Source organism: Neisseria sp. HMSC078C12 (assembly GCF_001838065.1).
GTDB lineage: Bacteria > Pseudomonadota > Gammaproteobacteria > Burkholderiales > Neisseriaceae > Neisseria.
In genome coordinates this window covers 227,038-269,476 of sequence record NZ_KV835584.1, presented here as the reverse complement: position 1 = coordinate 269,476, position 42,439 = coordinate 227,038, and the positions used below count along the sequence as shown (strand labels likewise).

At 49.7% G+C, this 42,439-nt stretch carries 41 protein-coding genes, 2 tRNA genes and 1 pseudogene; 18 read left to right on the top strand and 26 right to left on the bottom strand.

The window, feature by feature from the left end:
• Nucleotides 1-263 precede the first annotated feature (263 nt).
• On the top strand, nucleotides 264-1,637 hold the full coding sequence (locus tag HMPREF2596_RS02865; RefSeq protein ID WP_070849512.1) for an FAD-binding oxidoreductase: 1,374 nt from the start codon (nucleotides 264-266) through the stop codon (nucleotides 1,635-1,637).
• A 54-nt stretch (nucleotides 1,638-1,691) separates the two neighbouring features.
• On the opposite strand, the gene HMPREF2596_RS02860 is transcribed toward HMPREF2596_RS02865, so the two are convergent.
• Both HMPREF2596_RS02860 and HMPREF2596_RS02855 read right to left on the bottom strand, forming a co-directional pair.
• Nucleotides 1,692-2,522 carry a symmetrical bis(5'-nucleosyl)-tetraphosphatase gene (locus HMPREF2596_RS02860; RefSeq protein WP_070849511.1) on the bottom strand — a complete coding sequence of 277 codons (831 nt, stop codon included), beginning with the start codon at nucleotides 2,520-2,522 and terminating at the stop codon, nucleotides 1,692-1,694.
• Between the two features lie 69 nt (nucleotides 2,523-2,591).
• Nucleotides 2,592-2,981, bottom strand: a complete 390-nt coding sequence (locus HMPREF2596_RS02855; protein WP_003746001.1) for a RidA family protein — start codon at nucleotides 2,979-2,981, stop codon at nucleotides 2,592-2,594.
• A 170-nt stretch (nucleotides 2,982-3,151) separates the two neighbouring features.
• Here HMPREF2596_RS02855 and yaaA point away from each other — a divergent pair, with 170 nt between their 5' ends.
• Entirely contained in the window at nucleotides 3,152-3,931 is a 780-nt protein-coding gene (yaaA, locus tag HMPREF2596_RS02850) for a peroxide stress protein YaaA (protein ID WP_049351213.1), read from the top strand.
• A 79-nt stretch (nucleotides 3,932-4,010) separates the two neighbouring features.
• Nucleotides 4,011-4,101: transfer RNA gene (locus HMPREF2596_RS02845), tRNA-Ser, on the top strand.
• A gap of 245 nt (nucleotides 4,102-4,346) precedes the next feature.
• On the opposite strand, the pseudogene HMPREF2596_RS11525 reads toward HMPREF2596_RS02845, so the two are convergent.
• Nucleotides 4,347-4,557: pseudogene (locus HMPREF2596_RS11525) on the bottom strand (IS30 family transposase); the annotation flags it as partial.
• A gap of 192 nt (nucleotides 4,558-4,749) precedes the next feature.
• On the opposite strand from HMPREF2596_RS11525, the gene HMPREF2596_RS02835 reads away from it, so the two are divergent.
• The gene (locus tag HMPREF2596_RS02835; RefSeq protein WP_070849507.1) at nucleotides 4,750-6,027 is read left to right on the top strand and encodes an O-acetylhomoserine aminocarboxypropyltransferase/cysteine synthase family protein; all 1,278 of its coding nucleotides are present in this window, start codon (nucleotides 4,750-4,752) and stop codon (nucleotides 6,025-6,027) included.
• A gap of 84 nt (nucleotides 6,028-6,111) precedes the next feature.
• Here the strand turns inward: HMPREF2596_RS02835 and HMPREF2596_RS02830 are convergent, their stop codons facing one another.
• The 5 genes from HMPREF2596_RS02830 to HMPREF2596_RS02810 form a co-directional block, all read right to left on the bottom strand.
• The gene (locus tag HMPREF2596_RS02830; protein WP_070849505.1) at nucleotides 6,112-7,716 is read right to left on the bottom strand and encodes an ABC transporter ATP-binding protein; all 1,605 of its coding nucleotides are present in this window, start codon (nucleotides 7,714-7,716) and stop codon (nucleotides 6,112-6,114) included.
• Nucleotides 7,717-7,740: 24 nt separating this feature from the next.
• Nucleotides 7,741-8,649, bottom strand: a complete 909-nt coding sequence (oppC, locus tag HMPREF2596_RS02825) for an oligopeptide ABC transporter permease OppC (protein ID WP_003683112.1) — start codon at nucleotides 8,647-8,649, stop codon at nucleotides 7,741-7,743.
• Nucleotides 8,650-8,721: 72 nt separating this feature from the next.
• Nucleotides 8,722-9,642 (bottom strand): oligopeptide ABC transporter permease OppB, encoded by a 921-nt coding sequence (gene oppB / locus HMPREF2596_RS02820; protein ID WP_036490316.1) that lies wholly within the window; start codon nucleotides 9,640-9,642, stop codon nucleotides 8,722-8,724.
• Between the two features lie 232 nt (nucleotides 9,643-9,874).
• Nucleotides 9,875-11,671 (bottom strand): aminopeptidase P family protein, encoded by a 1,797-nt coding sequence (locus HMPREF2596_RS02815; RefSeq protein ID WP_070849503.1) that lies wholly within the window; start codon nucleotides 11,669-11,671, stop codon nucleotides 9,875-9,877.
• A 75-nt stretch (nucleotides 11,672-11,746) separates the two neighbouring features.
• Entirely contained in the window at nucleotides 11,747-13,366 is a 1,620-nt protein-coding gene (locus HMPREF2596_RS02810; RefSeq protein WP_070849502.1) for an ABC transporter substrate-binding protein, read from the bottom strand.
• Between the two features lie 325 nt (nucleotides 13,367-13,691).
• Between HMPREF2596_RS02810 and HMPREF2596_RS02805 the strand changes: the two genes are divergently transcribed.
• The 6 genes from HMPREF2596_RS02805 (at nucleotide 13,692) to HMPREF2596_RS02780 (ending at nucleotide 20,099) form a co-directional block, all read left to right on the top strand.
• Nucleotides 13,692-14,762 carry a porin gene (locus tag HMPREF2596_RS02805; RefSeq protein ID WP_070849500.1) on the top strand — a complete coding sequence of 357 codons (1,071 nt, stop codon included), beginning with the start codon at nucleotides 13,692-13,694 and terminating at the stop codon, nucleotides 14,760-14,762.
• Between the two features lie 124 nt (nucleotides 14,763-14,886).
• Entirely contained in the window at nucleotides 14,887-16,404 is a 1,518-nt protein-coding gene (locus HMPREF2596_RS02800; protein WP_283140396.1) for a polyamine aminopropyltransferase, read from the top strand.
• A gap of 167 nt (nucleotides 16,405-16,571) precedes the next feature.
• Complete coding sequence (locus HMPREF2596_RS02795; protein ID WP_070849496.1) at nucleotides 16,572-17,039, top strand: FxsA family protein; 468 nt, start codon at nucleotides 16,572-16,574, stop codon at nucleotides 17,037-17,039.
• A 178-nt stretch (nucleotides 17,040-17,217) separates the two neighbouring features.
• The gene (locus tag HMPREF2596_RS02790; protein ID WP_070849494.1) at nucleotides 17,218-19,065 is read left to right on the top strand and encodes a lytic transglycosylase domain-containing protein; all 1,848 of its coding nucleotides are present in this window, start codon (nucleotides 17,218-17,220) and stop codon (nucleotides 19,063-19,065) included.
• Between the two features lie 277 nt (nucleotides 19,066-19,342).
• Nucleotides 19,343-19,555: a 30S ribosomal protein S21 gene (gene rpsU / locus HMPREF2596_RS02785; protein WP_003680926.1), complete on the top strand. Its 213-nt coding sequence runs from the start codon at nucleotides 19,343-19,345 to the stop codon at nucleotides 19,553-19,555.
• Between the two features lie 97 nt (nucleotides 19,556-19,652).
• A complete protein-coding gene (locus tag HMPREF2596_RS02780; protein ID WP_036490300.1) occupies nucleotides 19,653-20,099 on the top strand; it encodes a GatB/YqeY domain-containing protein in 447 nt (148 codons plus the stop codon).
• 59 nt (nucleotides 20,100-20,158) lie between these two features.
• Here HMPREF2596_RS02780 and accD read toward each other — a convergent pair whose 3' ends face one another.
• From accD to HMPREF2596_RS02725, 11 genes are all read right to left on the bottom strand, one after another.
• Entirely contained in the window at nucleotides 20,159-21,025 is an 867-nt protein-coding gene (gene accD / locus HMPREF2596_RS02775; protein WP_003745975.1) for an acetyl-CoA carboxylase, carboxyltransferase subunit beta, read from the bottom strand.
• Between the two features lie 74 nt (nucleotides 21,026-21,099).
• Entirely contained in the window at nucleotides 21,100-21,885 is a 786-nt protein-coding gene (trpA, locus tag HMPREF2596_RS02770; protein WP_070849492.1) for a tryptophan synthase subunit alpha, read from the bottom strand.
• A 307-nt stretch (nucleotides 21,886-22,192) separates the two neighbouring features.
• A complete protein-coding gene (locus HMPREF2596_RS02765; RefSeq protein WP_070849490.1) occupies nucleotides 22,193-22,540 on the bottom strand; it encodes a hypothetical protein in 348 nt (115 codons plus the stop codon).
• The gene (locus HMPREF2596_RS02760) at nucleotides 22,524-22,826 is read right to left on the bottom strand and encodes an integration host factor subunit alpha (RefSeq protein WP_003680933.1); all 303 of its coding nucleotides are present in this window, start codon (nucleotides 22,824-22,826) and stop codon (nucleotides 22,524-22,526) included. Before HMPREF2596_RS02760 ends, HMPREF2596_RS02765 begins: the two co-directional genes overlap by 17 nt.
• A gap of 115 nt (nucleotides 22,827-22,941) precedes the next feature.
• On the bottom strand, nucleotides 22,942-25,305 hold the full coding sequence (pheT, locus tag HMPREF2596_RS02755) for a phenylalanine--tRNA ligase subunit beta (protein WP_070849488.1): 2,364 nt from the start codon (nucleotides 25,303-25,305) through the stop codon (nucleotides 22,942-22,944).
• 104 nt (nucleotides 25,306-25,409) lie between these two features.
• Nucleotides 25,410-26,399, bottom strand: a complete 990-nt coding sequence (gene pheS / locus HMPREF2596_RS02750) for a phenylalanine--tRNA ligase subunit alpha (protein WP_003683075.1) — start codon at nucleotides 26,397-26,399, stop codon at nucleotides 25,410-25,412.
• Between the two features lie 248 nt (nucleotides 26,400-26,647).
• Complete coding sequence (gene rplT / locus HMPREF2596_RS02745) at nucleotides 26,648-27,007, bottom strand: 50S ribosomal protein L20 (protein WP_003675502.1); 360 nt, start codon at nucleotides 27,005-27,007, stop codon at nucleotides 26,648-26,650.
• Between the two features lie 12 nt (nucleotides 27,008-27,019).
• Nucleotides 27,020-27,217: a 50S ribosomal protein L35 gene (gene rpmI / locus HMPREF2596_RS02740; protein ID WP_003675505.1), complete on the bottom strand. Its 198-nt coding sequence runs from the start codon at nucleotides 27,215-27,217 to the stop codon at nucleotides 27,020-27,022.
• 143 nt (nucleotides 27,218-27,360) lie between these two features.
• Complete coding sequence (infC, locus tag HMPREF2596_RS02735; protein ID WP_079453755.1) at nucleotides 27,361-27,882, bottom strand: translation initiation factor IF-3; 522 nt, start codon at nucleotides 27,880-27,882, stop codon at nucleotides 27,361-27,363.
• Nucleotides 27,883-27,899: 17 nt separating this feature from the next.
• A complete protein-coding gene (gene thrS, locus HMPREF2596_RS02730) occupies nucleotides 27,900-29,813 on the bottom strand; it encodes a threonine--tRNA ligase (protein ID WP_070849595.1) in 1,914 nt (637 codons plus the stop codon).
• Nucleotides 29,814-29,865: 52 nt separating this feature from the next.
• Nucleotides 29,866-29,942 (bottom strand) — tRNA-Val (locus HMPREF2596_RS02725).
• A 238-nt stretch (nucleotides 29,943-30,180) separates the two neighbouring features.
• On the opposite strand from HMPREF2596_RS02725, the gene tgt reads away from it, so the two are divergent.
• The 4 genes from tgt (at nucleotide 30,181) to HMPREF2596_RS02705 (ending at nucleotide 33,605) form a co-directional block, all read left to right on the top strand.
• Nucleotides 30,181-31,296 (top strand): tRNA guanosine(34) transglycosylase Tgt, encoded by a 1,116-nt coding sequence (gene tgt, locus HMPREF2596_RS02720; protein ID WP_070849486.1) that lies wholly within the window; start codon nucleotides 30,181-30,183, stop codon nucleotides 31,294-31,296.
• An 85-nt stretch (nucleotides 31,297-31,381) separates the two neighbouring features.
• Nucleotides 31,382-32,392, top strand: coding sequence for a ferrochelatase (hemH, locus tag HMPREF2596_RS02715; RefSeq protein WP_070849484.1), 1,011 nt, complete (start codon nucleotides 31,382-31,384; stop codon nucleotides 32,390-32,392).
• A 120-nt stretch (nucleotides 32,393-32,512) separates the two neighbouring features.
• Entirely contained in the window at nucleotides 32,513-32,911 is a 399-nt protein-coding gene (locus tag HMPREF2596_RS02710; protein ID WP_070616128.1) for a c-type cytochrome, read from the top strand.
• Between the two features lie 202 nt (nucleotides 32,912-33,113).
• Nucleotides 33,114-33,605: a disulfide bond formation protein B gene (locus HMPREF2596_RS02705; RefSeq protein ID WP_070849482.1), complete on the top strand. Its 492-nt coding sequence runs from the start codon at nucleotides 33,114-33,116 to the stop codon at nucleotides 33,603-33,605.
• A gap of 60 nt (nucleotides 33,606-33,665) precedes the next feature.
• Here the strand turns inward: HMPREF2596_RS02705 and HMPREF2596_RS02700 are convergent, their stop codons facing one another.
• A complete protein-coding gene (locus HMPREF2596_RS02700; protein WP_003745951.1) occupies nucleotides 33,666-34,394 on the bottom strand; it encodes a YebC/PmpR family DNA-binding transcriptional regulator in 729 nt (242 codons plus the stop codon).
• Nucleotides 34,395-34,755: 361 nt separating this feature from the next.
• Between HMPREF2596_RS02700 and HMPREF2596_RS02695 the strand changes: the two genes are divergently transcribed.
• Nucleotides 34,756-36,186 (top strand): alanine/glycine:cation symporter family protein, encoded by a 1,431-nt coding sequence (locus HMPREF2596_RS02695; protein WP_070849480.1) that lies wholly within the window; start codon nucleotides 34,756-34,758, stop codon nucleotides 36,184-36,186.
• Nucleotides 36,187-36,244: 58 nt separating this feature from the next.
• On the opposite strand, the gene HMPREF2596_RS02690 is transcribed toward HMPREF2596_RS02695, so the two are convergent.
• Nucleotides 36,245-36,871 (bottom strand): PAQR family membrane homeostasis protein TrhA, encoded by a 627-nt coding sequence (locus HMPREF2596_RS02690; protein ID WP_036491861.1) that lies wholly within the window; start codon nucleotides 36,869-36,871, stop codon nucleotides 36,245-36,247.
• Between the two features lie 197 nt (nucleotides 36,872-37,068).
• Between HMPREF2596_RS02690 and cysD the strand changes: the two genes are divergently transcribed.
• Together cysD and HMPREF2596_RS02680 are read left to right on the top strand one after the other, a co-directional pair.
• Complete coding sequence (cysD, locus tag HMPREF2596_RS02685; protein ID WP_269208297.1) at nucleotides 37,069-38,001, top strand: sulfate adenylyltransferase subunit CysD; 933 nt, start codon at nucleotides 37,069-37,071, stop codon at nucleotides 37,999-38,001.
• Between the two features lie 232 nt (nucleotides 38,002-38,233).
• Nucleotides 38,234-38,797 carry an RBBP9/YdeN family alpha/beta hydrolase gene (locus HMPREF2596_RS02680; protein WP_036491858.1) on the top strand — a complete coding sequence of 188 codons (564 nt, stop codon included), beginning with the start codon at nucleotides 38,234-38,236 and terminating at the stop codon, nucleotides 38,795-38,797.
• A 133-nt stretch (nucleotides 38,798-38,930) separates the two neighbouring features.
• Here the strand turns inward: HMPREF2596_RS02680 and pyrC are convergent, their stop codons facing one another.
• The 5 genes from pyrC to HMPREF2596_RS10870 form a co-directional block, all read right to left on the bottom strand.
• Complete coding sequence (gene pyrC / locus HMPREF2596_RS02675; RefSeq protein ID WP_070849478.1) at nucleotides 38,931-39,965, bottom strand: dihydroorotase; 1,035 nt, start codon at nucleotides 39,963-39,965, stop codon at nucleotides 38,931-38,933.
• 96 nt (nucleotides 39,966-40,061) lie between these two features.
• Nucleotides 40,062-40,655 (bottom strand): NMCC_0638 family (lipo)protein, encoded by a 594-nt coding sequence (locus HMPREF2596_RS02670; protein WP_070849477.1) that lies wholly within the window; start codon nucleotides 40,653-40,655, stop codon nucleotides 40,062-40,064.
• 12 nt (nucleotides 40,656-40,667) lie between these two features.
• Nucleotides 40,668-40,892: a sulfurtransferase TusA family protein gene (locus HMPREF2596_RS02665; protein ID WP_003681929.1), complete on the bottom strand. Its 225-nt coding sequence runs from the start codon at nucleotides 40,890-40,892 to the stop codon at nucleotides 40,668-40,670.
• 124 nt (nucleotides 40,893-41,016) lie between these two features.
• Nucleotides 41,017-41,160: a hypothetical protein gene (locus HMPREF2596_RS11455; protein ID WP_210401057.1), complete on the bottom strand. Its 144-nt coding sequence runs from the start codon at nucleotides 41,158-41,160 to the stop codon at nucleotides 41,017-41,019.
• Nucleotides 41,161-41,187: 27 nt separating this feature from the next.
• Nucleotides 41,188-41,571 (bottom strand): hypothetical protein, encoded by a 384-nt coding sequence (locus HMPREF2596_RS10870; protein ID WP_210401056.1) that lies wholly within the window; start codon nucleotides 41,569-41,571, stop codon nucleotides 41,188-41,190.
• A 209-nt stretch (nucleotides 41,572-41,780) separates the two neighbouring features.
• On the opposite strand from HMPREF2596_RS10870, the gene HMPREF2596_RS02655 reads away from it, so the two are divergent.
• Entirely contained in the window at nucleotides 41,781-42,392 is a 612-nt protein-coding gene (locus tag HMPREF2596_RS02655; protein WP_070849473.1) for a CNP1-like family protein, read from the top strand.
• Nucleotides 42,393-42,439 lie beyond the last annotated feature (47 nt).

Genomic DNA, 42,439 nt, shown 5'->3' with positions numbered 1-42,439 from the left:
GAAGCCGCTGCTTCTGCTACTGAAGCTGCTGCTTCTACTGCTGATGCCGCTGCTTCTGCCGCTACCGAAGCTGCTGCTTCTGCTACTGAAGCCGCTGCTTCTGCTACTGAAGCTGCTGCGTCTGCTACTGATGCCGCTGCTTCTGCCGCTTCTGAAGCTGCTAAATAATATTCTTTTGAATATAAAAAAAGCAGGATACCATTGCGTATCCTGCTTTTTTACATTCCTCTCACTCCCCTTCCCGACTTTTCCGCCTGACTGCCATGCACCTTCACAACCGTTTTGCAACGTTTCTTTCTGCCTCTGAAATCATCGAAGCCACTCCGGCCTTGTTAAACGACCAACGCCGCCGTTTTACTTCTTCTCCGGATATTGTCTTACAGCCGAACTCTGTCGAAAGCGTGCAGAAAATCATGCGTTTCTGTTTTGAAAACCGCATCCGCGTCACCCCGCAAGGCGGCAATACCGGATTATGCGGCGCAACGGTAACCGCAGAAGGCGTACTGCTCAACCTCTCCAAGCTCAACCGCATCCGCGATATCAACCTTGCCGACAACAGCATGACGGTTGAGGCCGGCGTGATTTTACAAAATGCCCAAAAAGCGGCAGACAAAGCAGGACGACTGTTTCCGCTCAGCCTTGCCAGCGAAGGCTCTTGCCAAATCGGCGGCAATATCGCCTGTAATGCCGGCGGTTTGAATGTCTTGCGTTACGGCAGCATGCGTGATTTGGTATTGGGTTTGGAAGTCGTTTTACCCAACGGCGAACTGATTTCCCACCTTCAGCCCCTGCACAAAAACACAACCGGCTACGACTTGCGCCATCTTTTTATCGGCAGCGAAGGAACATTGGGCATCATTACCGCCGCCACACTCAAACTCTTTGCCCGGCCCAAAACCAAAGCGACCGCATGGGTAGGCCTAGATGATATTGAATCTGCCGTCTCGCTTTTGACCGCTGTGCAAGGCCATTTTGCCGAACGTTTGACCAGCTTCGAGCTGATCAGCCGCTTTGCCCTTGATTTATCTTCGGAATTCAGCCAACTCAAAAAGCCTGCCGATGCGGAATGGCATATTTTGATTGAACTTGCCGACTCTGTTCCCGACGCAGGTTTGGATGAAAAGCTTGCCGAATTTCTCTATCAAAACGGATGGGAAAACAGCATCTTGGCGCAATCCGAGCAAGAGCGCTCCGATTTATGGACCTTGCGTGAAAATATTTCCGCCTCCCAACGCAAACTCGGCACCAGCATCAAACACGACATCGCCGTCCCTATCGCCCAAGTAGCCGCTTTTGTCCGCCAATGCGCGCCTGCCTTGGAAACCCGTTTCCCCGGCATACAAATTGTCTGTTTCGGACATTTAGGCGACGGCAGCCTGCATTACAATACATTCCTACCCAACGTATTGAGCAACGAAGCCTACCAATACGAAGATGCCGTCAATACCATTGTTTATGAAAACATCCTTGCCTGCCACGGCACGATTGCTGCCGAACACGGCGTAGGCATCATCAAAAAACATTGGCTGCCCCGAGTGCGCACACAAGCCGAACTTGCTCTGATGCATGCCATCAAAAATCAGCTTGACCCTTATGGCATCATGAATCCGGGCAAACTCCTGCCTTCTTTGGATTAACCAATACAAAAAGGCCGTCTGAAACATTTCAGACGGCCTTTCATCTTATCCAAACTATTTCAATGCCGTTTTCCAGTCCAATCCGCCCAAAGACGGTACCTGTATTACTTCATTGGTATCCAAATTGACCGCCGTCAGCTCTCCGCCCCACAACGCGCCGGTATCCAAAGCAATTACTTGGTCTGTATTAACGTAGCCCAACGACGACCAATGCCCGAACACGGTAATATAATCCAAATTCTGCCTATCAGGTGCTTTAAACCAAGGGCGCAGGTAAAGCGGCATTTTCTTCAAAGTGGATTTATATTCGTAATCCAATTCGCCTTTGTACGTCAGCGCACGCATACGGGTAAAGACGTTGATAATCATGCGTAGGCGCTCATAGCCGGTCAAATCATCCGTCCACGCAGTCGGCTTGTTGCCGTACATTTTGCCAAAAAATTTCCTGTATTTTTTACCTTGCAATTCATCCTCAGCTTCACGTGCAAGGCTTTCAGCCTTATCAACCGACCATTGCGGCAAAATACCGGCATGCACCATCACATGCCTGTTGCCGCGCACCAAAAGCGGTTGATGACGCAGCCAGTCCAATAGGGATTGACTCTCGGGATGGGTCAAAATCGGCTCAACCGTATCGCTGCGCTTGAGTGTTCCTTCACCGCAACCGACTGCCAAAAGATGCAAATCATGATTACCCAAAACCATTTGCACGCTGCTGTCATGCTCTTTGGCAAATTTCAGGGTTTCCAAGGACTTCGGGCCGCGATTGACAATATCGCCGACCAGCCAAAGGGTGTCCGTACCATGATTAAAACCGATTTTGGCAAGCAACAAAGTCAGCTCGTCAAAGCAGCCTTGAATATCTCCGATTGCGTAATGTGCCATTATTATTGTTTTCCGTTGTTATTCTTTTCAGACGGCCTCAAGCCCAGCCCAAGCCGTCTGAAACATCAATTATGCGTTTAAAACCAATACTGCTTCCGCTTCAACCTGAACGCCTTTAGGCAGGCTGGCCACGCCAACTGCCGCACGCGCAGGGAAAGGTTGTTCGATAAATTCAGCCATCACTTCATTAAACACGGCAAAGTTGGCTAAATCGGTCAAATAAGCATTGAGTTTGACGATATCGTTCAAAGAACCGCCGGCCGCTTCGGCTACGGCTTGCAGGTTTTTAAATACTTGCACGGCTTCTGCCCGGAAGTCGCCATTACCGACCACAGTCATCGTAGCCGGATCCAAAGGAATCTGACCGCTCATATAAACCGTATCGCCTGCGCGGACTGCTTGGCTGTATGCGCCAATTGCGGCAGGGGCTTTGTCGGTATGGATAATGGTTTTAGACATGATATTCTCCTCAAATAGAAATGTCAGAATCAGGTGGAAGCTTCGAATTTTACTTTCAACAGAAATACGTTTCAATAAAAGCATTCAATTAATGCGTTTAGCCCGTCTTGTTCTTCCTCGATTTTAAACCTACAATCCCACACATTATTCATTTCAAAGCCGAAATTATTATGTTTTTTGTCTTATCCCCAGCCAAAAACCTCAACGAAAAAGACCCCTCTCCCGTCAGCAGCTTTACCCAGCCCGACCTTCTGCCCGAAGCAGAAATCCTGATGCAGGAGTTGCGTCAGCTTGCCCCTCAACAAATCGCCGAGCTGATGCATGTTTCCGACAAAATCGCCCTGCTCAACGCAGAACGCAATGCCGTATGGCACACGCCGTTTACACCTGAAAACGCCAAGCAGGCCGTATTTATGTTCAACGGCGACGTCTATGAAGGCATCGCCGCCGATACGCTCAAGCCGGAACAAATCGACTACCTGCAACAACACGTCCGCCTGCTCTCCGGCCTATACGGCGTACTGCGCCCGCTCGACTTGATGCAGCCCTACCGCTTGGAAATGGGCACGGCCTTTGCCAACTCACGCGGTAAAAACCTCTACGAATTTTGGGGCGATAAAATTACCGACCTGCTCAACCAAACGCTGAAGCAGGCCGACAGCGACGTTTTAATCAACCTCGCCTCACAAGAATATTTCAAATCCGTCAACACCAAAAAACTCAACGCACGCCTGATTACGCCGATTTTTAAAGACGAGAAAAACGGCAAATACAAAATCATCAGCTTCTACGCCAAACGTGCGCGCGGTTTGATGGTGCGCTACGCGGCAGAACACGGCATTACCGAGCCTGAAATGCTCAAAAATTTCGACTACGAGGGCTATTCATTCAATGAGGCAGCTTCAAACGAAGCCGAATGGGTATTCATGCGTGAAGAACAATCCAAATAAAAACAAAATACTAGATATTTTCCCTAAAATACCACTTGGCAAAGGCCGTAAGTTCCATTAGTATTACGGCTTCAAGAACGGAAGCGTGGCAGAGCGGTTTAATGCAACGGTCTTGAAAACCGTCGAGGGTTGATAGCCCTCCGTGAGTTCGAATCTCACCGCTTCCGCCATTCTTGATATTTTTTTATCTAGTGAAAATGAAATGAGAGACTTGATGATTCAAGTCTTTTTTTATTTTCAAATCCAAAGAATCCCGTAAAGGCCGTCTGAAACTTTCTATAACTCAGTTTCAGACGGCCTAATACCTTTAAAATTCCCCCAAATCCCTAAAGTCCTACCCAGACATTTAGAGACTTGGGGGACTTTTGCGAAGGTCTCCGCTTTTCTAATCTTTGCCGTCAATGGCATCAGCCTACCCATCACCAATGCGGAATTTTCTCTCAACCATGCTGGGCTTTTCCTATGCCGACGCAATTGTGCATTTTGCTTCAGGTCTGTGTGCCGCCGTATCGTTTGCGGTAGGGTTTGCTGCATATTTCGAGATATTGCCACAGAGTACCGCCGTTGCTTTTATCTTGGAGAAGGTCGCGGTAAACGGTATTGTGATGGGGTGTCATTCGATGATGGTGTGGTGGCAGGACAGGTCTTGAATGTGGTATCGTTATTCTTAGGTCAGTTGCGTGTAGTTCATGGTAATCTTTCTTGTAGGAAAGACCGTATGCTGTATACCGAACTTTTCCGTTATGTAAAGTTTGCCTTTCAAATCCGAATCTGCTGGCCTCTATTTATCATTATTTAATCGCTACAAGGATATTTAAATGAAACGGGAAACCATTGCCCTGCATGCAGGCTATCAATCCGAACCGACTACCAAATCCGCTGCTGTCCCCATTTACCAAACCACTTCCTACACTTTCGACAACACACAACACGGCGCAGACTTGTTCAACCTTGATGTAGCGGGCAATATCTACACCCGCATCATGAATCCGACCACTGCCGTTTTGGAAGAACGCGTTGCCCGTTTGGAAGGCGGTATCGCCGCATTGGCTGTCGCCAGCGGTATGGCTGCAATTACCTATGCCGTTCAAACCTTGGTTGAAGCAGGCGACAACATCATTGCAACCAAAACCCTCTACGGCGGCACATACAATTTCTTTGCCCACAGCCTGCCACGCCAAGGCATAGAAGTACGCTTTATCGATCCGGCCAAACCCGAAGAAATTGCTGCCAATACCGACAGCCGCACCAAACTGGTGTATTGCGAATCCATCGGCAATCCTGCCATCAATGTCGTCGATATTCCAGCATTTGCCCAAGCCGCGCACGCTCAAGGGCTGCCTTTAATAGTAGATAATACCGTCGCTACGCCCACGTTGTTCCGCCCGATCGAGCACGGCGCCGACATCGTTATCCAATCCCTGACCAAATACATCGGCGGCCATGGCACAACGATTGGCGGTGCCATTATCGATGGTGGCAAATTCCAATGGGCAGGCAATCCGCGTTTTGAAAAAACCTTCAATCAGCCTGATCCGTCTTACCACGGCGTAAACTACTGCGAACATTTTGGTGCGGCGGCCTATATCGCCCGTGCCCGTGTCGTCCCATTGCGTAACACCGGTGCCGCCCTGTCTCCGCACAGCGCATTTTTACTGCTTCAAGGTTTGGAAACCCTCGCCCTGCGTATGGAACGTCATTGCGAAAACGCCCTAAAAGTAGCCGAATTCTTAAAGAAACATCCGCAGGTCGAATGGGTGAACTATCCTGCCCTGCCCGACAGTCCGTATAAAGCCTTGATTGACCGAGACTACGGCGGAAAAGCCTCAGGTTTGCTGAGTTTCGGTATTAAAGGCGGTCGTGAAGCTGGCGCGAAGTTCATTGACGCACTGCAACTCTTCCTGCGCTTGGTGAATATCGGCGATGCCAAATCGCTGGCTACCCATCCCGCTACAACGACTCACCGTCAGCTTGACGATGCAGAACTCGCCGCAGCAGGTGTCAGCCCCGACATGGTACGCCTGAGCGTGGGTATCGAGCATATCGACGATTTGCTTGCCGACTTGGCACAGGCATTGGATGCCGCACAGGCATAGGCAACAGTAGCGCTAATTAAATGAAAAAAGCCTCCGCTTAAAAAGGCCGTCTGAAAATCTCTTTTCAGACGGCCTTTTCCTTTTCTACAAATCAAATGCGGCGTTAATCAAGCGTTTGGTGTAGTCGTTTTGCGGATGGTGGAAAATTTGATCCGCGCTGCCGTACTCGACCATTTCGCCCTGCTTCATCACAATCACATTGTCGCTGACGGCGCGCACGACAGACAGGTCATGACTGATGAACATATAAGTCAGGCCGTATTTCTTTTGCAAATCGCGCAAAAGTTCGACCACTTTGGATTGTACGGAACGGTCAAGTGCAGAAGTCGGCTCGTCCAAAAGGATGAATTTCGGGCGCAGGATAACAGCGCGTGCAATGGCGATACGCTGACGCTGACCGCCGGAAAATTCGTGCGGATAACGGTTGAGCGCGTCAAGCGGCAGGGATACCTCCTTCATGACTTCTAAAACGCGCTGGATACGTTCTTTTTTGGTCATTTCAGGATGGTGAACCGTCAAACCTTCGCCAATAATTTCGCCAACGGTCAGACGCGGAGAAAGCGAACCGAACGGATCTTGGAACACAATTTGCCGTTGCGATTTCAGACGGCGTGCTTCTTCGGCGGTATAGTTTTTTAGGTCTTTGCCTTCAAAGGAAATATTGCCGGTATAAGGCAACATCTGCATGACGGCTTTGCCCAGCGTGGATTTACCGGAACCGGACTCGCCGACGACGCCCAATGTTTCGCCTTCTTTAATTTTGAGGCTGATGCCTTTGACGGCGTCAAAAGTTTTGAGCGGTTTGCCGAAAAAGTTTTGCTTCAATACGAAAGAAACATGGACATTATCAGCATCGATTAACACACCGGCATTGTTTTCTTCCGGCTCTTTCATGCCTTTGGGAATGGCATTGATGAGTTCGGCAGTATATTCATGTTTCGGATGGGCAAATACTTCTTTGATTTTGCCGCGCTCGACAATTTCGCCATTGCGCATGACGCAGACGGTTTTGGAATAGTGTTCCGCCAAACCCAAATCGTGGGTAATGAAGATAATCGCCATGCCCATTTGCTGTTGCAAATCGTGGAGCAAATCGAGAATCTCGGCTTGAATGGTCACATCCAAAGCGGTGGTCGGCTCGTCGGCAATCAGCAGGTCGGGTTCATTGATGAGCGCCATGGCAATCATGATGCGTTGCAGCTGACCGCCGGAAAATTCGTGCGGATACTGCTTCATGCGGCGTTCGGCTTCTTTGATGCCAACCCGTTGCAGCAATGCCAATGCTTTTTGTCCTGCCTCTTTTTTGCCGAGCTTTTTATTGTGTACCCGCGCCGCTTCAATCAGCTGCGTACCGATACGCATAAACGGATTGAGGGAAGTCATCGGCTCTTGGAAAATCACGCTGATGCGGTTGCCGCGCAAATCACGCAGGGTTTTCTCATCGGCGTCCAAAATGGAAATGCCGTCAAACGTAATACGCGAATCTTTGCTGTATCGGGCAAATTTTTCAGGCAGCAGACGCATGATGGACATGGACGTTACCGACTTGCCCGAACCGGATTCGCCGACCAAAGCCAATGTTTCGCCCTCTGCCACTTTAAAGCTGACATTACGCACGGCGTGCACGGTTTTCTCATGCAGTTCGAAATTGATGTCCAGATTTTCTACAACCAGTAACTGTTTTGTCATTTTGATTATCCTTTTGGTTGTGGTTTAGCGGTCTTTCGGGTCGAGCGCATCGCGCAGGCCGTCGCCGATAAAGTTGAAACAGAACAAAGTGGTTACCAAGAAGAAACTTGGCACGAGCAGCTGCCAAGGTGCGGCTTCCATCGAAATCGCGCCTTCTTGCAGCATCGAACCCCAACTGGTCATCGGCTCTTGCACACCCAAGCCCAAGAAGCTCAAGAAGGATTCAAACATAATCATGCCCGGTACCAACAATGAGGCATACACCATCACCACGCCCAAAACATTCGGAATAATGTGGCGCGTTACGATTTTACGTTTTGCCACGCCGCTCACACGCGCCGCTTCGACAAACTCTTTATGCTTCAAGCTCAAGGTTTGGCCGCGCACGATACGCGCCACGTCCAGCCAAGACACCAAACCCACGGCGGCAAAAATCAAAAGCAGGTTGCGGCCGAAGAATGTGGTCAGCAGAATCACGAAAAACATAAATGGAAACGCGTTCAAAATTTCCAAAAAACGCATCATCAGCGAATCGAGCTTACCGCCGATAAAGCCGGCAATCGCGCCGTAAAGCGTACCGATGACAACGGCCACCAATGCGCCGGCCACACCGACCAGCAAGGAAATACGTCCGCCGGTTGCCGCGCGCGACAGCAAATCGCGGCCGAGCAAGTCCGTACCCAGATAGTGATGGGTAGAAAAGGACGGCGGAATCTGCATATTGTCCCAGTCGGTAAAGTCGTAGGTGTAGCGGACAATCCATGGCGCCACAATCACAAAAATGCTGATCAGCAACAGGATGATAATGCTGTACACCGCCGCTTTGTTCTGTTTAAAACGCCGCCATGCGTCGCTCCACAGGCTTTTGCCGTGTACTTGGGCGTATTCTGCTGCCTCTGCAAGGGCCTGAGTCTGCTTCTTTTTGAATAACATAATGTTCTCTCTCGCTTTTTCTTCTTTCTTCAGGCCGTCTGAACGTTTCAGACGGCCTTTGCGCAAATGGGATTAATAACGGATTTTCGGGTCAATAATGGCATACAGGATATCAAGGATGGCGTTAAACAAAATGGTCATGATGCCCACCAAAATCGTCAAACCCAAAATCATGCCGTAGTCGCGGTTGAGCGCGCCGTTGACAAACAATTGTCCGACGCCGGGAATACCGAACACGTTTTCAATCACAATGGAGCCGGTGATGATGCCGACGAATGCCGGGCCTAAGAAAGAAACAATCGGCAGCATGGCGGGACGCAGCGCATGGCGCAGGATGATGCGGCTCATGGGCAGGCCTTTGGCGCGTGCCGTGCGGATAAAGGGGCTGTTCAATACTTCGATCATCGCGCCGCGCGTAATCCGCGCGATACTGGATACATAACCGATGGACAAAGTAACGACGGGCAGAATCAAGTTCATCAGTGCGCCATCGTTCCAGCCGCCGGCAGGCAGCCATTGCAGTCTGACGGCAAACACCAGCACCAATACCGGTGCCATCACAAAGCTGGGAACGACGATACCGGTCATCGCACCGCTCATCAGCGCATAATCCAGCCAACTGTTTTGTTTTAAGGCGGCGATAATGCCGATAAACATGCCGAAGATAGCGGCAATCAAAAAGGCGTAGAAGCCGAGTTCCGCCGATACCGGCAGGGATTGGGCAAGCAACTCATTAACGCTGAAATCTTTATATTTGAACGACGGCCCCAAATCCCCCTGCGCCAACTGCTTGAGGTAGTGGAAATATTGGAGGTACATCGGATCATTGAGGTGGTATTTGGCTTCGATGTTGGCCATGACCGCAGGCGGCAAATTGCGTTCGCCTGTGAACGGGCTGCCCGGTGCGAGCCGCATCAGGAAAAACGATACGGTAATCAACACCAGCATGGTCGGGATGGAAGCACATATCCGTTTGATGATGAATTTCAACATAATCAGGCTGTCCTGTCTGAACATACCGGACTCGTGAAAACAAAGCTGACCTGAAGCGGAAATCGGATGAATGGCAGCAGGCATCTGTAACGTCGCCGCGCCGGTTTCTCTCTCTATTCCGACCGGGTTATTGTTTTTATTCGGAGTCGGGTAAGGTTTTGTAGTTTGTAGATAATTGTTGTTATCAGGCCGTCTGAAACTTGGTATCCGCCGTTTCAGACGGCCTTTCACGTTAACGCGCCAAAGGTTCGGTGCGTTCGATCAGCCATGCTTTGGCCGCGCCCTCTGTCAAAGGCTCGAGACGGCGGCGCACTTCGGCGTGATATTGGTTCAGCCATTCGATTTCGCTGCCGGTCATCAGTTTGGTATCGATGAGGCGCGTATCGATTGGGCAGAGGGTAACAGTTTCAAAATACAGGAATTTGCCGAACTCGGTTTCCTCTGGGTTTTCAACCGGACGGTTGATGACCAGGCTTTCGATACGGATACCCCATTTTCCCGGACGGTAAAGACCCGGCTCGTTGGACGTCAGCATACCTGATTTCATTGCGTGATGCGGTTGCGGTACGGCGGCAACGGCAATGCTTTGTGGGCCTTCGTGCACATTGAGGAAATAGCCCACGCCATGACCTGTACCGTGACCGTAATCGCATTGCGCCTGCCAGAGTGATTTGCGGCAGATAGCATCAATCATCGGGCCTTTGATGTTTTCAGGGAAAATGGTTTCCGCCAGAGAAATATGCGCTTTCAACACCAAAGTGTAGTCGCGCTTCATGGCCGCACTCGGATTACCGACAGGCACCACGCGCGTGATGTCGGTCGTACCGCCCCAGTATTGGCCGCCGGAATCAATCAGCAACATACCGTCGCCTTTGATTTTGCTGTTGTTTTCCGGTGTCGCGCTGTAATGCGGCAAGGCGGCATTGGCATTGTAGCCGGCGATGGTGTCGAAACTTGGCGAAATAAAGCCTGGACGTTGGCTGCGGTGTTTATAGAGCATGCCGTCGATGTCCAGCTCGCTCAATTCGCCGCCGTCTGCCAAGATTTGTTCAAACTCGGCAAAGAAGCCGCACAATGCCGCGCCGTCTTCCGCCATGGTATTGCGGATATGGGCGATGTCGGCATCGGATTTAACCGATTTGAAGAATGTGCTGGGGTGGATGGCTTCAATCAAACGAACGTCTTCAGGCAGGCGGCGCAAAGTGCCGACGGCGGTTTTATTCGGATCAATCAACAATGCACCCTTAACGCCTGCCAAATAGTCCGCCGCTTGCGCATAAGGCAACACTTCAAAACCTGCCGCTTTCAAGGCTTCGGCAGATTCGGCTTTCAGACGGCCTGCATCGGTAAACAATACGGCTTTTTCTTGGCTGATAAACAAATGGGACAAGAACACGGGGTTAAACGGCACATCATCGCCGCGCAGATTGGTAATCCAAGCGATGTCGTCCAAAGAAGAAACCAAATGCGCATCTGCGCCCTGCTCTTTCATGGCCGCACGGATACGGGCCAGTTTTTCGGCCGCGGTTTCGGAAACGTAATCGGGATGGTGAACGTAGATTTCCTGAGTCGGCAATGCAGGACGGTCGTCCCACACTTCGTTCAACAAGGTTTCAGGGTATTCGAGGCGGATGTTTTTGGCGGAAAGTGCCTGTTTCAAACCGCGCTCGCCGCTGAGTGCGAACATATCGGCAGGCGCGCCGACTACTGCGCCCTCGGGCAGATTTTGTGCCAGCCACTCGGTATAAGGCGCATCAACGCCCATTTTTTGCAGCTCGATGCCGTTTGGCGCAAGCTGTTGGCCGGCCTGTTCCCAATAGCGGCTGTCCGTCCACACGCCAGCTTTATCGGCGGTTACCACCAAAGTACCGGCCGAACCGGTAAAGCCGGAAAAATCGCGGCGTGCCTGCCAATGCTCGGGCAGGTATTCGGAAAGGTGCGGATCGGCGGAAGGAATGACAAACGCGTCCACGCCATGTTTTTTCATGGCTTCGCGTAAAGCGGACAAACGTTGTTGTACAGATTTCATGTGTTATGTCTCCTATTGTTTCAGACGGCCCCTGTCATCAAGGCCGTCTGAAAATTTGTGCTGTCTATCATCAATCTATTTTTTCGGTGCGAACGACCAGCTCTTGACCGTGTAGTTCCGCAAAGGGTCTTTGTCGGAATAGCCGATAATATCAGGTTTGACCATACGCACTTCAACCTGATGATACAGCGGAATCAGCGCAGCGTCTTCTTGAAGCTGCTTCTCCGCATCGGCATAGAGCTGGCTGCGCGCTTCCTTGCTGACGCCATCTTTCAGCGTATTGTTCATAAATGCGTCAAACGCCGCGCTTTTGTAGCGGAATGCATTGTTTGAGTTGTTGGATTTCAAGATATTGAGCATACCTGCCGGATCGTTGAAATCGGAACACCAGCCGCTGAACGAAACCTTGAAATTGCCTTGCGCGCGCGTATCCAAATAAGTTTTCCATTCCTCGTTGGACAAAGTCGGACGGATGAACGGAATGGCGGCCTTCCACACCGACTGCACGGCAGTGATTTGTTTTTTAGACGCTTCGCTGGTGCTGTACAAAATATCAAACTCAAGCGGATGGTCATCGTTGTAGCCTGCTTCGTTCAACAGTTTGCGTGCGGTTTCGATGCGTTTTTCAGGCGTCCACTCTTTCCACTCCGGATAAACAGGAATCACGCCCTGCATTTGCGGCGGTGTCAACTGGAACGCAGGCGTATCGCCACGGCCGCCCACTTTGACGACGATGTCTCGGCGCGTCAGCATATTAAGCGCCTTGCGGACGCGCGGATCATTAAACGGCGCCGCTTCGTGGTTCGGCTCCAAATACCAGCTGCACAAGGAAGTTGTACGTTTCACTTGGCCCGGAAACTCAATATCCGCCACTTTAACCTGATCGCTGGGAATACCGTAAGTTACATCAATTTCATTGGCGCGATAACGGTTGTACTCGCCGCTGCCTGACAAGAAAACCGCCTTCGGAATGGCCACTTTGTCTTTATCGTAATAATTGGGGTTGCGTTCCATATTGATGTGGCTGTTGACTTTCCAATCCGTTAACAGATAAGCGCCACTGGAAACATAATGACCGGGCTGCGTCCACTTATTGCCGTATTTTTCGACAGTGGCGCGGTGCACCGGAAATGTGAATTGCTGAATCAGCATATCGGGGAAATAAGGTACGGGTGCAATCAGCGTAAATTGCAGGTTTTTTGCGTCCAACGCCTTGACGCCCAATGTCTCAGGCTTGGCTTTGCCGTTTAATATATCTTCCGCATTTTCCACTTGGGCATCGACCAAATAGCTGCCGAAAGGTGCGCCCGTGGCCGGATCGGCAAGACGACGGAAGCTGTACACAAAATCCTCGGCGGTAATCGGATCGCCATTGCTCCATTTGGCATCACGCAGATGGAAAGTCCAGACACGCTCGCCCTTGCTTTCCCATCTTTCCGCCAAAGCAGGAATGGTTTTGCCTTCGGCATCCGTACCGACCAAACCATCCATCAGCTGGCGGATAATCGCACCCGCCGCCATATCGCCGCTCATCTGCGGGTCCAGTGTACCCGGCTCGACGCCGTTGCTGACCACCACGCGCTCATAATCAGTACGCTTAAACTCAGGGGCGGGTTTGACATCGCGGCTGCACGCCGACAACGCAAATACGGCGGCCAATGATGCAGCCAACAGCGGATAGGTTTTTCCGGCCATATTTCATTCCTTCTTTTGGGTATTCTTCTTTTTCAGACGGCCTGATTATTCAAACTACACTTAACTACAAATATTTGAGGTTTTTAAACCCAGTTAAATCCTCTATTTCCAGATATAAAAATAGTGTTTAAAACTACCTATACCATCGAAATAAAAGCAGCCGTCCAAGATTGTTGGCAAATTAACACAAAAATACGTAACTGAAAACTATTTTTCAATTTATCCTACGATAAGTTACAAATGTATTGATTTTTTATAATTTGTCAAATAAGATTATCCGAATTTCCCGTCCCCAATTAAGAAAAAGACATAAAAGGAGAACAAAATGAACAAGTTATCTTGTTTTGTTGCCACTACCCTCATCGGTTCTTCCATTAGCATCGCCCACGCCGAACCTAAAATGAGCGGTACCATCTACATCATGACCGAGGTCGAACACAACAATAAAACCGGTGTAACCTCTACAACCATTTCCGATAAAAGTTCCAGTCTTTATCTCTCCGATGAAGTACCGCTCAACAACGACTTATGGTTGAAATGGCAACTTGGCTCCTTTATTTACTTCGATTCCGACCGCTGGGGCGGCTGGGGTACTGCTGACTCATACGTTGCGCTCAACAGCTACAAAAACCTCGGCACCGTCAAAATGGGTTACATCAGTACCCCTATGAACAGCATCTATCTGAACCCTTTCGACACCAACAGCCCGATTTTGGAATTCGGCAAAATTTCCCGTTTCGGCCAACGCCGCGTTTCTATGGCTTATGAGTCACCTTGGAAAAACGGTTTCCAATTCAAATTCAACGTCTCCCCCGGCTCCAATGCCGCGCGCAACAACAACGACTGGAATCCGGACAAAAAACGTGACGGCGACTGGGTCTTCGGCTGGGGCGTGGACTACTACCACCCCAACAACGGCTTTAACGCCCACTACGCTGCCGAATACGCACCCAACGACTCTCCAACCGAAACCAAAGACTTCCAAGCCCACGCTTTCATGGCCGGATACAGCAAAGACAAAATCTCCGTCGATGCCGCGTTCCAATACGCCAAAAACACTTGCGACGGCTTCAGCTGCTGGGGCGTATGGAAAGATGCGGCAGGCAACGTAGCCGGTTCTTACGACAAAGAAATTAACAACACCAAAGAATTTATGGTGTCCGGCTCATACAAAGTAGGCAATTTCAAACCTCAAATCGGCTTCGCCTACGGTAAAAGCTCTGTCGGCGAAAACTACAAACACGTCGCCGTCAGCACCGATTACAGCTTCTCCAAACGGACAACCGCCACACTCGGCGCCGGCTGGTTGAAAGAAAACGTCAATCCGAAATACGACGAAGATTTGCCGAAAAAATCTTCTTACGCAGTGGGCATGGTATTCAAACACCGCTATTAATGCCTGACAGATTAAAGGCCGTCTGAAACAATTCGTTCAGACGGCCTTTTCTACATCCTATAAATAAACTTGCAGCCCACCTTAAAAATCATTACATTGCCCACACTCAAGCCACAAAAACGTCATCATGAATGCCCACCGCACCCTCATTATCTCCGTTTTTATCGTCGCCAGCTGCGGCCTCGCTTACGAGCTCATCATCGCCGCACTCGCAAGCTATCTTTTGGGCGACAGTATTTTGCAGTTTTCCTCCGTCATCGGGCTTTATCTTTTCTCGATGGGCATAGGTGCGCACCTGACCCAATACATCAAAGATAAAGACGTATTGCACCGATTTATCGAAATCGAACTTTTGGTCGGCATCATCGGCGGCATTTCTGCGCTGGCATTATTTGTGGCCTTCGGTTTATCCGCCGCCCCGTTCCGCACCCTGCTCTACGCCTTTGTGCTGATTGTCGGCGCAGTTGTCGGCATGGAAATTCCGTTGGTCATGCGCGTGTTAAACCGCAAAGGCGCGGAGTTTAAAGAACTCGTTTCCAAAGTCCTGACCTTCGACTACTTGGGTGCACTTGCCGTCTCGTTATTATTTCCTCTCCTGCTCGCCCCCAAACTCGGCATGGCACGTTCCGCCCTCTTGTTCGGCATCCTCAATGCCGCCGTCGCCTATCTGACCGCGCGCGTCTTCAAAGCCGAACTGCCCCGCTACCGCGCCATCCGCCTGCGTTCGCTGATTGTCTTGTCCATCCTCGCCATCACCTTCGCCTACGCAGACCGCATTTCCTTCAAAGCCGAACAAAGCTATTTCGGCGATCCCGTCGTCTATCAAAGCCACTCGCCCTACCAGCGGCTGGTCGTTACCCGCTGGAAAGACGACACCCGCCTCTACATCAACGGCAACCTGCAATTCTCCTCACGAGACGAAGCCCGTTACCACGAAGCACTCGTTCTGCCCGCCATGCAGATGGTTCCCAATGCCGAACGCGTCCTGATTCTCGGCGGCGGCGACGGCTTGGCGGCACGCGAAGTCTTGAAATATCCGCAGGTCAAAAATGTTACTTTGGTCGATCTCGACCCCGACATGACCGCTACTTTTAAAACCTCCGCCACCTTAAGCGCGCTCAACCAAGGCTCGCTGTCCCACCCAAAAATGCACGTCGTCAACGACGATGCTGCCAAATGGCTGGAAGGGTCGTCTGAAAAATTCGACGTTATCATCATCGACCTGCCCGACCCCTCCAATTTCTCGCTGGGCAAACTCTACTCCGTCCCCATGTACCGCCTCGTTGCCCGCCATCTTCAGCCGCAGGGCAAAATCGTCGTCCAATCCACCTCCCCCTACTTCGCCCCCAACGCCTACTGGTCGGTCGTCGCCACCCTCGAAGCGGCCAAGTTGAACACCGCGCCCTATCATGTCTACGTCCCCTCCTTTGGCGAATGGGGATTTGTGCTGGCAGGGTTTGACCAAAACTTCCCCATTCCGCAAAAATTCGACGTACCCACCCGCTATCTCAATGCCCAGACCGCTGCCGAAATGTTCCGTTTTCCGCCCGATATGGCAAGGCGCAAGGTTGAAGCAAATTATTTGAACAACCAAATCCTCGTCAGCTATTTTGAAAGCGATTGGAACAATGTGATGCGATAAAATATCTAAAGGCCGTCTGAAACATCTGTCTTCTTTTTATCTCCGTTCAGACGGCCTCATCGCCCGTTTACCCTTTTTCACACAGCATTTGCTTGAAAAAATAAGGTTTATCTTTATCTAGATAAAACACAATCGACACTATCCGTTGAATGAAGGAACAAACACTTATGCAGTATTTTGGAATCGGTTTTTTGGTTTTAATCTTTTTGGAAATCATGTCCATCGTCTGGGTTGCCGACTGGCTTGGCGGCGGTTGGACGCTGTTTGTGATGGCCGTCAGCTTTATCAGCGGTATCTTTATGCTGCGCCATACCGGCATTTCCGGCCTTTTGCTCGCAGGTGCAGCCGTCCGCAGCGGCCAAAACATTTCCCTCTATCAGATGCTGTGGCCGATTCGCTATACTGCCGCCGCGGTTTTCCTGCTCAGCCCAGGTTTTATTTCAACCGCCGTCGCCCTACTCTTGCTGATTCCGTTTAAAGGCAATACGCCGGTTTCTTCTGCACAGTCTTTCCAAAGCCGCCAGACTTATGGCCCTGCCAAAGATGATGAAGACATTATCGAAGGCGAATACACGGTTACGCGCACCGGCAAAGCCGACAAACCGCAAGACTACATCGAACACAAACCCGATTAACGACTTCCTTCATAACAGGCCGTCTGAATTAGGAATACCTCAAAAGTGTTTCATATTTCAGACGGCCTGAGTCATTTCCGGGCTTTGAAAATGTAAATATCGGTTTGTAATTCGGTTATTCCGCATAAATCATTTAAAATAAGCAGCTATTTTGATTCTAAAAACGACACGGTATCCAATGAACGTTCAACGTCTTTTCCCTCTCTCCCTCAGCTTGATTACCGCCGCTGTTTTATCGGCGTGCGCCACCCAAAACACACCGACTGCTTCGAACACCGAAAGCGTCGTTCAGCCTAAATCCACTTCTATTCCTTCACGCCGCGCCGACAGCGAGTCCAAAGTCCTGTCCGATTACAGCCAATACCAAAGCGCCGTCGATGCCGCCAAACGCGGCGACGATGCTTGGGTACAACAATTTTTATCCCAAGCCAGCGACAGCGCAATGGCTGAAAACGTCCGCAACGAATGGCTGAAAACCTTGGGCGCGCGCGGCCAATGGGATTTATTCCGTCAAGAATTCGGCAAATTGAACGCCGCCGGCGTCGCACAAGAAGTGCAATGTTATGCCGATTTGAGCAGCGGCAATTACAGCAAAGCCGCCGAGCTGGTTCGCGTGACCGGCAAACTGCCTGCCGGCTGTACACGCTTGGTTGAAAGCGCGGCAGCTTCAGGCCGTCTGAACACCAACGACGCATGGCGTCGCGTGCGCGGCTTGTTGAGCAACAGCCAAACCACGGATGCACGCAACCTCGCCGCCGCATTGGGCAGCTCGTTTGAAGGTGGCGCGCAAGGTGCGACCGAATACAGCCTGTTGAGCGTAATCGGCAAAGATGCACGCAAATCCGCTTCTGCCGCCGCCACCCTGTCCGACATGGAATCCGGCCTCAGTCGCGAACAACGCAGCTTCGCATGGGGCGTATTGGGCCACTACCATGCACAAAGCCAAAACATGCCGACTGCTTTGAGCTACTACGGCCGCGTTTCCGACCGCAAGCAACTGACCAACGAGCAATTGGAATGGTACGCACGCGCCGCTTTGCGCCTGCAACGTTGGGACGAATTGGCAAGCGTGATTCAGCATATGCCTGAAAAACTGCAAAAAGACCCGACATGGCAATATTGGCTGGGCCGCAGCTTTGCCGCACAAGGCAAAAGCAGCCAAGCCAAAGAAATGTATGAAAAAGCCGCTGCTTCCGGCCGCAATTTCTACGCTGTATTGGCAGGTGAAGAGCTGGGCCGCCGCATCAATACGCGCAACAATGTTTCCGATGCCGATGCCAGAGACATCCGCCGCATGAGCGAAGACGGCGCCATCAAACGCGCATTGGTTCTGTTTAAAAACAGCCAAAGCAACGGCGACTCCAAAATGCGCCGTCAGGCACAGGCAGAATGGCGTTTTGCCACCCGCGACTTCAACGAAGACAACCTGCTGACTGCCGCACAAGTCGCTTTTGACAACCAGTTCTACGACATGGCGATCAACAGCGCAGACCGTACCGACCACAAACTCAACTACAAACTGCGCTATATCTCTCCGTTTAAAGACCTGACCGTCCGCTATGCCGCACAGGCAGGCATTGACCCGGCATGGGTTTACGGTTTGATTCGCCAAGAAAGCCGCTTTGTCATGGGCGCACAATCCAGCGTCGGCGCACAAGGCTTGATGCAGGTCATGCCTGCAACCGCCCGCGAAATCGCCGGCAAAATCGGCATGAGCAGCAGCGAACTCTACACCATGGACGGCAACATCCGCATGGGTACGTGGTACATGGCAGATGCCAAACGCCGCCTGCAAAATAACGAAGTGATGGCCACCGCAGGCTACAACGCCGGCCCAGGCCGCGCCCGCAACTGGCAGGCTTCTTCACCTTTGGAAGGCGCCATCTACGCTGAGACCATCCCATTCACCGAAACCCGTGACTACGTGAAAAAAGTCATGACCAACGCGACTTATTACGCGTCATTGTTCAACGAGCCGCAAACTTCGTTGAAACAACGTATGGGTACGGTTCCCGGCCGTTATTAATACCCGATAGGCCGTCTGAAAAGTGAGACAGAATCAAACGTTCAGACGGCCTGCAATCTTGACAGACTATCGGGTTTATAAGATAATCGCCCGATTGTTTCTGACCCAAAAGGTCACTTGCACGGCAAAAGCCGACTTGTTAGGAGGTGATGTTTACATCACGGCGCGTATCCCGCCCTGCCCTCGGCAAACCAGCGATACAACAACTACCCCATTATGACAAGCCGTCCCCTATTTCTTAAAACGGTTTGATTGAACAAAATTTAAAGGAAATAAAATGCCAGCTATTCGTGTTAAAGAGAATGAACCATTTGAAGTTGCCATGCGTCGTTTCAAACGCGCCGTAGAAAAAACCGGTCTGTTGACCGAACTGCGCGCCCGTGAAGCGTACGAAAAACCAACTACCGAACGCAAACGCAAAAAAGCTGCTGCAGCCAAACGTCTGCAAAAACGTCTGCGCAGCCAACAACTGCCTCCTAAAATGTACTAATTACAGGCCTGCCCTGTGATAAACGACACACCGCAAGGGCAGCTTTGCGGTGTGTTTTGTTTTTCAGACGGCATCTTTTATATAAAGTGAGAACATTATGAGCCTAAAAACACAATTAACCGAAGACATGAAAACCGCCATGCGTGCCAAAGACCAAGTATCTTTAAGCACCATCCGCCTGATTAATGCCGCCATCAAACAATTTGAAGTAGACGAGCGTACTGAGGCCGATGACGCCAAAGTCATCTCCATTCTGACCAAAATGGTGAAACAGCGCAAAGACAGCGCCAAAATCTATACCGAAGCCGGCCGTCAAGATTTGGCTGACAAAGAAAACGCAGAAATCGAAATCCTCAACCGCTACCTGCCGCAAATGATGTCCGCAGAAGAAATCAAAACTGCCGTTGAAGCAGCCGTTGCAGAAACCGGTGCGTCAGGCATGGCCGATATGGGCAAAGTCATGGGCGTATTGAAAACCCGTCTGGCCGGCAAAGCCGATATGGGTGAAGTCAACAAGGTTTTGAAAGCCGCATTGACTGCCTAATCGTCAAACAAAAGGCCGTCTGAAAAATGATTTTCAAACGGCCTTTTTTATTATGCCCATCAAGCAGCGGTTACTTTGTCCTCATGACGCAACAAGGTAATCAAATCGCTGATACGTTTTTTCATGGAACGGCGATCGACGATTTGGTCAATTGCGCCCTTCTCCAACAAAAATTCTGCACGTTGGAAACCTTCCGGCAAGGTTTCACGTACAGTCTGCTCGATAACGCGCGGACCGGCAAAACCAATCAGCGCATTCGGTTCTGCCAAAACCACATCACCCAAGAAGGCAAAGCTGGCAGACACGCCGCCCATGGTTGGGTCAGTCAATACGGAAATAAACGGCAGACGTTTTTCAGTCAGCAAATGCAAAGCCGCGCTGGTCTTCGTCATCTGCATCAAAGAGTTGACCCCTTCCTGCATACGCGCACCACCGGAAGCCGCTACGCAAATAAACGAACAATTATCTGCAACGGCACGGCGTACACCCTGAACGAAACGCTCGCCCACGACCGAGCCCATAGAGCCGCCGATAAAACGGAATTCAAACGCAGCCACAACGACAGGCAGGCCATTCATGGTGCCTTTCATAACAACCAATGCATCGTCTTCGCCGGTTGCTTTACGCGCAGCCGCGAGGCGGTCGGGATATTTTTTACTGTCTTTGAATTTCAGCGGGTCGGTCGGTTTAATATTGGCTGCAATCTCTTCACGGCCTTCTTCATCCAAAAGCAGATTCAAACGTTCGCGCGCAGAAAGCGGATTGTGATGATTACATTTCGGGCAGACTTCGCTGTTTTGCTTCAACTCGGTTGAATAAACCGTTGCCGAACAAGACGGACATTTGTGCCACAGGCCTTCAGGGACGCTGGACGAACTGCTTCGGTTTTTAATTTTCGGAGGAAGAATTTTATCTAGCCAGCTCATGAATGACTCCTTGGAATTCAGAATTCAGACGGCCTGTTGAATGCAAGGCCGTCTGAAACAATGGAATAAAAAATTTAGCGAATCGCGTCTTTCAACTCTTTAACCAACACGCCTACCGCTTCAGCCTCGCTACCTGCCTGGCTTTCAATCTCTTTGACGATACGGCTGCCGACAATAACGGCATCCGCTACTGCGCCAATCTTACGCGCACTCTCTGCATTATTAATGCCGAAGCCGACACCGATCGGAATATCAATATATTTGCGCAAAAGCTCTATTTTACGCGAAACTTCTTCAGTATCCAAACTTGCCGCACCGGTTACACCTTTGAGCGATACATAATACACAAAACCACCGGCTACTTTGGCAATCGTTTGAATACGCTCTTCAGTTGTTGTCGGCGCAATAAGGAAAATACAATCAATACCTTGCGCTTTCAACGAGTCATGCAGCGGGGTAATGGTTTCTACCGGGGAATCCACAGTCAATACACCATCTACGCCCGCGTCGGCAGCCGCTTGTGCAAACGCCTGATAACCCATTTTATGTACTGGGTTCAAATAGCCCATTAACACAATCGGCGTTTTATCATTGGTTTGGCGGAACAAACGTACTGTTTCCAATACGTCGTGCAAAGAAACATGATTTGCCAACGCCCTTTCGGCCGCACGCTGAATGGTTGGACCATCCGCCATCGGGTCAGAAAACGGCACACCCAGTTCCAAAATATCGGCACCGTTAGCCACCAGGCTGTGCATCAATGCCAAGGTCGTCTCAAGGTTGGGATCACCCACCGTAATATAAGGAATCAGAGCTTTTGCGCCATTGAGCGCTGAGAAAGTTTGTTGGATTCTGCTCATTTTCTGCTATCCATTTCATCGATTTGAATGTTGTCCGACAGCCTAATCTATTCTGCCGTTACATTTTATTGTAAAAAACTTAGTCTGCCGCAAAAAACAAATGGCCGCTTTTCCCAATCGGCAAACAAGAGGCTAAGTATAACATTTACGGCTATTTCATAGAATCATTTGCAATCAAGATTCTGATATTTCGAAAGCAATATAAAACAATAAAGGCCGTCTGAAAACAATTCAAACAGCCTTTACAATAATCAATCATGCAAATCTTTGTATGCCTTCGCACTTTTGATCACAATTTCCTTATCGATTACGGCTCGACATGGTGGTTTTGTTGTTCAGAACCCAGATGACGCTCCAAATCAGACAAAATCTGCATCAGACCATGACGGACTTCTTCCGCATTGGCGGCAGGATTGCCGTTTGCATCCAAAGCGCCACGGTTGAACGTATCGATATACGGTTCAAACGTATCTTTCAGTTTCAACAACTTAACGACATCTGAGCGCGTATATCTATCGCCACCGTATCCAATCACAACATTATTTTCATGTTGCCATTGGGCAAACTGATCCGGACTGATTTGCACCAATTGGCACATTTCATCCAACGTAAAATAACGCTTGGCAGGAATAACCGGGTTATTGTTGTTTGTCATAGTAATGCTCCACCATGCCTTTAAGTTTTTGGCTGGCATGGAAAGTTACCACACGGCGTGCGGTAATCGGCACTTCTTCGCCGGTTTTAGGGTTACGGCCCGGGCGTTGAGGTTTGTCGCGCAATTGGAAATTGCCGAAACCGGAAATTTTAATTTCTTCGCCACGCGCCAAAGTGCTGCGGATTTCTTCAAAAAAGAGCTCGACGATTTCTTTGGCATCATTTTTGGTGACGTTGCTGACTTTGTCGACCAAAATATCGGCCAATTCTGCTTTAGTTAGTGTCATGTGTTTACCTTCATTCAAACTGGTGCAATTATTACCAAAATTCTTTTAAAAATCAAGTCCTCACCAAAAAATCAAATATGATTGGCAATTTTTGGCGACAACTTTTATCTTCATTTTAAGCGCGAAGTTGCGCGTCTTTTTCGGCTGCGGCTTTAATCATTTTCGCAACCAAAGGCTCGATGACTTCATCTGTCAGCGTGTTTTCCATATCCTGCAAAATGATTTTGACGGCAACGCTCTTCATGCCTTCAGGCACGCCTGTACCACGGTAAACGTCAAATACGCTGATTTCTTGAACCAGCTTGTTCGCCGCCGCTTTCAGGGCATTTAACAAATCATCATGCGTTACAGCTTCAGGCATTACAAATGCCAAATCTCGGCGTGCAGGCTGGAATTTGGATACGGTCTGATAACGGGTTTTCTCACGACCCAATACCGCATCCATATCGATTTCAAACACCAGCGGCGCTTGTGGCAAATCATATTTTTGCAGCCATTTCGGATGCAACTCGCCAACAAAACCAACTACTTTGCCGTCTGAAACAATATTGGCGGCACGTCCAGGATGCAATGCCGGATGTTCGGTCTTCACAAAGGATACCTCTTTGTTTTTCAAAAGGCTCTCAACATCGGCTTTCATATCGTAGAAATCTACGTTGCGTGTTTTCTCACCCCATTGCTCGGGCAACACGGAGCCATACCACAAACCGCCGATACGTTCGTTTTGAACAAATTGATCAGCCGAATCTTTGCGGAACACGCGGGCAATTTCAAATACGCGTACACGGTTTTGCTTACGGTTCAAATTGTTTTGCAAAACTTCCACCAAGCCACCGATAAGCGTAGAACGCATGACGGCATACTGCGCCGCCAACGGATTTTGCAGGCGGATAGGACGGGTATTGGCAGCAAAGTCTTGCTCCCATTGCTCATCCACAAACGCATAGCTGACCACTTCACGGTAACCGCGTGCCGCCATTTCGTTATAAACCGCAAAACGCGGGCGTTTGGTTTCAGGCAGAGCCAACATTTTCAGACGGCCTGAAGTATAGTCGTCAGGGATATTTTCATAACCGTAAACACGGCCGATTTCTTCAATCAGATCGGCTTCGATTTCGATATCGAAACGGAAGCTAGGAGAAGTGACACGGAAGCCTTCTGCGGTTTTCTCAGGCTGCAAACCCAAGTGTTGCAAGATAATTTCGACTTGCTCGGCAGGAATTTCAACGCCCAATACCGTTTTCAGACGGCCCAAACGCAATTCGACCTGTTTTGCCTCAGGCAATTTGCCTTGTGCCTCAACCATTTCACCGGCCGCGCCACCGCAAATCTGCAACACCAATTCGGTAGCACGCTCAATGGCATCAGCTTGCAAGCGGTAATCCACACCGCGTTCAAAGCGGAAAGAAGAATCCGAACCAAAACCGTATTGACGGGATTTACCGGCAATAATCTCCGGGGCAAACCAAGCCGCTTCCAATACAATATTTTGCGTCTCATCAGAAACCGCACTTGCCTCGCCGCCCATCAAACCGGCCAAGCTCAACACACCTTTTTCATCAGCGACCACCAATGTATTGTCAGCCAAAGTAACGGTCTTCTCATTCAGACACGCCAACGTCTCGCCATTTTGAGCACGGCGGACAATCAAACTGCCCGACAGCTTATCGGCATCGAAAACATGCATAGGCTGACCGATTTCCAGCATGACATAGTTGCCGATGTCCACCAATGCGGAAATGCTGCGGATACCGCTGCGTTCCAAACGTTGTTTCATCCAATCAGGAGTAGGCGCTTTCGCATTGACATTTTCAATCACGCGGCTGATAAAACGACCGCAGTCAGCCGGCGCATCAATACGGACAGCCTGTTTTTTCTCGCTGCCGATAGAGGCCGTCTGAATTTTGACAGGCGTAAACGCACATTGCGTCAACGCAGAAACCTCACGCGCAATACCCTTAACGCTCAAGCAGTCAGCGCGGTTGGGCGTAATTTTCAGCGTAAACAGCGTATCGTCCAAATCCAAGTATTCGCGGATATTGGTACCGACAGGCGCATCTTCGGGCAGAATGTGCAGACCGTCTACACCATCATCAGGCAAACCCAGTTCATTGGTCGAACACAGCATACCGTTTGATGGTACACCGCGCATTTTAGTCGGCTTAATTTTGAAATTGCCCGGCAAAACGGCACCCGGCAGCGAACACGGCACTTTAATGCCCGGCTTGACATTCGGCGCACCACAAACAATCTGAACCAACTCGCCCGTACCGGCATCAACTTGGGTAACGTTCAAACGGTCTGCATCAGGATGTTTCTCAACGGATTTTACTTCGGCAACAACCACGCCACTGAAAGCAGGGGCGGCAGTATTGATTTCTTCCACTTCCAAACCGGCCATGGTCAAAAGATGTTCCAGTTTATCGGCAGAAAGATCAGGATTGGCTTGGGTTTTCAGCCATGAATAAGGAAATTGCATATTATTTTCTCTACTATCAAGCCGTCTGAAACAAATTTTTATCAGACGAAATCAGTAATATCTATTCACTTTTTCAGACGGCCTATCAAAAGACCATCTGAAATTTATTTAAACTGCTTCAAGAAGTTCAAATCATTATCGAAGAACAAGCGCAGGTCATTGACGTTGTAGCGTAACATGGCAAAGCGGTCGAGACCGATACCGAAAGCGAAACCGGTATATTTTTCAGGGTCGATATTGACGTTTTTCAATACGTTAGGATGTACCATACCGCAACCACCTACTTCCAACCATTTGCCGTTTTCGCCCATGATGTCGATTTCGGCAGAAGGCTCGGTGAACGGGAAGAAAGACGGACGGAAACGTACTTGCAGGTCATCGCGTTCAAAGAAGCGACGGATAAAGTCAGTAAACACTGCTTTCAAATCGGCAAAAGTGACGCCCTCTTCCACCCACAAACCTTCGGCCTGATGGAACATAGGCGAGTGAGTGGCATCACTGTCCACACGGTAAACGCGGCCGGGGGCAATAATGCGGATAGGCGGCTCTTTTTTGTCGAGCATATAGCGGATTTGAATAGGCGAAGTGTGTGTACGCAAAACGTCGCCGTTTTCAACGTAGAAGGTATCTTGCATCGCACGCGCAGGGTGATTTGCAGGAATATTTAAGGCTTGGAAATTGTGGAAATCGTCTTCGATTTCAGGGCCGTCCGCCACTTCGAAACCCATACCGTGAAACAGCTCAACCACACGTTGCAAAGTCAAAGTAACTGGATGCAAACCTCCATGCTCTTGTGCACGGCCCGGCAAAGTAATATCCAAGGCTTCTGCAGCCAATTGGGCTTGCAGCTTGGCTTCATTCAGAGCATCGCGTTTGGCATTAAAGGCCGTCTGAAACTGATTTTTGCATTCGTTGATGTGCGCGCCTATGGTTTTACGCTCTTCAGGAGACATTTGACCCAAAGTTTTCAAAAGACCGGTCAATTCGCCGGTTTTACCAAGATAGCGTGCTTTAATTTGTTCTAAGGCATTGAAGTCTTGCGCGGCTTCAATAGCGGCAATACCTTCTGCAACGATACGGTTTACATTTTCCATAGTAGTTTATCGTCTGTTTGTTGATGGCAGGCCGTCTGAAACAACAAAGCCGTCTGTTGGGTTTGATTGCAAACCTGTTCAGACGGCCTTTTGTATTAGTGCGGCCAATCCGTTTGATAAGAGGGGCCTATTTTATCGCAAATCAGTATAAAAAAATAGAGTTTAAAGAAAGAAAATCAACTACATAGAGTTTCTTCTGGAAAAGAAAAAAGGAAGCATAAGCTTCCTTTTTAAATAATCTTATCGAATTAAGCAGCCAAAGCAGCTTTAGCTTTTTCAACCAATTGTGCAAATGCAGCTTTGTCGAATACAGCCAAATCAGCCAATACTTTGCGGTCGATTTCGATAGCAGCGCGTTTCAGGCCGTTCATGAATTTGCTGTAAGACAGACCATTTTCGCGGGCACCTGCGTTAATACGAACGATCCACAGTTGACGGAATTGACGTTTGCGTTGGCGACGGTCACGGTATGCGTATTGACCGGCTTTCATTACCGCTTGTTTGGCAACACGGTAAACGTTTTTACGACGACCGCGATAGCCTTTGGCTAACGCGAAGACTTTTTGGTGACGAGCACGAGCGGTAACACCGCGTTTTACGCGTGGCATATTCTAAACTCCTTAAGCGTAGGGCAACATTTTAGCAACAGAAGCCAAATCGCGTGAATCCACCATAGCGGTGCCGCGCAATTGACGTTTAGTTTTAGTGGTTTTTTTGGTCAGGATGTGACTTTTGAACGCATGACCGCGTTTTACACCACCGTTACCCAGTACTTTAAAGCGTTTTTTCGCGCTAGACTTGGTTTTCATTTTAGGCATTGGAAAACTCCATTCGTTATTAGATAAGGTATAAGGGGGTTTTGAAATAAATTTCAAACACTTGAAACCCAAAATACCACGGTTTTTGCCGCTAATTAAACCTTATTTCGAGCGGCAATCGAAATAAGCCTTGGATTATAGCTTTATTTTTTCTTAGGCGCAATCATCATCACCATTTGGCGGCCTTCCATTTTAGGGAAGGACTCGATTTGCGCTACTTCTGCCAAATCTTCTTTTACGCGCTCAAGCAGTTGGGCACCCAGTTGTTGGTGGGCCATTTCACGACCGCGGAAACGCAATGTTACTTTGACTTTGTCACCATCGGCAAGGAAGCGGTTGATGTTGCGCATCTTGATTTGATAGTCGCCTTCATCTGTACCCGGACGGAATTTAATTTCCTTAATTTGTACCTGCTTTTGGTTTTTCTTGGCTTCGTCGCGCTTCTTGGCTTGTTGGTATTTGTATTTACCGTAATCCATCAGTTTGCATACAGGCGGTTTGGCAGTCGGGGAAATCTCTACCAAATCGACATCTTGCTCTTCGGCCATAGCCAGAGCTTCACGAACTGAAACGACACCAAGCTGATCGCCTGACTCACTGATTAATCGCACTTCTTTGGCGGTAATTTCACCATTGATTCGTGCTTCGCGTTCTTGAGCGATGATGAATACTCCTATAAAAATTAATGATTGACGAGGGCGTCGGTGATTTCTTGCTGCAATTGTGCAATGAAATCATCGACATTCAAAGAACCCAAGTCTTCTGCTTTGCGGCGTACCGCAACTTTGTTTTCTTGTTTCTCTTTATCGCCGACAACGATTTGATAAGGGAAACGGTATTGGCTGTTGTCGCGGATTTTGTAACCGATTTTTTCGTTACGCAAATCCAATTCAACACGGAAGCCTGCCGCCTGCAACTTGGCAGCCACTTCGCGACAATAATCTGCTTGGTTCTCGGTAATATTCATAATCACCATTTGAACCGGCGCAAGCCACAATGGGAATGAGCCTGCATGGTTTTCGATCAGAATACCGATGAAGCGCTCCAGAGAACCCAAAATAGCACGGTGCAACATTACAGGACGCGCACGGTCGTTGTTTTCGGTTACATATTCTGCATTCAAACGCTCCGGCAATACGAAGTCCAATTGCAGGGTACCGCACTGCCAAGAGCGACCCAAGGCATCTTTGACATGGTACTCAATCTTAGGACCATAGAATGCGCCTTCGCCAGGCAATTCTTCCCACTCTACGCCGCAAGCGGTCAACGCATCACGCAGGCCTTGTTCGGCTTTATCCCAGACTTCGTCAGAACCTGCACGTTGTTCAGGGCGGAGGGACAACTTCACGGCAACATCATGGAAACCGAATTGTTTGTAAATGCGAACCAACAATTTATTAAATGCGCGTGCTTCATCAACGATTTGATCTTCGGTACAGAAGATATGCGCATCATCTTGCACAAAACCGCGAACACGCATCAGACCATGCAACGCACCGCTTGGTTCATTGCGGTGGCAAGAACCGAACTCAGCCAAACGCATTGGCAAATCGCGATATGAACGCAAGCCGTTATTGAAAATTTGCACATGACCCGGACAGTTCATCGGTTTAACCGCGTATTCGCGTTTTTCGGAACTGGTCACGAACATATTGTCTTTATAGTTTTCCCAGTGGCCGGATTTTTCCCAGAAGGTTTTATCCATAATCTGAGGCGTTTTCACTTCTTTATAACCGGCAGCATTCAGCTCTTTGCGCATATGCTGCTCAATCACTTGCCACAAAGCCCAGCCTTTAGGATGCCAGAACACCATACCCGGCGCTTCATCTTGCAGGTGGAACAAATCCAATTGTTTACCCAGCTTACGGTGGTCGCGTTTTTCCGCTTCCTCGATGCGTTGGATATAGGCTTTTAATTCGTCTTTACTTGCCCAGGCTGTACCGTAAATACGTTGCAGCATTTCATTGTTGCTGTCGCCGCGCCAGTATGCGCCTGCCAGTTTGGTCAGCTTGAAGTTTTTCAAGAAACGGGTATTGGGAACGTGAGGACCGCGGCACATATCGACGTATTCTTGATGATGATACATACCCATTGCTTCCACTTCAGGCATGTCTTCAATCAGACGCAATTTGTACTCTTCGCCGCGATCTTGGAAAATTTTGATGGTTTCTGCACGGGGCGTCATCACTTTAATGACGTCGTAGTCTTGTGCAATCAATTCTTTCATGCGCGCTTCGATGGCGGCTACATCATCAGGCGTAAATGGTTTTTCAGTTGCAATATCGTAATAGAACCCGTCTTCAATCACCGGGCCGATAACCATTTTGGCATCAGGGTAGAGCTGCTTGACCGCATGACCGACCAAGTGCGCGCAGGAGTGGCGGATAATTTCCACGCCTTCTTTGTCTTTAGGCGTAATGATTTGAACGTGGGCATCTTCGGTAATCGGATCGCAAGCATCCACCAATTTACCGTTAACCTTGCCTGCTACCGTTGCCTTTGCCAAACCTGCACCGATAGACGCTGCAATTTGCGCCACGGTAACGGGTGATTTATATTGGCGGACCGAACCGTCCGGCAAGGTAATGTTCAACATCAGAAAGCTCCAAAACATTAAAAAATAACGGCATAAAGCCGTTATGGAAATTTGGTAGGCACAATTGGACTCGAACCAACGACCCCCACCATGTCAAGGTGGTGCTCTAACCAACTGAGCTATGTGCCTTCATCTAAGTCGCTTATTGTAACGAAGCGTGTTCCCTTTTGCAAGCATCTGTAAATACTTTTCAGACGGCCTGGATATTTTTGTTTGATTTATGCCTCATTTTTTATTTCTTCTATTATTCAGGCCGTCTGAAGCATTGTTTTGACAAAGATAAAATCCAGCCGTCAACCAACGAAAAATCCTTTATAATCTGCCCTTTCATTTCGCACACACGCGAACGCCCAATCTCTTAATTACTATGCTCAAATTTACCTTACACAAAAAAGACGGTCATGCCCGACGCGGCACTTTGGAACTGAACCACGGCAAAATCGAAACGCCTGTATTTATGCCGGTCGGCACTTACGGTTCGGTCAAAGCGATGAACCCGCAAAACCTGCATGACATCAAAGCGCAAATCATCTTAGGCAACACTTACCATCTGTGGCTGCGCCCGGGTTTGGAAGTCATCGAACAATTCGGCGGCTTGCACGAATTCATTGGCTGGGACAAGCCGATTTTGACCGACTCGGGCGGCTTCCAAGTATTCTCGTTGTCCGACATGCGCAAGCTGACCGAAGAAGGCTGTACATTCCAAAGCCCGATCAACGGCGACAAACTGTTCCTCTCGCCCGAAGTGTCGATGAAAATCCAAACCGTGTTGAATTCCGACATCGTGATGCAGTTGGACGAGTGCACCCCTGGCGAAGCAACGCACAGCCAAGCGCAAAAATCGCTGCAAATGAGCCTGCGCTGGGCGGAGCGAAGCAAAAAGGCTTTTGAAGACCTGAAAAACCCAAATGCGCTGTTTGGCATTGTACAAGGCGCAATGTATGAAGATTTGCGCGAAGAATCGCTGAAAGGTTTGGAAGAGCTCGACTTCCCCGGCTTGGCCATCGGCGGCTTGTCCGTTGGCGAACCTAAGCCCGAAATGTACCGCATGTTGCGCGCCGTCGGCCCTATCCTGCCGGAACACAAACCTCATTATTTGATGGGCGTCGGCACGCCTGAAGACTTAGTGTACGGCGTGGCACACGGCGTGGATATGTTCGACTGCGTCATGCCTACCCGCAATGCGCGTAACGGCTGGCTGTTTACCCGTTTTGGCGATTTGAAAATCAAAAACGCCAAACACAAACTCGACGAGCGTCCGATTGATGAAAGCTGCACCTGCTACGCCTGTCAGAATTTCAGCCGCTCCTACCTGCACCACCTGCACCGAGTCGGCGAAATCTTGGGCGCACAGCTCAACACCATCCACAATCTGCACTTCTACCAAGTCATCATGGCCGAAATGCGCGAAGCCATCGAACAAGGCAAATTTGCCGATTGGCAGGCGCAATTCCATGAAAACCGCGCCCGTGGTGTGGATTAATCCTTTTAAAGGCCGTCTGAAACTAGGTTTTGATTCAAACTGCTTTTCAGACGGCCTCAATATTCTTCATTAATAAAGCACAACCATGTCCCGTTTCCATACCGAACCGGCCCTAGCCTATACCGCACAAAACCGTACCGCCGTCCTGCTGCTCAACCTCGGCACACCTGACGCGCCGACGGCTGCCGCAGTCAAGCCTTACTTGAAAGAATTTCTGTCCGATCAACGCGTTGTCGAACTGCCCAAGCTCTTATGGCAACCGATATTGCACGGCTTGGTATTAACTTTTCGCCCGAAAAAAAGCGCGCATGCCTATGAAAAAGTTTGGTTTAAAGAAGGTTCGCCGCTTGAGGTTTATACGCGCCGCCAAGCAGAAGCTCTGGCCAAACATTTGCCCGATGTCATCGTCCGTCATGCCATGACTTACGGCAACCCGAGCGTTGCCGACGTTTTGGCGGAACTCAAAGCCCAAGGCGTGGGCAAATTGCTGGTCATCCCGCTTTATCCGCAATATGCCGGCTCTTCTACCGGCGCGGCCTTGGACAAAGTGTTTCAAGAATTATTGCTGCAACGCAACCAAATGAGCGTCCGCACCGTCTCCCGTTATTACGACGATGCTGCTTATATCCAAGCCATGAAGCAGCACATCGAAGCCTATTGGGCCCAAAACGGACGCGGCGAAAAACTGATGTTGAGTTTCCACGGCATTCCGCAAAAGCATCACGACGACGGCGACCCCTATCCTGACGAGTGCCACCATACTGCCAAACTGCTCGCGCAGGCATTGGGCTTGTCCGAACAAGAATACATTGTTTCTTTCCAAAGCCAATTTGGCAAATCCCAATGGGTCAAGCCCAGCACGCAAGCCTTGTTTGATGAACTTCCGAAACAAGGTACGACCAAACTCGACGTCTTCTGCCCCGGTTTCATGGCCGACTGCCTCGAAACCATGGAAGAAATCGCCATTATGGGACGCGAACAATTCCACGCCGCCGGCGGCAAAGAATACCGTTACATCCCCTGCCTCAACGATTCCGCCGACTGGATTGCCGCACTTGCCCAATTAAGCCGGGCCAATCTGCAAGGCTGGATTTGACCTAAACCAAAGGCCGTCTGAAAAATCCACTTTCAGACGGCCTTTAGCGTTATCATCAAGTTATTCAAACGCAAACCAAGCGTGTAGCCATCAAAAACACTATTCAAAAAGGAACACATCATGACTGCACTCCGCCCTATCCTGCTCCTTCTGACCGCACTCAGCATCCCAACCGCTTTTGCCGCTGATGCCACGTTGATGAGCAAAGGACAAAAGATTTACGAAACCAACTGCGCCGCCTGCCACGGCAAAAAAGGCGAAGGCCGGGGTGCCATGTTCCCGCCACTGTTCCAGTCCGACTATATCAACAAAAAACCGCAAGTCCTGTTGCAAAGCATGACCAAAGGCATCAACGGTCCGATTAAAGTGAACGGCAAACCCTACAACGGCTTCATGCCTTCTACCGCCATCAATGATGCCGATGTCGCCGCCGTTGCCACTTACATCATGAACGCCTTTAATAATGGCGGCGGTACGATTACTGAAGCAGACGTCAAAAAATCTCACGGGAAAAAATAAAACGTCTCTCCCCTAAAGGCCGTCTGAACATTTCAGACGGCCTTTTCTGTACGACACATTTTGTTTCTATGTATATCGTTACGCAATATCAACAAACATACGCAAAAAACCGTCAAACCCAAAAAAGCATATGCGTTTTGTGTTAAAGTAAACATTATTTATCGGCTGTTTTGCGTCCAGGCCGTCTGAAAGGTTTTATGTGATGAACTTTTTCCGCAAGACTGTTTTATTTTTAGTCGTCCTCTCCATATTTGCCGCCTGCGGCTCCTTTATTTCCCAATACGTTTTGGGCATGAACCCGTGCGTATTGTGCATCCTGCAACGCTTGTGCGTATTGGGTGTCGGGCTGTTGGCCATTGTTACGGCGTTCAGTTCTCAATCTTCCAAATTTGCCCGTTCGCTCTCGGCATTGTTGATTGCTGCTCCGGCCGTCTACGGCGCCGGTATCGCCGCCTATCAAATTTGGTTGCAAAGCCTGCCGCCCGGCACCGCCCCTTCTTGCGGCGCACCTTGGACCTTCCGCCTGCGCGACTGGCCTTTGTTCGATTGGTTTGAACCCATCGTCCGCGGCTTTGGCAACTGTGCCGAGCCGGACTATCTATTCGGCGTCGCCCTGCCGGTGTGGAGTATTTTGTATTTCAGCTTCGTGGTATTGCTACTGCTTTGGGCTTGGTTGAAAACCAGAAAAATCTGATTGGTTTCAATATAAAAAGGCCGTCTGAAATTTCAGACGGCCTTTTGTTCTTTAAACTATTTAGTCCAGATTCAACACGGCAGAAGTGTAAACGTCTTGTACGTCGTCCAAATCTTCCAATGCGTCAATCAGTTTTTGCATCTTAACCGCATCTTCGCCACTCAACTCAGTTTCGTTTTGGGCGCGCATGGTAACGTCGCCGTCAACAGATTTGTAACCTGCCGCTTCCAAAGCCGCTTTCACGCCTGCCCAGTCGTTTGGTGCGGTAATCACTTCGATGGAACCGTCGTCATTGGTGATGACGTCTTCCGCACCGGCTTCCAAAGCCGCTTCCATCAACGCATCTTCGTCAACGCCCGGTTCAAACACCAAATAGCCTTGATGCACGAAGTTGAACGCTACGCAACCGTCGGTACCCAAGTTACCGCCGTTTTTAGTGAACGCATGGCGCACATCGGCAACGGTACGGGTTTTGTTGTCGGTCAGACAGTCCACCATCAAAGCCGCACCACCGATGCCGTAGCCTTCGTAACGCAACTCGATGTATTCAACGCCTTCCAGATTGCCCGTACCTTTATCGATGGCACGTTGCACGTTGTCTTTAGGCATATTGTTTTCGGCGGCTTTTTCCAAAGCCAGGCGCAGGCGCGGGTTTGCGCCGGGATCGCCACCGCCCATGCGGGCAGCAACGGTAATTTCTTTAATCAGACGAGTGAAGATTTTGCCGCGTTTGGCATCTTGTCGGGCTTTTTTGTGTTGGATATTTGCCCACTTACTATGGCCTGCCATATTGATTCCTTTCGTTTTTTCACGCGCTGAGGCGGGATGTGCTTTATTTGTAAGGCGTGCATTTTATCATAAGTTGTCTTTACCCAAAATATTCAGACGGCCCGAATATTTGCAAAAACAGGCCGTCTGAAAAACAAAGAATCTTTTTTAAAGATGCATATTTACGGCAAACCTTTGTCAGTTTTTCGTTTTAATTCACGAAGGTTTACGGTATGATGACAAAATCGGTCAGGATTGTTAACAACTTAACCGGTATTAAACGGCAAAACGGCCTGCTCGCCCTTGTTGCCAACCGCGAAAATGAACGGGAGTAGTTGCCCGTATCATTTTCTTTTTATTTGTTTTTCTTAAAGGTTATATTATGGAAGAAATATTGTCTGCTCTGGTGGGTGCAGTCAATCTGGTTCTTTGGGACTACCTGCTGATTTATGCCTTAATCGGCATCGGCCTGTTTTTTACCCTGTACTTGGGCGCACCGCAAATTACCAAATTAGGAACAGGTTTCAAATCCGTTTTCGGCGGCTTGTTCAGCAAAAAAGACAAAGACCACGAAGGCAAATCCCTGTCTCAATTCCAAGCGCTTGCCGTGGCGATTTCCGCGCAAATCGGTACCGGTAACGTTGCCGGCGTAGCCACTGCGATTACCGCCGGCGGCCCGGGTGCCATTTTTTGGATGTGGCTGTCTGCCATTTTGGGCATGTCTACCATTTTTGCAGAAGCTGTTTTGGCGCAAAAATACCGCGTGGTCAGCCACGGCAAATACATCGGCGGCCCTGCGTTTTACATTACGCACGGCCTGACCCCGAAAATCGGCCGGGGTGCGGCGCGTTTCCTGTCCGGCTTTTTCTCTATCGCCTTGATTATCGCGCTGGGTTTTATCGGCAACGCGACCCAATCCAACTCCATCGCCTCGGCCATGAATTTGGCTTTTAATATTCCGCCGATGGCAGTCGGTATTGCTGTGGCCGTACTCGCCGGCCTGATTATCATCGGCGGCATCAACCGCATTGCCGGTATCGCGCAATTTGTCGTGCCGTTTATGGCGGTGATTTACATCTTGTGTGCCGTGATTATTTTGTTCAAATTCTCCGACCACATCATTCCGATGTTCAGTCATATTTTTGTTGCCGCTTTTAATCCTGAAGCGGTATTGGGCGGTGCGGCCGGTATCGGTATGCGCGAGGCAGTACGTTTCGGCGTGGCACGCGGCCTGTTTTCTAACGAAGCCGGTATGGGTTCGACCCCGCACGCTCATGCGACCGCCAACGTCAAACATCCCGTGCAACAAGGTATGGCCGCGTTTATCGGTATCTTTATCGATACGCTGATGGTCTGCACGGCAACCGCGCTGATTATCCTGCTGACCGACGCCAACCTCTCCGGCGAAACCGGCGCGGCGGTTACCCAACTGGCTTTTAACAAAGCCTTCCCGGGTTTCGGTTCGCAACTGCTCGCCGTCTGTCTGACCTTCTTCGCCTTCACCACCATCATCGGCTGGTACTACTTCGGCGAATCCAATATCCGCTTCCTGTTCCGCGGCAAACACTTGGGCATCTACCGTACACTGGTTTTGGTGGCCATCGTATTGGGTACATTGGGCAAAGTGGATTTGGTTTGGAGCATGTCCGATATGTTCAACGGCTTTATGGTCTTGCCGAACTTAATCGCCCTCTTCCTGCTGCGTAAGGAAATCCGTGCGGTTTACGACGATTATCTGGCGCAAACCAAAGCAGGCAAAGAGTTGACCTACAACTATGAATTCCACGAATTCCACGACAAAAACCCAGGTTAACGACAAACAAAAACCTCTCAGCCAAACTGAGAGGTTTTTTATTTCAGGCCGTCTGAAACTACAACACATAAAAATAAATGCTGATAAATTGCGTCAAACTGCCTGCCAAGACAAACAAGTGCCAAATACCGTGGCCGTGGCGGATTTTCGTATCGTTGATAAACCAATAAATCCCCGCGCTATACAACACGCCACCCAACACCAGCCAAAATAATCCGCCCGCCGAAAGCGATTTTATCAGCGGCCACACCGCCACTACAATCAGCCAGCCCATCAACACATAAATCACCATCGACAGCAACCGTTTCTCGCTTTTGCGCCCGATCGTCAGCTCCTGAACAATGCCCAGCAAAGCCAGCCCCCACGACACGCCGAAAAGCGACCAGCCCCAGCCGCCCTGCAGGGTAATCAGCGTAAACGGCGTATAACTGCCTGCAATCAAAAGATAAATCATGCAATGATCGACCTTTTGCAAAATCGCCTTGGCCTTCGGCTGCGGAATACTGTGGTATAAGGTTGAACCCAAATACAGAAGCAGCAGGCAGATTCCGTAAGTCAGTGCACCGGCAATCCGATAGCCGTCCGCCGATTCCACCGCTTTCACCAGCATCAGCACCAACGCCGCCACTGCCAATAAGAAACCGGCCAAATGGCTGTACGCATTAAATCTCTCGCCGTGATACATAAACCATTCTCATTTCTAAAAAACCAAAGTGTACGCGAAGACAGGCGCTTCGTCAGAGAAATCGGGTTAAAAATAAGTTAAAGCGCAAAGGCCGTCTGAAAACACACTCGGGCAATATAACAAAAACATCTTTGCAACAAACAAACCATTCTTTCCCTTTTTCAGACGGCCTCACTAAAGTATCGGCTATCGCCAAGATTGCAAAGAGAGAAAAAATGTCCATCCAAAACCACCACCTCGACTGGCTCGAAGCCGAGTCCATCTACATCATCCGCGAAGTGATTGCCAACGCCCAAAACCCGGCCCTGCTGTTTTCCGGCGGCAAAGACTCTGTCGTCTTGCTGGCACTTGCCGTCAAAGCCTTCCAAATCGAAGGCCGCCCGCTGAAACTGCCATTCAAACTCCTGCACGTCGATACCGGCCACAACTACCCCGAAGTCATCCAGTTCCGCGACGATACGGTCGCACGCACCGGCGTACAACTTGTGGTCGGCAGCGTAGAAGAATCCATCCGCAAAGGCAGCGTCGTCTTGCGCCGCGAGACCGATTCGCGCAACGCCGCCCAAGCCGTTACACTGGTTGAAACCATCGAAGAACAAGGCTTTGATGCACTGATGGGCGGCGCGCGCCGCGATGAAGAAAAAGCGCGCGCCAAAGAACGCATCTTCTCTTTCCGCGACGAGTTCGGCCAATGGGATCCTAAAAACCAACGTCCTGAATTATGGTCACTCTACAATACGCGCCTGTTCCAAGGCGAAAACATGCGCGTATTCCCGATTTCCAACTGGACGGAATTGGACATCTGGCAATACATCGCACGCGAAAAACTCGCCCTGCCGCCGATTTATTACACCCACAAGCGCGAAGTTGTCGAACGCAACGGCCTGCTCGTTCCCGTTACCCCGTTGACCCCCAAACGTGAAGGCGAAGTTGCCCAAATCCGCGATGTCCGCTTCCGTACCGTCGGAGATATTTCCTGCACCTGCCCGGTCGCCAGCACCGCCGCCACACCGGAAGACATCATTGCTGAAACCGCCGCCGCGACCATTTCCGAACGCAGTGCCACACGCATGGACGACCGCGTATCGGAAGCGGCAATGGAAGAGCGCAAAAAACAAGGCTATTTCTAAACCGTTTTTTCAGACGGCCCCTATATATTTCAAACCCGAACAACACGGCAAAGCCATCCGCCCCTGCCGTGTTGTTTGCTTTATTATTCTTGCAAATATCATTTAACAACAAAAGCTTAATCAAAAATCCTGACAAAGCGACAAACAATAAAACATAAACAAACATGGTATAATAAACACTTGCAGGCAGAGATTTAGACAAAAGTCTCAGGCCGTCTGAAGGAGGAGAAACATGAACCGACGCGTTTATATCGTACATGGCTTTGAAGGCAACCCGCACGGCAACTGGTTTGACTGGCTTTGCGCCCAAATCAAAAGCACCGGCGCACAAGCAATCTCCCTCGCCATGCCCAATCCCGACAAACCAAGCACGACCGCGTGGCAGTTTACCCTTGACCAGCACATCGGCAAGCCCGATGCCCATACCTTCCTAGTCGGCCACAGCCTCGGTTGCATTACCCTCCTTCACTTCCTCAGCCGCCAACAGCCGCAAAAAATCGGCGGCCTGCTGCTTGCCGCCGGTTTTGCCGATACGCTGCCGCCCTTACCTGCGCTTGATGCCTACATTAAAGCAGCATCCCCCGATTTCGACATCCTGCGCAAAATCGATATGCCCAAACACTGCCTGGTTTCCGACAACGACACCCATGTTCCGCCCGAACTGACTTTGGACATGGCGGCCAAGCTCAAAAGCCCTGTTACCCATATTCCCGAAGGCGGCCATTTGATGGCTTCGGACGGCTTTACCCAACTGCCGCAGGCTTGGGATGCGCTGAAACCCATGTTGACCGAATAAACACACACTCTAATCCGTTTTTCAGACGGCCTTGTCTGTCTTTCCTCCCCATAACAAGCCGTCTGAACGACCATAAAAAACAACCTGCCTTTTCAAGCAGGTTGTTTCTTTTTATGCCTCATTGACGGCAAATTTAATATTGCACCGTCCATTCAATCTCACCGCCGGCCCTCATCGGTACAAGCTCACCATCGCCGTAAGGCAAGCTGGCAGGAACGGTTTGCGTTTGTTTGACCAATGTAATGGTATCGGAATTTTCAGGCAGACCGTAGAAACGCGGGCCGTTTTTAGAAGCAAAGGCTTCCAGTTTGTCCAATGCGCCTGCTTTGTCAAACACTTCGGCATAAAGCTCAATGGCGGTCATCGCGCTGAACATACCGGCGCAACCACAAGCATTTTCTTTGGCAGTTTTGGCATGTGGCGCAGAGTCCGTGCCAAGGAAGAATTTGTGCGCCTTGTCTCCGGTAACGGCGGCAACCAAAGCCTGACGGTGGGTTTCGCGTTTGAGTACGGGCAGGCAGAAATGATGAGGGCGCACGCCGCCGACCAAAAGGTCGTTGCGGTTGAGCAGCAAGTGTTGCGGCGTCACGGATGCGGCCACATTATCGCCTGCTTCCAATACCAGTCGGGCGGCCTCGGCAGTGGTGATGTGTTCAAACACGACTTTAAGATTCGGCACTTGCGCCAAAACGGGCTTCATTACGCGCTCGATAAAGGCGGCCTCTCGGTCGAAAATATCGATTTCAGGGTCGGTTACTTCGCCGTGAACCAAGAACAAAATGCCCTGTTTCGCCATTTCTTCCAACACGGGGATGAGTTTGAACAAGTCGGTCACGCCGGAATCAGAATTGGTGGTCGCGCCCGCAGGATAGAGTTTGAAAGCCACGATACCGGCAGCCTTGGCTTCGCGCACGAGTTCGGGTGTGGCGTTGTCGGTCAAATAAAGCGTCATCAACGGCTGGAAGGTGCTGCCTTCAGGCAGGGCGGCCATAATGCGCGCTTTGTAGGCTTGGGCATCGGCAACGCTGACGACGGGCGGTTTGAGGTTGGGCATGATAACCGCGCGGCCCATTTGTCGGGCGGTGTACGGGGCAACGGCTTTGAGCGCGTCGCCGTCGCGCAGGTGTAAGTGCATATCGTCGGGGCGGATGATGGTCAGGGTTTGCATAGCTTACTTTCGAGTGGTTTGGTTTGATAATGTTTCAGACGGCCTTTATTCGGCGGAATGGTTTCTATTAATTTGATGTTTCAATCATCAACCGGTCTAAGGCAAAATGGCGGCCTTATTGTCGTAAGAATGATGGGTCAAATAAAAAACAGCCTGTACCGGAAAATGCTCGGACGACGTTGTTTTAACGGTCAGCAAGGTTTCTTTCGGACTGCCGGACGCGCGCCATGCGTAGGAAATCTGACGCATAGGCAACGGGGCTTCCGACAAATTATCGGCACGCAACTCAGCGTTCAAACCCTGCGGCGGGTTTTCTGCCAAAGCCAAGAATTGTTTGAAAATCAGATGGTCGTTGGCTTTAGCCGTGCGCACGCTGCAACTGTCTTCGGTCAGGCTCAAATAATAATCTGCGCCGTTTACCTTTTTCTTCCAAATACTTAATGCCTCCAAATCCATCATTCCGGCAGGCAAATCGGCAATATCTTTTTTCGACAATAAAACCAGTTTGTTGGCATTGGCAAACTCGCCGACAAGGGCGGCATCGCCGTCTGCGGCCACGCAGCTTTGGCGGAATAAGTCGGTTACATTTTGGGCATAATCGGCAACGCTCTGCGGCGAAACACTTTCATTGCCGCATGCACTCAGGCAAACAGCCAATACGACGGCAGACAACGCGACGGCTTTAGACATTTCAGACGGCCTTTATTTGTGTTTCAACACCAGCTTGAACACGCCGTCGGCCTCGCTCGATTCCAACAAAACATGTCCGGTCTGACGGCAAAACGCTTCAAAATCGCCGGGCGCGCCGCCATCGGTGGCCAATACGGTCAGCACTTCGCCCTCCTGCATTTGCGCCAAAGCTTTTTTGGCACGCAAAATCGGCAGAGGGCATTTCAAACCGATGACATCCAGAGTTTGTGTATTCATAAGGCTCCATAGGTGTATTGGGGTTAGGTTTTATTGCCACGTTACCAACAGCGGCACAACTATTCAGCTATAACTAACGCAATGATAAATTTAACTTTTAACTATTTTAGAGAATTCAGCATTTTTAATGTAAAAGAAATTTTTTTGCGGTATTTTGTGAATTTTCAGAAATATATTTTTCAATCAATATGGCTGTTTCTGCAAAATACTCAGTAGATGTTTCAAATTCTCTTGTTTGCTGCATCTTTGTGAAAGCAATGTAAAACATAAAAAATTCTGTCAGACTATTACTCAACTAATAAAAATTCGGGTCTCCTGGTCTTCCTGCATATACGGGAGACATTAAATGAGTTACATCGCAAAAAATAATGGCATCACTATCTGTACAAGCAAAAATTTGATATTTCCCATCTATAAATTCTTCATAATCTTGCAAAGCCCAATGTTCGACTGTTGTAAATTCAGAATGTAAAGGCAGCAATATTAAATTGAAATTACTATTTCCAAAATAGCAATCCCCCTTCATTTGGACATGCTGATAATAATATAAAAGCTCCCCTTGAAAAGATGAGGATGAAATATCCAGCTCTTCAAATGAAAATTCTAATTTATTTGAAGGAAATGGGGGTGTTCTTGAATATAGCTCTATTAACTCACTTAGTACATTGTCTAATTTCATATTTTCCCCTTAGCATTTATCTTGTTATCGATTTAATCGCTGTTTCAAAGCTGCTTTGCGATCGATTAACCTTCCTGTATTTTTACCGCTATGTCCTTAGTATGAAAACTCGTCATATTAATCAGAATTAACGTCAATTATACCGCACTTACTTGCACCCCACCCTGCAAGCCCATAAAATAAAGCCGTTTTTCACTTTGGAGCTGTCTATGCGCCGTTTTGCCCTTCTCGCTCTCAGCCTTACCGCGACTCAAGCATTTGCTTTGGGTTTCAGCCAAAAGGATACGCTGACCAACACGCGTTATCAGGAAAGCCCTGAAGAAGTTGCCGCACGCGAATTTAAAGAACACAAAGCCGAGTTGCCGCCCCTGCCCGATACCCAATCGGGCGATTGGTTCGACCTCTATGTCAACGAAACCTACGGCAAGCAGCCCAAAATCCTGCTCAGCAGCCTGCAAATCATGCCTGCGCCGGACAACAGCATCCGCTACGTCTTGAACGTGCGCTCCGACAAAGGTTACGACAACCTCTCCGTCGAAGGCCTCTATTGCGCCCGCACATCCTTTACTTACAGCAACGACAAGCGTTCGTCTTACAAAGTATTCGCATACGGCGACACAGTAAACCACCGCTGGATCGAGCCGCGCAAAGGCGATTGGAAGCTGATCGGCAATGCGTTCAGCCGCAACGATGCCCTGCACACTGCCCTGTATCAGGCATTCTGTGTCGACGGTATGCCGACAACGGTCGAAGGTTTGGTACAACGTTTGAAAGAACGCGGCGGCCGTCACGGTACCACGCTGAGCAACCACGACAAATAAACCGCTTTAATCAAGAAAAAGGCCGTCTGAAATTTTTCAGACGGCCT

What these genes read in the sequence shown, in the direction of transcription:
- HMPREF2596_RS02865 (WP_070849512.1), top strand. Translation starts at nt 264, where the DNA reads ATGCACCTTCACAACCGTTTTGCAACGTTTCTTTCTGCCTCTGAAATC.
- HMPREF2596_RS02860 (WP_070849511.1), bottom strand. Translation starts at nt 2,522, where the DNA reads ATGGCACATTACGCAATCGGAGATATTCAAGGCTGCTTTGACGAGCTG.
- HMPREF2596_RS02855 (WP_003746001.1), bottom strand. Translation starts at nt 2,981, where the DNA reads ATGTCTAAAACCATTATCCATACCGACAAAGCCCCTGCCGCAATTGGC.
- yaaA (WP_049351213.1), top strand. Translation starts at nt 3,152, where the DNA reads ATGTTTTTTGTCTTATCCCCAGCCAAAAACCTCAACGAAAAAGACCCC.
- HMPREF2596_RS02835 (WP_070849507.1), top strand. Translation starts at nt 4,750, where the DNA reads ATGAAACGGGAAACCATTGCCCTGCATGCAGGCTATCAATCCGAACCG.
- HMPREF2596_RS02830 (WP_070849505.1), bottom strand. Translation starts at nt 7,716, where the DNA reads ATGACAAAACAGTTACTGGTTGTAGAAAATCTGGACATCAATTTCGAA.
- oppC (WP_003683112.1), bottom strand. Translation starts at nt 8,649, where the DNA reads ATGTTATTCAAAAAGAAGCAGACTCAGGCCCTTGCAGAGGCAGCAGAA.
- oppB (WP_036490316.1), bottom strand. Translation starts at nt 9,642, where the DNA reads ATGTTGAAATTCATCATCAAACGGATATGTGCTTCCATCCCGACCATG.
- HMPREF2596_RS02815 (WP_070849503.1), bottom strand. Translation starts at nt 11,671, where the DNA reads ATGAAATCTGTACAACAACGTTTGTCCGCTTTACGCGAAGCCATGAAA.
- HMPREF2596_RS02810 (WP_070849502.1), bottom strand. Translation starts at nt 13,366, where the DNA reads ATGGCCGGAAAAACCTATCCGCTGTTGGCTGCATCATTGGCCGCCGTA.
- HMPREF2596_RS02805 (WP_070849500.1), top strand. Translation starts at nt 13,692, where the DNA reads ATGAACAAGTTATCTTGTTTTGTTGCCACTACCCTCATCGGTTCTTCC.
- HMPREF2596_RS02795 (WP_070849496.1), top strand. Translation starts at nt 16,572, where the DNA reads ATGCAGTATTTTGGAATCGGTTTTTTGGTTTTAATCTTTTTGGAAATC.
- HMPREF2596_RS02790 (WP_070849494.1), top strand. Translation starts at nt 17,218, where the DNA reads ATGAACGTTCAACGTCTTTTCCCTCTCTCCCTCAGCTTGATTACCGCC.
- rpsU (WP_003680926.1), top strand. Translation starts at nt 19,343, where the DNA reads ATGCCAGCTATTCGTGTTAAAGAGAATGAACCATTTGAAGTTGCCATG.
- HMPREF2596_RS02780 (WP_036490300.1), top strand. Translation starts at nt 19,653, where the DNA reads ATGAGCCTAAAAACACAATTAACCGAAGACATGAAAACCGCCATGCGT.
- accD (WP_003745975.1), bottom strand. Translation starts at nt 21,025, where the DNA reads ATGAGCTGGCTAGATAAAATTCTTCCTCCGAAAATTAAAAACCGAAGC.
- trpA (WP_070849492.1), bottom strand. Translation starts at nt 21,885, where the DNA reads ATGAGCAGAATCCAACAAACTTTCTCAGCGCTCAATGGCGCAAAAGCT.
- HMPREF2596_RS02765 (WP_070849490.1), bottom strand. Translation starts at nt 22,540, where the DNA reads ATGACAAACAACAATAACCCGGTTATTCCTGCCAAGCGTTATTTTACG.
- HMPREF2596_RS02760 (WP_003680933.1), bottom strand. Translation starts at nt 22,826, where the DNA reads ATGACACTAACTAAAGCAGAATTGGCCGATATTTTGGTCGACAAAGTC.
- pheT (WP_070849488.1), bottom strand. Translation starts at nt 25,305, where the DNA reads ATGCAATTTCCTTATTCATGGCTGAAAACCCAAGCCAATCCTGATCTT.
- pheS (WP_003683075.1), bottom strand. Translation starts at nt 26,399, where the DNA reads ATGGAAAATGTAAACCGTATCGTTGCAGAAGGTATTGCCGCTATTGAA.
- rplT (WP_003675502.1), bottom strand. Translation starts at nt 27,007, where the DNA reads ATGCCACGCGTAAAACGCGGTGTTACCGCTCGTGCTCGTCACCAAAAA.
- rpmI (WP_003675505.1), bottom strand. Translation starts at nt 27,217, where the DNA reads ATGCCTAAAATGAAAACCAAGTCTAGCGCGAAAAAACGCTTTAAAGTA.
- thrS (WP_070849595.1), bottom strand. Translation starts at nt 29,813, where the DNA reads ATGTTGAACATTACCTTGCCGGACGGTTCGGTCCGCCAATATAAATCA.
- tgt (WP_070849486.1), top strand. Translation starts at nt 30,181, where the DNA reads ATGCTCAAATTTACCTTACACAAAAAAGACGGTCATGCCCGACGCGGC.
- hemH (WP_070849484.1), top strand. Translation starts at nt 31,382, where the DNA reads ATGTCCCGTTTCCATACCGAACCGGCCCTAGCCTATACCGCACAAAAC.
- HMPREF2596_RS02710 (WP_070616128.1), top strand. Translation starts at nt 32,513, where the DNA reads ATGACTGCACTCCGCCCTATCCTGCTCCTTCTGACCGCACTCAGCATC.
- HMPREF2596_RS02705 (WP_070849482.1), top strand. Translation starts at nt 33,114, where the DNA reads ATGAACTTTTTCCGCAAGACTGTTTTATTTTTAGTCGTCCTCTCCATA.
- HMPREF2596_RS02700 (WP_003745951.1), bottom strand. Translation starts at nt 34,394, where the DNA reads ATGGCAGGCCATAGTAAGTGGGCAAATATCCAACACAAAAAAGCCCGA.
- HMPREF2596_RS02695 (WP_070849480.1), top strand. Translation starts at nt 34,756, where the DNA reads ATGGAAGAAATATTGTCTGCTCTGGTGGGTGCAGTCAATCTGGTTCTT.
- HMPREF2596_RS02690 (WP_036491861.1), bottom strand. Translation starts at nt 36,871, where the DNA reads ATGTATCACGGCGAGAGATTTAATGCGTACAGCCATTTGGCCGGTTTC.
- HMPREF2596_RS02680 (WP_036491858.1), top strand. Translation starts at nt 38,234, where the DNA reads ATGAACCGACGCGTTTATATCGTACATGGCTTTGAAGGCAACCCGCAC.
- pyrC (WP_070849478.1), bottom strand. Translation starts at nt 39,965, where the DNA reads ATGCAAACCCTGACCATCATCCGCCCCGACGATATGCACTTACACCTG.
- HMPREF2596_RS02670 (WP_070849477.1), bottom strand. Translation starts at nt 40,655, where the DNA reads ATGTCTAAAGCCGTCGCGTTGTCTGCCGTCGTATTGGCTGTTTGCCTG.
- HMPREF2596_RS02665 (WP_003681929.1), bottom strand. Translation starts at nt 40,892, where the DNA reads ATGAATACACAAACTCTGGATGTCATCGGTTTGAAATGCCCTCTGCCG.
- HMPREF2596_RS11455 (WP_210401057.1), bottom strand. Translation starts at nt 41,160, where the DNA reads ATGTTTTACATTGCTTTCACAAAGATGCAGCAAACAAGAGAATTTGAA.
- HMPREF2596_RS10870 (WP_210401056.1), bottom strand. Translation starts at nt 41,571, where the DNA reads ATGAAATTAGACAATGTACTAAGTGAGTTAATAGAGCTATATTCAAGA.
- HMPREF2596_RS02655 (WP_070849473.1), top strand. Translation starts at nt 41,781, where the DNA reads ATGCGCCGTTTTGCCCTTCTCGCTCTCAGCCTTACCGCGACTCAAGCA.